Origin of the sequence: Streptosporangium oxazolinicum, assembly GCF_039537505.1 — a bacterium.
Taxonomy (GTDB): Bacteria; Actinomycetota; Actinomycetes; order Streptosporangiales; family Streptosporangiaceae; genus Streptosporangium; species Streptosporangium oxazolinicum.
This window is the reverse complement of sequence record NZ_BAABAQ010000014.1, coordinates 114,326-171,996: the sequence shown is the minus strand read 5'-3', so window position 1 is coordinate 171,996 and position 57,671 is coordinate 114,326. Positions and strand designations below refer to the sequence as shown.

45 protein-coding genes and 1 pseudogene (2 of these 46 running past the window's edge) are annotated in these 57,671 nt (G+C 68.3%); 21 read left to right on the top strand and 25 right to left on the bottom strand.

Features of this window, described 5'->3' with window-relative positions:
- The 5 genes from ABD817_RS31910 to ABD817_RS31890 form a co-directional block, all read left to right on the top strand.
- Window positions 1-2,475: the 3' portion of a DEAD/DEAH box helicase gene (locus tag ABD817_RS31910; protein WP_344921985.1), read on the top strand. 2,232 nt of this gene lie to the left of the window's left edge; 2,475 of the gene's 4,707 nt are visible here — the last part of the coding sequence; its start codon lies off the left edge, out of view; it ends in the stop codon at window positions 2,473-2,475.
- Between the two features lie 5 nt (window positions 2,476-2,480).
- Window positions 2,481-4,289, top strand: coding sequence for a UvrD-helicase domain-containing protein (locus ABD817_RS31905; protein ID WP_344921984.1), 1,809 nt, complete (start codon window positions 2,481-2,483; stop codon window positions 4,287-4,289).
- On the top strand, window positions 4,286-7,447 hold the full coding sequence (locus ABD817_RS31900) for a helicase-related protein (protein ID WP_344921983.1): 3,162 nt from the start codon (window positions 4,286-4,288) through the stop codon (window positions 7,445-7,447). Before ABD817_RS31905 ends, ABD817_RS31900 begins: the two co-directional genes overlap by 4 nt.
- The gene (drmB, locus tag ABD817_RS31895) at window positions 7,444-9,192 is read left to right on the top strand and encodes a DrmB family protein (protein ID WP_344921982.1); all 1,749 of its coding nucleotides are present in this window, start codon (window positions 7,444-7,446) and stop codon (window positions 9,190-9,192) included. The genes ABD817_RS31900 and drmB overlap by 4 nt, the downstream gene beginning before the upstream one ends.
- Window positions 9,193-9,926: 734 nt before the next feature.
- Window positions 9,927-10,127 (top strand): hypothetical protein, encoded by a 201-nt coding sequence (locus ABD817_RS31890; RefSeq protein WP_344921981.1) that lies wholly within the window; start codon window positions 9,927-9,929, stop codon window positions 10,125-10,127.
- A gap of 219 nt (window positions 10,128-10,346) precedes the next feature.
- Here the strand turns inward: ABD817_RS31890 and ABD817_RS31885 are convergent.
- From ABD817_RS31885 to ABD817_RS31870, 4 genes and pseudogenes are all read right to left on the bottom strand, one after another.
- Window positions 10,347-11,182: pseudogene (locus ABD817_RS31885) on the bottom strand (IS256 family transposase); the annotation flags it as partial.
- 44 nt (window positions 11,183-11,226) lie between these two features.
- A complete protein-coding gene (locus ABD817_RS31880) occupies window positions 11,227-13,008 on the bottom strand; it encodes an alpha/beta hydrolase family protein (protein ID WP_344921978.1) in 1,782 nt (593 codons plus the stop codon).
- Window positions 13,005-14,282: a helix-turn-helix domain-containing protein gene (locus ABD817_RS31875; protein WP_344921976.1), complete on the bottom strand. Its 1,278-nt coding sequence runs from the start codon at window positions 14,280-14,282 to the stop codon at window positions 13,005-13,007. The genes ABD817_RS31880 and ABD817_RS31875 overlap by 4 nt, the downstream gene beginning before the upstream one ends.
- A gap of 1,063 nt (window positions 14,283-15,345) precedes the next feature.
- A complete protein-coding gene (locus ABD817_RS31870) occupies window positions 15,346-15,963 on the bottom strand; it encodes a hypothetical protein (RefSeq protein WP_344921975.1) in 618 nt (205 codons plus the stop codon).
- 103 nt (window positions 15,964-16,066) lie between these two features.
- Here ABD817_RS31870 and ABD817_RS31865 point away from each other — a divergent pair, with 103 nt between their 5' ends.
- The gene (locus ABD817_RS31865) at window positions 16,067-16,654 is read left to right on the top strand and encodes an ATP-binding protein (RefSeq protein WP_344921974.1); all 588 of its coding nucleotides are present in this window, start codon (window positions 16,067-16,069) and stop codon (window positions 16,652-16,654) included.
- A gap of 67 nt (window positions 16,655-16,721) precedes the next feature.
- Here ABD817_RS31865 and ABD817_RS31860 read toward each other — a convergent pair whose 3' ends face one another.
- Window positions 16,722-17,747: an oxidoreductase gene (locus tag ABD817_RS31860; RefSeq protein WP_344921973.1), complete on the bottom strand. Its 1,026-nt coding sequence runs from the start codon at window positions 17,745-17,747 to the stop codon at window positions 16,722-16,724.
- Between the two features lie 494 nt (window positions 17,748-18,241).
- On the opposite strand from ABD817_RS31860, the gene ABD817_RS31855 reads away from it, so the two are divergent.
- On the top strand, window positions 18,242-18,682 hold the full coding sequence (locus tag ABD817_RS31855) for an ester cyclase (protein WP_344921972.1): 441 nt from the start codon (window positions 18,242-18,244) through the stop codon (window positions 18,680-18,682).
- A gap of 185 nt (window positions 18,683-18,867) precedes the next feature.
- Window positions 18,868-19,596 (top strand): FHA domain-containing protein, encoded by a 729-nt coding sequence (locus ABD817_RS31850; protein ID WP_344921971.1) that lies wholly within the window; start codon window positions 18,868-18,870, stop codon window positions 19,594-19,596.
- A 17-nt stretch (window positions 19,597-19,613) separates the two neighbouring features.
- On the opposite strand, the gene ABD817_RS31845 is transcribed toward ABD817_RS31850, so the two are convergent.
- From ABD817_RS31845 to ABD817_RS31825, 5 genes are all read right to left on the bottom strand, one after another.
- Window positions 19,614-21,074 (bottom strand): serine/threonine-protein kinase, encoded by a 1,461-nt coding sequence (locus tag ABD817_RS31845; RefSeq protein ID WP_344921970.1) that lies wholly within the window; start codon window positions 21,072-21,074, stop codon window positions 19,614-19,616.
- Between the two features lie 285 nt (window positions 21,075-21,359).
- Window positions 21,360-22,007 carry a TetR/AcrR family transcriptional regulator gene (locus ABD817_RS31840; protein ID WP_344921969.1) on the bottom strand — a complete coding sequence of 216 codons (648 nt, stop codon included), beginning with the start codon at window positions 22,005-22,007 and terminating at the stop codon, window positions 21,360-21,362.
- 172 nt (window positions 22,008-22,179) lie between these two features.
- Window positions 22,180-23,025 carry a class I SAM-dependent methyltransferase gene (locus ABD817_RS31835; RefSeq protein WP_344921968.1) on the bottom strand — a complete coding sequence of 282 codons (846 nt, stop codon included), beginning with the start codon at window positions 23,023-23,025 and terminating at the stop codon, window positions 22,180-22,182.
- A gap of 237 nt (window positions 23,026-23,262) precedes the next feature.
- Complete coding sequence (locus tag ABD817_RS31830; RefSeq protein ID WP_344921967.1) at window positions 23,263-23,895, bottom strand: AAA family ATPase; 633 nt, start codon at window positions 23,893-23,895, stop codon at window positions 23,263-23,265.
- A gap of 115 nt (window positions 23,896-24,010) precedes the next feature.
- Entirely contained in the window at window positions 24,011-24,397 is a 387-nt protein-coding gene (locus tag ABD817_RS31825; RefSeq protein WP_344921966.1) for a VOC family protein, read from the bottom strand.
- Window positions 24,398-24,671: 274 nt separating this feature from the next.
- On the opposite strand from ABD817_RS31825, the gene ABD817_RS31820 reads away from it, so the two are divergent.
- The 3 genes from ABD817_RS31820 to ABD817_RS31810 are packed head-to-tail and all read left to right on the top strand — an operon-like array spanning window position 24,672 to window position 27,314.
- The gene (locus ABD817_RS31820; protein WP_344921965.1) at window positions 24,672-25,286 is read left to right on the top strand and encodes a MarR family winged helix-turn-helix transcriptional regulator; all 615 of its coding nucleotides are present in this window, start codon (window positions 24,672-24,674) and stop codon (window positions 25,284-25,286) included.
- A 32-nt stretch (window positions 25,287-25,318) separates the two neighbouring features.
- The gene (locus ABD817_RS31815) at window positions 25,319-25,801 is read left to right on the top strand and encodes an SRPBCC family protein (protein WP_344921964.1); all 483 of its coding nucleotides are present in this window, start codon (window positions 25,319-25,321) and stop codon (window positions 25,799-25,801) included.
- Between the two features lie 7 nt (window positions 25,802-25,808).
- A complete protein-coding gene (locus tag ABD817_RS31810) occupies window positions 25,809-27,314 on the top strand; it encodes a glycosyltransferase family 39 protein (RefSeq protein WP_344921963.1) in 1,506 nt (501 codons plus the stop codon).
- A gap of 81 nt (window positions 27,315-27,395) precedes the next feature.
- Here ABD817_RS31810 and ABD817_RS31805 read toward each other — a convergent pair whose 3' ends face one another.
- The 8 genes from ABD817_RS31805 to ABD817_RS31770 form a co-directional block, all read right to left on the bottom strand.
- Window positions 27,396-27,620 (bottom strand): helix-hairpin-helix domain-containing protein, encoded by a 225-nt coding sequence (locus ABD817_RS31805; RefSeq protein WP_344921962.1) that lies wholly within the window; start codon window positions 27,618-27,620, stop codon window positions 27,396-27,398.
- A gap of 103 nt (window positions 27,621-27,723) precedes the next feature.
- Complete coding sequence (locus ABD817_RS31800; protein WP_344921960.1) at window positions 27,724-28,530, bottom strand: SDR family NAD(P)-dependent oxidoreductase; 807 nt, start codon at window positions 28,528-28,530, stop codon at window positions 27,724-27,726.
- A gap of 370 nt (window positions 28,531-28,900) precedes the next feature.
- Window positions 28,901-30,835, bottom strand: a complete 1,935-nt coding sequence (locus tag ABD817_RS31795) for a discoidin domain-containing protein (RefSeq protein WP_344921959.1) — start codon at window positions 30,833-30,835, stop codon at window positions 28,901-28,903.
- A gap of 191 nt (window positions 30,836-31,026) precedes the next feature.
- A complete protein-coding gene (locus ABD817_RS31790) occupies window positions 31,027-32,010 on the bottom strand; it encodes a substrate-binding domain-containing protein (protein ID WP_344921958.1) in 984 nt (327 codons plus the stop codon).
- A 36-nt stretch (window positions 32,011-32,046) separates the two neighbouring features.
- Entirely contained in the window at window positions 32,047-33,114 is a 1,068-nt protein-coding gene (locus ABD817_RS31785) for an ABC transporter permease (protein ID WP_344921957.1), read from the bottom strand.
- 112 nt (window positions 33,115-33,226) lie between these two features.
- Window positions 33,227-34,867, bottom strand: a complete 1,641-nt coding sequence (locus tag ABD817_RS31780) for a sugar ABC transporter ATP-binding protein (protein ID WP_344921956.1) — start codon at window positions 34,865-34,867, stop codon at window positions 33,227-33,229.
- Complete coding sequence (locus ABD817_RS31775) at window positions 34,864-36,279, bottom strand: aldehyde dehydrogenase family protein (protein ID WP_344921955.1); 1,416 nt, start codon at window positions 36,277-36,279, stop codon at window positions 34,864-34,866. Before ABD817_RS31775 ends, ABD817_RS31780 begins: the two co-directional genes overlap by 4 nt.
- Before the next feature lie 65 nt (window positions 36,280-36,344).
- Window positions 36,345-37,127 carry an IclR family transcriptional regulator gene (locus ABD817_RS31770; RefSeq protein ID WP_344921954.1) on the bottom strand — a complete coding sequence of 261 codons (783 nt, stop codon included), beginning with the start codon at window positions 37,125-37,127 and terminating at the stop codon, window positions 36,345-36,347.
- A gap of 346 nt (window positions 37,128-37,473) precedes the next feature.
- Between ABD817_RS31770 and ABD817_RS31765 the strand changes: the two genes are divergently transcribed.
- A complete protein-coding gene (locus ABD817_RS31765) occupies window positions 37,474-39,339 on the top strand; it encodes a CASTOR/POLLUX-related putative ion channel (RefSeq protein WP_344921953.1) in 1,866 nt (621 codons plus the stop codon).
- A 12-nt stretch (window positions 39,340-39,351) separates the two neighbouring features.
- Here ABD817_RS31765 and ABD817_RS31760 read toward each other — a convergent pair whose 3' ends face one another.
- Complete coding sequence (locus ABD817_RS31760; RefSeq protein ID WP_344921952.1) at window positions 39,352-39,480, bottom strand: hypothetical protein; 129 nt, start codon at window positions 39,478-39,480, stop codon at window positions 39,352-39,354.
- Window positions 39,481-39,561: 81 nt separating this feature from the next.
- Window positions 39,562-40,653, bottom strand: a complete 1,092-nt coding sequence (locus ABD817_RS31755) for an alanine racemase (protein ID WP_344921951.1) — start codon at window positions 40,651-40,653, stop codon at window positions 39,562-39,564.
- A gap of 281 nt (window positions 40,654-40,934) precedes the next feature.
- Here ABD817_RS31755 and ABD817_RS31750 point away from each other — a divergent pair, with 281 nt between their 5' ends.
- A complete protein-coding gene (locus tag ABD817_RS31750; RefSeq protein WP_344921950.1) occupies window positions 40,935-41,351 on the top strand; it encodes a VOC family protein in 417 nt (138 codons plus the stop codon).
- Window positions 41,352-41,397: 46 nt separating this feature from the next.
- Here ABD817_RS31750 and ABD817_RS31745 read toward each other — a convergent pair whose 3' ends face one another.
- A complete protein-coding gene (locus ABD817_RS31745) occupies window positions 41,398-42,132 on the bottom strand; it encodes an SDR family oxidoreductase (RefSeq protein ID WP_344921949.1) in 735 nt (244 codons plus the stop codon).
- A 79-nt stretch (window positions 42,133-42,211) separates the two neighbouring features.
- Here ABD817_RS31745 and ABD817_RS31740 point away from each other — a divergent pair, with 79 nt between their 5' ends.
- The gene (locus ABD817_RS31740) at window positions 42,212-42,868 is read left to right on the top strand and encodes a TetR/AcrR family transcriptional regulator (protein WP_344921948.1); all 657 of its coding nucleotides are present in this window, start codon (window positions 42,212-42,214) and stop codon (window positions 42,866-42,868) included.
- A 52-nt stretch (window positions 42,869-42,920) separates the two neighbouring features.
- Here ABD817_RS31740 and ABD817_RS31735 read toward each other — a convergent pair whose 3' ends face one another.
- Complete coding sequence (locus tag ABD817_RS31735) at window positions 42,921-44,582, bottom strand: alpha-amylase family protein (RefSeq protein WP_344921947.1); 1,662 nt, start codon at window positions 44,580-44,582, stop codon at window positions 42,921-42,923.
- Window positions 44,583-44,698: 116 nt separating this feature from the next.
- Between ABD817_RS31735 and ABD817_RS31730 the strand changes: the two genes are divergently transcribed.
- The 3 genes from ABD817_RS31730 to ABD817_RS31720 all read left to right on the top strand — a co-directional run bounded on the left by ABD817_RS31730 (window position 44,699) and on the right by ABD817_RS31720 (window position 48,118).
- Window positions 44,699-45,085, top strand: coding sequence for a hypothetical protein (locus ABD817_RS31730; RefSeq protein WP_344921946.1), 387 nt, complete (start codon window positions 44,699-44,701; stop codon window positions 45,083-45,085).
- Window positions 45,086-45,207: 122 nt separating this feature from the next.
- Entirely contained in the window at window positions 45,208-47,484 is a 2,277-nt protein-coding gene (gene secD / locus ABD817_RS31725; RefSeq protein ID WP_344921945.1) for a protein translocase subunit SecD, read from the top strand.
- Between the two features lie 277 nt (window positions 47,485-47,761).
- A complete protein-coding gene (locus ABD817_RS31720) occupies window positions 47,762-48,118 on the top strand; it encodes a four-helix bundle copper-binding protein (protein ID WP_344921944.1) in 357 nt (118 codons plus the stop codon).
- A 178-nt stretch (window positions 48,119-48,296) separates the two neighbouring features.
- Here the strand turns inward: ABD817_RS31720 and ABD817_RS31715 are convergent, their stop codons facing one another.
- A complete protein-coding gene (locus ABD817_RS31715) occupies window positions 48,297-49,268 on the bottom strand; it encodes a GlxA family transcriptional regulator (RefSeq protein WP_344921943.1) in 972 nt (323 codons plus the stop codon).
- A gap of 72 nt (window positions 49,269-49,340) precedes the next feature.
- Between ABD817_RS31715 and ABD817_RS31710 the strand changes: the two genes are divergently transcribed.
- From ABD817_RS31710 to ABD817_RS39670, 3 genes are all read left to right on the top strand, one after another.
- Window positions 49,341-50,675 (top strand): MFS transporter, encoded by a 1,335-nt coding sequence (locus tag ABD817_RS31710; RefSeq protein ID WP_344921942.1) that lies wholly within the window; start codon window positions 49,341-49,343, stop codon window positions 50,673-50,675.
- The gene (locus tag ABD817_RS31705; RefSeq protein WP_344921941.1) at window positions 50,638-50,853 is read left to right on the top strand and encodes an EF-hand domain-containing protein; all 216 of its coding nucleotides are present in this window, start codon (window positions 50,638-50,640) and stop codon (window positions 50,851-50,853) included. Before ABD817_RS31710 ends, ABD817_RS31705 begins: the two co-directional genes overlap by 38 nt.
- Before the next feature lie 587 nt (window positions 50,854-51,440).
- Entirely contained in the window at window positions 51,441-53,150 is a 1,710-nt protein-coding gene (locus tag ABD817_RS39670) for a tRNA ligase subunit PheS family protein (RefSeq protein ID WP_425583429.1), read from the top strand.
- Window positions 53,151-53,175: 25 nt separating this feature from the next.
- On the opposite strand, the gene ABD817_RS31690 is transcribed toward ABD817_RS39670, so the two are convergent.
- Window positions 53,176-54,501 carry a hypothetical protein gene (locus tag ABD817_RS31690; RefSeq protein WP_344921940.1) on the bottom strand — a complete coding sequence of 442 codons (1,326 nt, stop codon included), beginning with the start codon at window positions 54,499-54,501 and terminating at the stop codon, window positions 53,176-53,178.
- 403 nt (window positions 54,502-54,904) lie between these two features.
- Between ABD817_RS31690 and ABD817_RS31685 the strand changes: the two genes are divergently transcribed.
- Complete coding sequence (locus ABD817_RS31685) at window positions 54,905-55,741, top strand: sensor histidine kinase (protein ID WP_344921938.1); 837 nt, start codon at window positions 54,905-54,907, stop codon at window positions 55,739-55,741.
- 77 nt (window positions 55,742-55,818) lie between these two features.
- On the opposite strand, the gene ABD817_RS31680 is transcribed toward ABD817_RS31685, so the two are convergent.
- On the bottom strand, window positions 55,819-57,671 hold the 3' portion of the coding sequence (locus ABD817_RS31680) for a sensor histidine kinase (protein WP_344921936.1). 4 nt of this gene lie beyond the right edge of the window; only the last 1,853 of its 1,857 coding nucleotides appear in the window; its start codon lies off the right edge, out of view — the gene reads right to left on this strand; the stop codon is at window positions 55,819-55,821.

The window sequence follows — 57,671 nt, the reverse complement described above, 5'->3', positions numbered from 1 at the left end:
TGCGCGCGCTTCCTCACCGCGATACCTTCCGTCGGCCTGATCACCCAGTGGCACGTCCGCGCCAAAACGCGGCGAAACGATGCTCCCGTGGGAGTTACCTCACCCTTGATCTGGATGGTGAAACGGCATGGCACACTGCCCACCTCTCGCGGCCTCCTTCCGGTACGGCAGTGCCTCGGGCTCGGACTCGAAGAACACTCCCGCATTCTCCCCGTAGTCAAAATCGACGCCGCCCTCTCCGCGGCGCTCAAGCTCCCGGAACGCTTGGAACAGATCCCCGGGAGTCTCTGGTCTGTTCTCTTTGAGAAGATCGCAACCAGCGAGGACGCGGCAGAGGTGGGAGCGTTCTACGGATTGGCGGAAACCGTCCTGTCTGCTCCCGATGAGGTCCGGTGTCGACAGCGAGACGGATGGATCATGTCCCCGACCTCGGACGTCGCCGTCACCGCCGACGAAGCCCAGTACAAACGGCTGCTTTTCCACGATGTCTCCGCCATCCTCGCTCCCGACTCCCAGACCTGCGCAAGGCTCGTCGAAGAGTGGGGAATGAAGTCGTTCGACGAGGCACTTGTCACCGAACTTCGGGTGACCCCTCTCGGCGAAGCGACACCGCTGGAGGACGTCTTCCCCGCCCTACGGCTCGTCGCCGGCCGGCCCGCACAGCGCCTGGCCCTGGTGCGGTGCAAGGAGCTCGACGAACTGATCCGCACTCCTTCCGGGCAGATATCGCAACCTCTCGACATCGGCCGCCAAGACGACATCGTCTACTGGCGCGAAAAAGAGGACGACCTCGAACTCATACGCAGGCTCAGCGCGCTGCTCAATCTCGGCTTCACCGAGGAGCGCTGCCGGCAGGTACTGCGTCAGCAGGAGGAGGCCCGGCGAAGCAAGCGGGTCGTCAAAGTCCGCAATGAGAAAAACTCCGCGGACAAACTCCTCGCCATGCTGCCCGCCAAAACCATCAGGGAGAAGATCCCTCAGATCGTCATCGACGCGGTCGAGGCCAAGGAAGGAAAGATCGACGACCGAACTGCGGCGGAGCTTGCGATCTCCGTCCACGGAACGGCAGTTCTCAGGGAGTATCGCCCTGAACTGGAGAAAAACGGCTTCACACTTCCTACACAGATGGCGGGTGGCCACGAGGCCAGGAAGTTCACCGAGGACCTCGGATTCCCCGCGGAGTTCGCAGGATTCCGACGTCCGTCGCTGGAGCCGTTCATCACGGTGGAGGGTCCGGTCGACTTTCCACCCTTGCACGAATACCAGGAACGCATGGTCCAACGGATGTGCGAGGTCCTGCAGAGTAGAGACCCACAACAACAACGTGGCATGCTCAGCCTGCCCACCGGTGCCGGCAAAACCCGTGTCGCGGTGGAGGCCATCACACGCACACTGCGCACGCTCCCGAACGAGCGGGCATCCCGACCGGTGTTGTGGATCGCCCAATCGGAAGAACTCTGTGAGCAGGCTGTACAGACCTGGCATTTCGTCTGGAAGAACATCGGTCCCACCAAAGCCCTCACCATCAGCCGACTCTGGTCCGGCAACGAAGCCGATCCCGTAACCGAGGGTTTCCATCTGGTCGTCGCCACCGACGCCAAGCTGGAGAACGTGATCGGGACCGAGGGATACGAATGGCTCCGCAACGCCCAATCAGTGATCATCGACGAGGCGCACACCTCAATCAGTCCTCGGTATACGCGGATGCTGGAGGCGCTCGGTCTGACACCGCACCGCACCCGCTGCCCCTTGATCGGTCTCAGTGCAACCCCCTTCAGAGGGGTCAGTGTTGACGAGACCGAACGTCTGGCCCGCCGGTATCTGAAGAATCGTCTCGACCACGATCGAGACGGCTCGGACATCCTTGGGGAGAATCCCTACCTCACCCTTCAGCAGTTGGGTGTGCTGGCTCGCGTGCAACACAAGGTCCTCAAGGGGGCCACACTGGAGCTCACCGTGGACGAACGGGAAAACCTGGAGCAGCTTCGCCGACTGCCGGCCAGCGCCGAGGAACGGCTCGGTTCCGACCAAGAACGCAACAACATGCTTCTTGACGAGATCTGTGACCTGCCGGAGGACTGGCAGATCCTGCTCTTCGCCACATCCGTCAGTCACGCCCAGGCGATGGCCGCCCTCCTTGTTCGTAGGGGCGTGAAAGCTGCCGCGCTTTCCGGAAGCACAGATGACGGCGTGCGACGCCACAGCATCGAACAATTCCGCCAAAAGAAGATCCGCGTACTGACGAATTACGGCGTCCTCAGCCAGGGCTTCGACGCCCCGGCAACGCGGGCCGTGGTGGTGGCTCGCCCCACGTACAGTCCCAACGTCTATCAGCAGATGATCGGTCGTGGTCTTCGAGGACCGAGGAACGGAGGGAAGGAGGAGTGCCTTATCGTCAACGTGGCCGACAACATCGCCCAGTACGGCGAGCAGCTTGCCTTCCGGCAGTTCGAATATCTGTGGAACGGTGAGTAAGGGAAATGGAACTCACCAACGAGCAACGTGACATCGTCGAGCAATCAGGCGACGCTCGATTGCTCGTCACCGCCGGCGCAGGCGCCGGAAAGACCTCCACTCTGATCCGCAGGTTGAGCTCTTTGATCGAAGACGACGGGCTGGGTGCGGACGAGGTTCTCGTCCTCAGCTTCTCCCGTGCCGCGGTGCGGGAGATCCGTGACCGGCTGACCGCATATGGCGAAGACGCTCAGCATGTCGAAGTGTGCACCTTTGACTCGTACGCCACCCAATTGCTATCCGAAATCGTTCCCAGCGGCACCTGGCAGCATTCGTCCTACGATCAGCGGATCCGCGAGGCGACGAGGCTTCTCCACGACGATGACCAGGCCGGTGAACTCGCTGCCGACATTCGTCATCTCGTTGTCGACGAGGTCCAGGACCTGGTCGGTGTCCGGGCCGAGCTGGTGAAGGTACTGCTGGAGAGGATCTCCGGTGGCTTCACCCTGCTGGGCGATCCCGCCCAAGGAATTTACGGCTTCCAACTCAACGACCCGAAGGACCGTATCCGCGGTGCCGCGGCCCTCTACTCCTGGGTTCGAGCCCACTTCGGGAAGAATTTGATCGAGAAAGAGCTGACCGAGAATTTCCGTGCGCGACACGACGAAGCGCGGGGAGCACTAGCCATAGGTTCGGAGCTGGGGCAGGAGAACGCCGACTACGCGGGCATCCAACGGAGGCTCCGCACCGAGTTACTCGACAGCATGCCGCTCGGCGTGCTGGAGGACGCCGTCCCCCTGCTCGCCGAATTGGCGACACCCACCGCGCTGCTGTGCCGGACGAACGGAGAAACACTTCTCGTCTCACGCGAACTCCACAGGAGCGGAGTCGCACATAGGCTGCAACGGTCCGCGCAGGACAGGGTGATCCCCAAGTGGGTGGCCGAGCTTTTTCGGCGGCTCGATTCGAGGGCCGGACAGGACGACGTCACCTCTGTCCTTGAGGAGAACGGTGTCAAAGCCGACGAGCTCTGGCCACTCCTCAAGCGGATGGACACCAACCGGCGCAGCAGGAGCCTGAATCTGTCGGATGTTCGAAACCACCTTGTCAGGGGCGACGTGCCCGACGAGCTGACACGTCAGCCTGCGGCCACACTCGTCGTCTCCACGATCCACAGGGTCAAGGGGCTGGAGTTCGACCAGGTGATCGTCGTCGACCCAGGTGAGGCCGGCGAGGACCCAGTAGAGCAAGCGGAGAATGCCCGAATGCTGTACGTGGCCATGACCCGTCCCCGTGACCTCCTGCTTCACATTCGACCGGTCAACAAGCTCCAGCACGGCCACTTGAGGAAGTTTTCATGCGGGCGCTGGGCCGAAGCCGGCTTCGGCAAATACAAAAACGCTCGTTTTGGCGTTGAGGTTCAAGCAGAGGACATCCATTCGGAGGACCCGGCGGGAAGCACCGGCTTCACAGCGGATCCCCTGGCCACGCAGCTCTACCTTGCGACCAAAGTTGCTCCCGGCGATCTCGTGTCATTGACCCGGGCATCGTCCTCGACCCTCGACGGACCACCCTCGTACATCGTGGAACACGACGGCACTCCTGTCGGAGTGACCTCGGCTACCTTTTCACGGGTGCTCAAGCAGATTCTGCCGGGCCACGATCGGCGTGAGTGGCCACTCTCGATCAACGATTTGCATGTGGACTGCGTCGAAGCCGTTGTCGGCAGCGACGCCGCGGGACAGAACAGCGGGTTGGGCTGGTCCGGTGTCTGGCTGCGCCCGCGGATTGCGGGACTGGGAAGTTTCGAATGGCCATCCAGGGAGCGGCAGTGACATTCACCGAGCATTATCGGTTCAGGTCCGAGCTGGTCAGACAGGTCGAGCTTGACCTTGTCGGCCCGACGGAGCCCGACAACAACGAGGTGATCACTGACCGTCCCATCACCAAGTACGCAGCAGGGATCCTCTTCCCGCAGGACGAGAACGAGTCCGTGGAAGAGGAGATGCCGCTCGATACGGAGGCGGAGGGCCCGCACATTGACCCGGACTCCGTACCGGACCCCGCGGTCACCATGGCCAACGTCCGCTATCCCTCCTCCATGGGTCTGACCTTCGCCGTCGACACGAACATCAGCAAGACGATTACCGTGCTCGTGGAGGCGGCGCAGTACGTGTCGGAGAGCTCCGTGGAACGGGTTCGTAAGCGGTCCACGGACAACGTCGACGAGCGTTGGCTGCGCCGCCCGCTGTCGATCCCACCTAAATCGGTGGACGTGACCGTACCCGGTCAATGTCGGATCGAGGCCGCGGACGGTCTGCAACTCTTCACGCGCATCCGTCCGGCGAACGATCACGGTGTCGTCGCCGTCACGATGGCTCTTTTGAACACCGTTACGGTCTCACGCGGAGGAGATCGAGACGCAGTGTCGTTCTTCCAACCGCGAATCACCGTGACGGCGCCCGACGAGACGGCGGCGTTCGTCGAACGCATGCCTCCCGGAAAAACGGACGGCGATGAGGAGCTGAACGCTTATCGGTTGCTCTATCGCCACGCGCCCACCTTCGCCACCGGCCATGGATGCGCCGTCGAATGGGAACACGCACCGAATGAGATCAACGACGTGGCTTCGATTCGGGCCGCGCAGCGAATCCGCACGACGTTTATTCCCACCTACGACCTCCGGCTGGCCGACTCGAACCCAAAAATCGACACACGCTCTTTGGGTATGGCGTACTTGGCGAGCGCCACTGATTCGGAAGTCCTCTCGGCCCTCAAGGGACTCACATCCGGATACCGCGGCTGGATTGGAGACCGCCGAGCGCAGGCCGAGCAACTCGTCGACGCCGACTTCAAGAAGATCGCGCTTGATCACCTCGGGGCGTGTGACGAGGCATGTGATCGGATGGAAGCCGGCATCGGGCTGCTAACCGGTTCCGTCATGGAGGCGTTCCAATTGGCCAACCGGGCTATGGCGATGCAACGCGCGAGAACGGACTGGCTGAAAAAGGGACGTCCCGCCGGCGGGCTTGACGAGTCGAAGGGCGTCTGGCGCCCCTTCCAGATCGCCTTCGTTCTGCTCTCGCTAGGTGGCGTGGTGGACAAAAACTCGCCGGACCGCAGAATCGCCGACGTCCTGTGGTTTCCCACAGGTGGTGGGAAGACCGAGGCGTATCTCGGACTGATCGCCTTCACCGTTTTCCTCCGGCGCCTTCGTGACCCCCGCCACGGCGGAGGGGTCACCGTGCTCATGCGCTACACACTGCGACTGTTGACGGTCCAGCAGTTCGAACGAGCCGCCCTGCTCATGTGCTGCATGGAGTCGATTCGTCGTGAGCATCCTTCGTCGCGCGGCAGTGCGGAGATCTCCATCGGCATGTGGGTCGGCCAGGGCTCGACTCCCAACAGTCTCGACGATGCGAAAACCGCCCTCAGAAAGCTTGGCCGGCGGGAAGAGGTTCAGGAAAAGAATCCCGTCCAGATCAGGTCCTGTCCCTGGTGCGGCCACGCCCTGGACTACCGCAATTACGTGATCACGGTTGACCGGCTGACGATCGCCTGTGGAACCGACGGATGCGAATTTCAGGACGGCCTTCCGGTCCATGTTGTGGACGAGACCATCTATGCGGCACGGCCGACTCTGATCATCGCCACCGCGGACAAGTTCGCGAGCATCCCTTGGAGAGGGGATCAGGTCGCGAAGCTCTTCAACCTCACGACCAAAGAGCCCGCACCGGAACTGATCATCCAGGACGAGTTGCACCTCATCTCCGGCCCCCTGGGCACCCTCGCCGGCCTGTACGAGACGGCGGTGGATCTCGCCGCCGAACACCCGAAGGTTGTGGCGTCCACAGCCACGATCCGCCGCGCCTCCCGGCAGGGGTTGGCACTGTTCAACCGTGAGGTCAGCCAGTTCCCTCCCCCGGGGTTGGATGCCCGAGATTCGTACTTCTCCGTGGAGACGCCCCCCACGGAGAAGGCAAGTCGTCTGTACGTAGGTCTGCTCGCACCCGCCACCAGCCAGACGACCCTCCTGGTCAGGGCATACGCCTCGCTTCTGCATCATGCCAAGGCGATCGAAGGCACGGATCAGGTTCGGGACGCCTACTGGACGTTACTCGGCTACTTCAACAGTCTGCGTCTCCTCGCCGGTGCCAAGCTACAGGTCCAGGACGACGTAGGTGATCGCCTAGGGCTGCTCTCCAAGCAGCTTGAACAGGAAGAACGCCAGATCCTCTGGGACATCGAACTCACCAGCCGCGAGCCCTCCAGTGCGATCCCCCGACATCTGCAGGACATGGCGAAGTCACTCCCCGAGGAAGCCATCGACGTGATCCTCGCAACCAACATGATCTCTGTGGGAGTTGACGTCGACCGCCTCGGCCTGATGGCCGTCATGGGCCAACCGCAATCGACGTCGGAGTACATTCAGGCAACCAGTCGGGTCGGACGCACATGGCCCGGTCTGGTCACAACGCTGTTCAACTCGATGCGCTCACGTGACCGTTCTCACTACGAGAACTTCACCGCCTACCATTCGGCGCTGTACCGACAGGTGGAGGCCACCAGCGTCACGCCGTTCTCAGCGCGTGCCCGCGACCGCGCGATCCATGCCGTAGTCATCGGACTCGCGCGACTCCTCATCCCGGAAGCACGCCCCAAACACGCTGCGGCATCAATCGGTGACTTCGAAAGCAAACTGCGAAAAATCTGCGACACCGTTCTGGAACGAGTGGGCAGAATCGCAGGCGAAGCCGAGCAAGCGGCCACTGCGAAGCAGATCGACGAGGTCATCGGCCAGTGGCTTGAGCGTGCCGACAGCGAACCGAATCTCGTTTACGACGATTTCAGAAATCCCGGCAACGGTCTCCTGATGGACGCCGGCCGATACGACCAATCCAACGACGAGATCTCGGACACCATGCCGACTCTGTGGAGTCTGCGTGACGTGGATGTCGAATCCACGCTCTATCTGGACAGGGGACTGCGATGAGTCGAAACTCCATCGGCGGTGTACGACGGGCACAGCTCATCACCACGTACGGTGTCGGCTCGCTTATCGCAGTCGAAAGCAACTCGTACATGATCGCTGGAATCGACCGCTGGTCCGACTACGGCGACGAGCACATCATTCACGAGCCCAGACTCCAGCAACAGCTTCGGGTTCGCGGATTTCGTCTACCTCCGGCATCGCAGTACGAGGGCAGAGGCGACGTTCCGGTGATCCGCTTCCCGATATGGCACTCCTGCCCTGAGTCTGGCACTCTCAAGGAGCATTGGAAGTGGGGAAATCATCGCGGCACCGCAAAGTGCAAGGTACACGATCGCGAACTTGTTCCCTCTCGATTCGTGGTGTGCTGCGGAAACGGTCATATCGACGATTTCCCGTACTTTCGCTGGGTTCACGCCGGCTCCCCCGGCACCGGAACCGAACACGAGATGACTATTGAGGCCACGGGACGCAGTGCCGCGCTTCGCGACATCGTCATCGCCTGCAAGTGTGGTAAGCGGGTCTCGATGGAAGGCGCTCTCGGGAAAGGGGCGCTGAAAGGGATTGCCAGGTGCACAGGACAACGGCCTTGGCTCGGAAGCGATCAGACTCAAGAATGTGACGAAATCCCGCGAGGTATGCAGCGAGGCGCCTCAGGTGTCTGGTTCTCGGCGGTCCGCTCCGCGCTCTCGATCCCACCTTGGTCGGAGGCGATTCACAAGCTGATCGAGAAGCATTGGAAGACGCTGAGCAAGACTCGTCACCTTCGTGACACCGTCGAAGACCTGGAACTGGCCAAGGGGAAGCCCTTCGGCATCGACGAGATCGTAGGGGCCGTTGAGCAACGGCGCCGTATCGAGGCCGGATTGGAAGACTACTCCGAGGCAGATCTCAAAGCCCAGGAGTACCAAGCGCTTGCTAACACCACGCCGGAGATCTCCGGGGACCAGGACTTCGTGTGTGTCCCGCCGGACAACCTTGAACTCGACCCGACCCTGGCAGTCGACCAGGTGATGCGGGTCAAGCGTCTTCGCGAGGTACGCGCCCTGGAGGCGTTCACGCGCATCGAATCTCCCACTCCGGGAGACGGGAAGCGTCTGGCGTCCCTACACCGAGACGACGACCGCCCTGACTGGCTGCCCGCCATCGAAGTCATCGGTGAGGGCGTCTTCCTCACCCTCGACCAGCGACGCCTTGCCGAATGGGAACAGCGACCAGAGGTGATCGATCGCATCGCACCTCTCGGCGAGGGGTATCGACAACGCTTCCTGAGCCGGGGGACCGAGCCGGACCGCTGGATCACTCCGCGCCTGGTTCTGATCCACACACTCGCCCACGCCATCATCAACGAGTGGAGCCTCGACTCCGGCTATCCGGCGGCCTCGTTGCGCGAGCGACTCTACGTCTCGGACACCATGGCCGGGCTTCTCATCTACACGGCGACAAGCGACTCAGCGGGAAGTCTCGGAGGCATCGTCGCTCAGGTCGAATCCGGCGACCTGAGCGCTTCGATCCACCGCGCCCTCAACCGGATCTCCTGGTGCTCGGCCGACCCACTGTGCATTGAGACCCAGGTTTCCGGGGTCGACAATCTGAACCGGGCGGCTTGCCATGCGTGTGTCCTATTACCGGAGACCAGCTGCGAAGAATACAACACCTTACTGGACCGAGGGATACTAATAGGAACGCACGAAGAACCGCAAGTCGGCTTCTTTTCATCGAAAGCTGCAGACCTCACAGCCAGCTAGACCTTAACACATTCAGCGGCAGTCGCCACATGTAGTTCACACACAAACTTTCCAACACACAGAGTTTTCGCCAACCACTCTCGGTAATAAGTGAAGGCGAAATGTCCAATTTGTGAAATTTATCCCACATCGACAACTAGAGACATTACCGTCAGTTCATCATTCGTTACCCTCTGCATCGCCCATCGCTTAAATAATATACGATACACAATTGTCAACCCTTTTGGCAATCTACGCAGACGGCGCATTATCCACTATCCATACAGAAAGAGCGCTGTCATCACCTTGATGCATATTGGTACCCTTTGACACTCGCGCACCCCGGCCATCTCCTGTAGAGTCGGGGCGCACCTCCGACCGACTAAGTCACTCGAAATGCGATATGGAGAAAAGCCGGTGGTACCGAACCGAGGGCGACCATGCCCCATGTGGCGGGCGATCACCGCCCCGAGCTTTCGTCTTCTTGTCTCGAAGCCTTGAAATCCGAACCTCATTCCATGAAGCGGAAGTCAAGTTCGCCAATAGACATAATCAACGTTTTTCATCGGTTAGACGGACGAAAAACGAGAGGGCTCGAAACCGTTCGTGCGGTCCCGAGCCCTGAAGCAATTTCATCACCGGACCGGCTAGCAGGTCAGATGCTGAACGCTTGTACCCACAAGTAGACTAACCAGTGCGTGACCCAGCTTGCAATCCAGGTCCGGTGAGTCAAGCCCGGCAACCATGGAGAACGTATGGAGCAGTCGGTTGTTCGTGCGCTACTGACGGCGATCATCCTCATCTCGGCTGTGATCGTCGGCATCGTTGGCGTCTGGTTGGCGAAACATGGAGGTATGAGCCTGCCTAACGCCATCCTGGCAGGGGCGGGTGGGTTCGGGATTACGATCCCTATCCTCCTGGCGCTCGCCCAATTTCTGATGGGAATGCCATCCTAGACGAACAGTCCAGCAGTCTCGGCGGGGGCGTCCCCCGCCGAGACTTGCGCTAGTACGTGACTTGACTTATCACTCATGCACGTCCTAGGGACATGGTCGCACCCTCGGAGCGGTGTAAAAGGTTCGACAAGGGTGCCGTGGGGTTGATCCTATTGCGGAGTAGAGGGGCCGAGGCGGTCTCCTAGGCCAAGTAAAGCAGGGCGCGGTACAAGCCCTGATGATGGTGAAGCATCGCCGGCTGCGGGCAGCGCGGTCCAGGACGGCCCACATGAGGCTGACGCAACTGATCTCGCCGGGGAAGCGGCCGATGACCTAGACCCGGCGGCGGCGGGTCTCACCGAAGGTACGCTCAATAAAGTTGAAGGGCAGATGCGCTCGTGATGCTCAGGCGGGAAGCGCAGATAGGTGATCAGGCTGTGGCAGTCGGTCAGCAGGCCCTTGACCGCCGCCGGGTAGCGCCCGCCCCAGGCCTCGACGAAGGCATCGATGCGGCGTTGGACCCCGTCCACCAGATGCTGACCGGGCGTGATGCCTCGCCTGGAGCGGCCAGGTTGAAAATCTGCCAGAAGGTCGGTTTGACCTCGGCCTGGTCGCCGGAACTGACCTTCGCCAGCACGTTTCTGGCTCGGTGGATGACGCACCTTTGGCGCGGGGACCGACCGAAGATCTGCTCGGCGGCGCCGAGCAGGCCGGGGGCGCCGTCGGAGATGAATCAGTAGTGGCGGACGCAGGCCGCGTCCGGCCAGGCCGGTCAGGAAGTCGTGCCAGGCGTCGGTGGATTCGGCGGCGGCCGGGGCCAGGCCAACGAAGAGCGGTTTGCCGTCGGTGGTGATGCCCCAGGCGGCCAGGACGGGTTCGGCGCGCTGCCCGTCGTGCATTTTGAAGTGTGAGGCGTCCAGGAATAGATAGTCCAGCTCGATTGCCGACAGGTCGCGACGGCACCAGGTGTCGTACTCGATGATGACGGCCTGGCAGATGGTCGAGACCATGGACTTGGACAGGGCGGCTTTAGGGCCGAGCGCGTCGGCCAGGGCGCTTTCGATGTCGCGGACTGAATCGGCCCCGGGTTCGGTGGAGGTCTCCATCAAGCCGAGGCGATTCAGTCGCATATGTCTCGAACATGCCGCAGCTCCATGCAGAGAACACGGTGAATGTCAGCAGCCCCCCGCAGGGTGTGACCCACTCCGGCGACAGTGACCAGATGCGAGCCTGGACTCAACTGCCGGGCAAAAGCCCGAACCTGGTTCAGTGGGGTTACGCGATCCTCATCTCCGTGAACCAGAAGGAGTAGGCGCTGAATCGCGGCCTCGGGCTCGCCAGAGAGCTCACCACAGAGCAACTCCGCGTGATGAGCCTGGAACTTTGGTGCGGCCCTGCCCCAGCTCCCAGGGTTGATCACCGCTGACCTGGCGATCCCAGCCACGAACACATCGGTGATCGCCAAGGCCCGCAAAACGGTGTATCCGCCGGCGCTGGCCCCCCAGATCACCGTTCGCGCGGCGTCCGCAAGACCAGCAGATGCCAGATGACGAGCCGCGTCGGCACAGTCGGTGGCATCGACCACCCCCCACCGGCGACGAAGCCCCAGCCTGTACGCGCGGCCATACCCGGTACTCCCCCGATAGTCGACATCAGCGACGGCGAAACCCCGACTCGTGAAGTACTGCGTGTGGAGATCCAACCGCAGGGGCCAGTTCGTCGTCGGCCCTGGATGAGCCCGTACGAGCAACGGCGGAGGCCGATCGCTCCCTCCCAAGGGCGGGTAGTAGAGGCCGTGCGCCTCACCTCCGTCACGAGTACCGAAGGTGAAGGGCTCCGGCTGGACGAGCGATGCCAGGTCAAGGGTGACGTCGGCCGAGGTGAGCTCGTGGACAGAACCGTCAGACTCGGCCAGTGCCACCGTGGGCAACCGCATGGGACCGGAGCCGATGAAGGCGATGTTCGGCCCCGCCATGGCCAGGTAAGGCTTGATCGAGGTGTACGGCAGGGCCAGCCTTTGGATATCACCAGCGAGACGCCTTACCACCAAGGAGTGCTGTGGACCCTGCTGGATGATGGCCGTTATCTGAGCATCCTGGAAGGCGTACGTGCGATAGCCGAACTCCCAGGGAGCCGCCGCGACCTCGAACTCCCCCGTGATCACCGCTTCGGTGCGGCCCTCGCGCCAGGCGTACAGGTTCCACCAGCCGGAGCGGTCGGAGACGAAGTGCAGCACCCCGTCTCCGCTCCACTGCGGCTGGCACACCGACTCGTCGCCCCCTCCAGCGACCAACCTCGTACCGGTGAGGGTGCCGTCGGGCCGGACGTCGGCCAGCCAGAGCCGGGCGCCATCCCAGGGCATGAGCGGGGCGTTCCATGAGACCCAGGTCAGTTTCCTCCCGTCAGGGCTGGGCTCCGGGGACATGTAGAAGTCGTCACCGGACGCGATGATCGTCGGCTCGGCGGATCCGTCGCCAGGCAGGATGACCAGCTCGTTGTGGACAAGGGTTTCCTCGTGTCGTTCCCGGACGCAGACCAGATTGTCTGTGCCCGGTAGGAGGCGGAGGTCCGCGTAGCGTAGGGCTCCCGGCGAGGTGGGAACGGGAGTCACGGGTACGGGGTGCCGATGGTCGCGTACGTGATAGATCCGCTGGTCGTCGGCGTCGCAGAACCACACGTCCCGTTCGGTGGCCAGGTAGGCGCCTCCGCCGTACTCGTGCACCCGGGAGGCGACGTGAAATCCCTCCGGTAGCACGTCCTGACGGCCGTCGGCGGCGGTCCAACGTACGAGCACATCCCCGCTCTCCCGCCCCTCGATCCAGTAGACGGTCTCACCGACCGTCTGGAGGGCGTCATAAGAGACGGTGGCGCGGGCGACGAGTTCAGCGGGGATGGGGTTCACTCTTGCCATGATCGGACGAAGTCGTCCAGTTCGCGAGCGACCGCAGGTTGCCGGTTCGCCACGTGATCACGGAAGCGCTGGACCCTCGACATTCCGGCGACCGATCCTCTCCTGGCGAATACGGCGATGGCTTCCTGTGCCAGCCGTACGGCCTCCGCGGATTCGCCTTCTCCGAGCCGCGCCCGCGCCAGGTCCACGGTGAGCTCCGCCCTGCGGCGTACGCATGTGGCGGGAACGCCACCGATGGCATCCTCGAAGGAGCGGGCGGCCTGGGCGTAGCGACCGAGTTCGAGAAGGCAGTCACCCTCGTAGCCGAGGAGCCGCTCACGGTCGAAGTCGTACATCCATTCGTCCCGCTCGTCACCGGCCCGTTCCAGGGCTCCGTTCGCCCGGTCGAGTTCGGCCAGGGCGGTCCGGCTGTCACCCGCGTGGGCGTGGGCGGTGGCACTCACGGCATGCAGCCAGGACTTCGTCACGCGGGTGACCGAGCGACCGGCTATGTCCAGAGCCGCTGAGGCGTGGAGGACGGCTTCGTCAGCCCATCCAGCCGCGTCCGCTGTGACGGATCGGTAAGCCCTGACGTAGGACCGAAGTCCTCTGTCGCCCGCTTCGCCCAAGGCGTCCAGCGCGGTGGCGTACCGGTGTCCCATCGTGAAGTGATCACCGAGGTCGAACCGGATCCACGCCGCGAATCCGGCGGCCTCCGCCGCCGCGTGGGCGATCCGCCGCCGCAGCCGGTCGGGGGCAGGCGCCTCCAAGAGTGAGAGCAGGAGGGCGAGGTGGCCGTCAACCGGGACGAGCATCTCGGTCGACGTCAGTTCGTGGTAGAGGCGGCGCTGGTGGATGGTGATCATTTCGATGTCCTCCACCACGGCGGAGGTGATCGCCGAAGCACGCTTGCCGTACGTGCTGAGCCGTCCCCAGTCGACACCGGGATCCGGTGTCTCCGAGATGGACCGTCGTGCGGCTTCGCTTCGGTGGCGCAGATGAGCCTGTTCTCGGATGACACCGGGGAACATGCCGTTGAGCATCCCGTTCGCACCGAGCGCGGTATCGCACGCGATGACCACCGATTCCGAAGGAGCGACCGAAGCCCGCTCCACGGCACCAAGGTGTTGCCAGGAGTATCCGGTCAACTCGCCGAGCTCCATCAGCGTGAGCGAGCGCGCTTTACGTAGCTCGCGCATCCTGGAGCCCAGCGCGGCGAGCAGTGACGATCCGGGGTCGAGGACCTTGGCCGGTCGTCCACGACTTCCTTTCCTCTCGGTAGCCATGCGCGTACTCCCTGCTGTTTTGCTGTTCGTTGCGAGCAAATCAGGTCGTGCGGTGTGCTGTCAGCACCTTGAGCAGGCCGGATCGCGAGAGATGGACGCCATGAGCACTGACTCGGTATGTGCCCTCGATCAGCTGGAGAAACTCGCCCCTGAAAACGCGGGCGGCGTTGCCGGATCTCACCTGGAGAAGACATGTCAGACGGTCCTCCGCGTTTGACCGCGAACGATCCCCACCGGGCGGCTGAGCTCCTGCGACACGCGCTGAGGGAGGAGGGAATCGTCTCCGACGTGCACGGTGGCCACGGCTTGGCGCTGGTGTCCGTTTGGACGGGACTCGTCGTCGGGTGCGACGGTGAGCTGTTCTGGTGGCGGACCGGATGGGATCCTCGTCGCTACCGGTTCACCTATAGCCGACACCCGGCCATGGACCCCCAGCGTGCCGCGTACAGGATCGCGTCGAGGTACACGAACCTCCGCGAAACGCATCCGCTACCCGAACCGATGGCGGAGCTGCGTGGTGATCCCGTCTGAAGAGTGCGTGAGCCCGCACGTGGCGATGGCTCAACGGGATCACGTACAGCTGGGGTGGCGGCATCCACACCGGATGTTGGAGCGTGCGCGCCCGGTGGCGTGGACCTGTTTCTGCCGTGCGACGGTCTACGAACTGCTGGAGAGCGCGGGACGGGCTTTCCTCCGACGAACCATCCAACTCGACGGCGGGCACGAGATACACGAGACCCCTGTCTGGCCGGTCAACGAGGCACGGATGATCTGGACGGCTCTGCTGACCGGCCGGACTCGATGAACCAAGGGAGCAAAACAGAAAGATCCAGCCTTGCCCCGGGGCCAAAGACCGTAGAAAACGGTTCTGCCAGACGAATGGCGTCGTCTGGCAGAACCTCGACCGCACGATGGAGGTGCGACCTGTGTTCAACCCTAGTAGAACCCCAAAGATCATCAGGGTCCGCTGGCATGCCGAGCAGCCGCCCTCGCCCCTGGGCTGTCGCTGGTGCGGCCATCCCCCGTACGCGCATGACGCCGCCAGCCTGCCGCATCGGCCCGGTCACCTGTGGGAGCAGCCCACCCTGGCCCAGGTCCGCGCTCGCATGACGGCCCGGCGACGCCTCGGGCTCTGCGGTCGGTTGCCGTCGGCCGGGCCACCCGCGCTCACCGCGCCAAACACGTCCACCACCGTGACCGCACGCCCGACGAGCCGTCCCTTCGCAGGTTCTCCCGCGAGCAGGGGACGCCACGCGCGACCGGCCGCGATGGCCGCGCCGCCGTACAGGCAGCCGCCGTACGGACGGGAGTCGCCGGGGGTACGGCCCTGGCCGGGCAGGCGCGAGGCGTACCGGAAAGGGGTGACGGCATGAGCCCGCCACCCGTCGAAGCGGCCACCGGAACGACGGAAAACCTCCCCGCTCCTCTCTCGTACGAGCCCGGGGCAGACGATCCCGTCGCGCTGGCGCCCCGGTTCACCGGCTGGTGTCCCTGGTACGGAGAGGCCACCGAACGCTGGTGGGCGCTCTCTCCCACCTGGTGCCGGGAGCGCGTCGGCCTGATCGAGGCCGACACCTCCGCCGAACTGGCCGCGCGCATGCGACACATCGAAGGCTTCCGCCCCCACCTCGTCCCTGACCAGCACGAACGGCTGCGGAGTCCCCTCTCCAGGGGGGACCACCCGACCCCAGCTTCTGAGCCGCAGCCCGAAGTCCCGGGCAGGGGCATCAAAGGCTCCAGGAACAACCAGAGCGCCGAGATCACAAGTAAGGGAGGTGACCGGGATGACCACACGCCTCCTGTCCGTGCTCGTCGGCGTGTTCGCTGACCGGTTCCGACCCTCGACCGGCGACCTCAAGGAGTCGGCCCACCCGGCCCAACCGGCCACCCCGTGGTCGCCACACCTTGACCGGACACCCGGCTGGTCGACCTTCCCTGGGCCCACGCCGGTGATCTCCCAGCGTTTCCCGGCCACACGCGACCAGGTGAGACCCGCACGGAACTTCGTCGCCGAGATCCTCGGTGACGACCACCCGCTCCGCGACGACGCCATGCTCCTCACCAGCGAACTCGCCACCAACGCCGTCGAACACTCCACCGCACCGCGCGAAGACCAACCGTGCGAAAACCGACAGCCCAACCGCGAACCGAGCGACCGGTCCGGGGAGTTCGTTGTCACGGTGGCCTTCCTCCCCCACGACGTCATCATCACCGTCCAGGACACCGGATCCGTCCAGATCCCCCGCACCAGGAACTCCGACCTGGACGCCACCGGCGGCCGAGGCCTCGTGCTCGTGAACGACCTCGCCACCCGCTGGGGCTTCCACCGAGACCCCACCGGAACCGTCATCTGGTTCGAACTCACCCGGTAGACCGGCCCGGCGGTATGAGCCTGGAAAGGCGGCGCCGTCGCACACCTTTCAAGCGCCGCCACACCTTTCAAGCATGAACCCCCGTGAGCTTCTCGCTGAGCTCCCACAGCCGGGTCGCGGAGTGCGGGTCGATCGAGTAGGGCATGACGCCGAAGAAGGAGGACTCGCGCGTTCTCACCCGTTCCACGGCCGCGGCCACCGGGTCGTCGCCCTCGGGGACGAGCGGGGCGATGTCGGAGTTCTCGCAGTAGACGCCGCCGTGCCCGTCGAGCTGCGGGCTGGTGGCGCACCACACGCTCGTCGCGGCGCCCTGCGGCGGTGTCTTCATGCTCCGTGACGGGTCGATGACCGGCTCGCCGTTCTCGTCGATCACGCCCATCCCCCGGAGGTCGTCCGCGCCGATGTGCCGTGCGAGCGGAGTGAGGATCATGCCCGGGTGCAGGGAGAACGCCCGGACGCCGTGGTCGCGTCCGCGCCGGTCGAGCTCGACGGCGAAGAGGTTGTTCGCCGTCTTCGACTGCCCGTACGCGCTCATCGGGTCGTATGGGCGGCGCTCGAAGTGCACGTCGTCCCAGACGATGTCGGACCGGCGGTGTCCCCACGACGAGACCGCGACGACCCTGGCACCCACGGCGGCCCCGGCCCGCAGCAGCGCGGGCCAGAGCCGGAGCGTCAGCTGGAAGTGGCCGAGGTGATTGGTCGCGAACTGGGACTCGTAGCCGCGCTCGTCACGTGAGAACGGGACGGCCATGATCCCGGCACTGTTGACCAGCATGTGCAGCGGCCGGTCGGCGTCGAGGAAGCGGTCGGCGAACGCGTCGACCGAGGCGGGGTCCTGGAGGTCCATCGGTTCGAGCTGGACGCCGTCGATGTCGGCGAGGGTCTCGGCCGCCTTCTCACGGTTTCGTACAGGAACGACGACCGACGCTCCCGCCGTGCGCAGCGCGCGGACCGTCTCGACGCCGAGGCCGGAGTAGCCGCCGGTGACGATCGCGATCCTGCCGGTGAGGTCGACACCGGCGACGACCTCGCCCGCGGTCGTCGCGGGGCCGTAGCCCGTGCCGAGCGGGGTCTGCGGGGTGGATGTGGTCATGCGATCGCCTCCGGGACGTCGAGGCCGGTACGGCCGAGCCTGATGTGGCGCATGGGCCTTCCTTCGACGGCCCATCGAAACGGAGGATTCTCCACTTCAACGAAATCGACGCTAACGGAGGACTCTCCACTTAGCAAGTTCGCTGCGGGCGCCCTGGCCGGAAGCCGGTTGGGGGCCCGGTTGGGAGCAAATCCGGAATAGGTCGGGAGCCGGTCAAGGGTCGGTCGAAAGCAGGCCGGAGACCCGCTCACCTTCCCTTTGTCTTGCTGACACCGTTATGGGGTGACCGGGAAGCCGCGGCGCCTCCCGTGGTGCGAATACGACGCCATCGAGACCGAAGGCCGACTTCCCGCTGGGTAACCTTGGGAGAGGTGCCGTCGAGGCCCCGACCTGGCCCGATGCCGCCTGAGCGCCGCGACGTACGCCATCGCGATCACATCGGGGAGGCTCAGTGAGCCCGATGCCTCGTCCCGCACCAGCGAGGGGCCATCACCATGTCTGACGCCTGGAAGATCAAACGCCGGTTGTGCGAGGCGGTCAACGCCCATGATCTGCACCGAGTGCTCGAGTTCTACAGCGCGGACGCCGTCATGGTCTCACCGGCAGGCATCGCGGAGGGGCGCGAGGAGATCGCCTGGTTCTACGAGCAGTTCTTCAAGGGGTTCCCCGACATTCACCAGACGACCTGGGTGGAGGTCCCCTGCGACGATCCCGTGGTCGCGGAATGGACGCTCACCGGCACCCACATGGGGGCCTTCCTCCTGCCCAACGGGTGCGAGGCGGAGGGAACCGGACATCGCATCACCGTCCGCGGTTCGTGCGTGGCCTACGTGGTCGACGGCTTGTTCGTCACGCATCGGGAGTACTTCGATCAGCTGGAGCTGTACAGCCAGCTCGGCTTCGGCCTGACCGAGCTCGGCCTCCCCGCCAGATAGCTGGATAAGTCGGATAAGTCGGGCGCTCACCCTGGAGTCGTTTTTCGCGCATGCCGTCTCGGTCCTCACCGAACCGAATGGCGGCCGTCGGCCCCCTGAGATTCAGCGATGGCTGGAACATCGTCCGGCATAGGATGAGGTCCTGGGAACGAGGAAGATTCCAGGGTGCTGTGAGGGCGGGACGGATGCGGACGATCCTCTTGCAAGCCGATGGCTCCGGCACCGGACCGGCCGTCATCGAGCTTTCCCCGGGCCAGGAGATCACCTTTGGTCGCGGAACGGCGAGCGCCCCGGTCGACTTCCTGCTGAACCATCCGGGCATCTCCCGGCGGGCCGGGATCATCCAGGCCGTGGAGGATTACTGGCTGCTCACCAATCTCAGCCACGACTCCACCCTGGTCGTGGAGAATCCCGAGGGTGGAGGGGAGTTCCTCAAGGTGGCCCCGCGGCGGGCGGCGGCGCCCGTGCCGTTCGAGTTCGCCCGCGTGGTGCTCCCGGTGGCGGGCGGCGCCTGTTCGTTCCTGGTGTTCGCCTCGCAGCACAGCTTCATCGACCCCGACGCGCCCGAGACCTCGGCGACCGGTGAGCCGACGGTCTCCGGCTTCCCCCTCGACGAGACGGCGAAATACTTCCTCGTGCTGGTCGCGCTCTGCGAGTCGCGCCTCCGTGACTGCGCGTCCTCGGTCATCCCCACGGTGCCGGAGGTGCTGGAGCGGCTGCGCGAGGTTCCCGGCTGCGCGGGACTGACCCGGGCCGCGGTCAACTTCCACATCGACTATCTGGCGCGTACGAAACTGCGCGTCAAACCGTCGTCCGGTTCGCGCAAGGCCGACTGGCAACGCGCCGCGCTGGTCTCCGTCGCGCTGCGCTTCGACCTGGTACGGGAGGAGCACCTGAAACGGCTGAGCACCTGAGCACTTGAAAAGGCTGATCACGGCTGGTATTCGGCCCGGTGCTTCCGCACCCGTTCGACGAACGACCGGAAACGTTCGGGAACCCCGTTCTCCCGGCGGATCACATCGTCGGAGGAGCGGAACGCCGCGGCTCCCAGCAGGCCGGGATCCCCGGGCACCCCGGCCAGCAGAGGGAGCCGTACGCACAGATAGCGGCCGACGGCGGGGATACTGTCCTCGGGTGACAGGGGCGGGGTGGGGACAACGTCGCGGCGGCCGGTGGGCAGGTAGTACCGCAGCACCGACGGCGTCCAGCGCGCGATGCCGTATTCGTTCTTGGCCACGTCGAACAGCTTCGCGTCGAAGTCGCTCTCCGCCTTCAGTATTCCGGCGACCAGTGCCGGGCTCAGCCCCGGCTCGCCGCACATCGTGCCCGCCTCGACGATCAGCGCGCGATACTCCGGGGGGATGTCGGAATCGGAGCGCAGCCAGCGCCCGAACGGATCGGCCACGGACGGGGTGACCATCCCGGCCCCCGAGGCACCGGCGAACACCAGGAGGGCCGCGGCCATCGCCGTCGCCATCCGGGTGCCCGTTCGCCGGGGCGAGGCTTCGACGGTTCCGGCCAATACCCGCGCCCGGTAGAGCTGGCGGGCCGCGGTGGGCCGGTCCCTCGCGTCGGGGGTCAGGCAGTCACCCACCCAGGAACGCCAGCCCTCGGGAAGCGAGACCGGAAGCGTCAGAGGTCGCTCTCCGGCCGCGTACTCGACGGCGGCGACGTAACGTGCGCGAGCGGTCGGGGCGCTGAAGGGAAGATGGCCGGTGAGCAGTTGGCACGCCGTCACGCCCAGCGCCCAGACGTCGGCCGAGACGCGCACGGCGTGCCCCCGTTCGCTCACGGATTCGCCCCAGCGCTCGGGGGGTACGTGGTCCGTGGAGCCCACCGGGGGAAGATAGCCGTGAGTCCCGTCCATCTCGGTGGTCAGGCCGAAGTCGGCGAGGCGTATCGAGCCGTCGGCCATCATGAGCACGTTGTTGGGCTTGAGATCTCCATGCACCCATTTCTCGGCGTGCATGTACGCTATTCCCTCACAGATCTCGGTGATCAGCCTTGGCGCGTCGGGAACGGGAACCCCCGCCCGGATCAGATCGGCCAGCGACCGTTCCGCCAGGTCCATGACCAGAACGCACGCGCCGTCGAGTTCGGGGTTTTCGGCGTCGTCGACGACGAGCGTTTCGCGTAACCGGATCAGCCGGGAATGCCGGAGCCTGCTGTGCAGGCGTATTTCCCGCTGCGTCATCTCCCTGAGGTATCTCAGCTGCCGCCGGGTGACCGTGCCCGTGGGCAGAAACTTCAACGCCGAGCGCGTCGCCCGCTCGCCGTCTCGAACCCCCAGGTAGACACTCGCCCAGCTCCCCGTGGCGATGGGCCTGCCGACCCGCCAGTCACCGACGCGATATCCTCGGGGAACGCTGACCGCCCATCCCTCGGTGTTCACCAGGCTCCTGCCTTCCCGTACCTTCTCGCGCCTTTCCGGCGTTTTCCGGCCGGGTTTGTCAGAGCACGATTTCTGAAATTGTTCGTCACGACTCGCGCGGGGGCGCTGAGCCGGGAAAGTTCCGACCCGTTTCCGGCGAAACCGCGAGAACGACAGCTCGCCGCGTCAGGTGGTCGGCGGCGAGGTGTCGTTCCGTCTACCGCAAAAACTCTGGCCGCGGGGCTTTTCACTTCCTTTCCCGCCGGACATTCGACGACGCCGATATCGCCGCGCCGGGAATCGGTTCTAGGGGGTATGGGCCGGGCCGATGCCGTTCAGCACCGTGGTGAGCAGATCCTCCACGAAACCGGGAGGGATCTCCAGCCCGGTCGCCGCGCCGCCGCGGAACAGATGGGGCAGGAGCAGCTCGTGACAGGCACCGATGATCATCGTGGCGGCGGCCTCGGGGTTGGCGTCCGGGGCCAGACGGCCGAGGTCCCGCTCGGCACGCAGGTACAGGGCCAGGTCCGCGCGTAATCCCCGGCCGCCCGCCACCGGGTTGGGCAGGTTCGCGAACCGGACGAGAACCTCTGGCTGGGCGAGCAGGCCCGCGAAGGAGGGCAGGATCGCGGCGTGCAGCGCCAGCCCCCGGGCGAGGTAGACGCGCAGGTTGTCCTCGACCGTACCGCTCCCGGCACGGATGGGCGGCTCGTCCAGCTCGCGCTCGACGGTCTGGACGTGGGTGTGCAGAGCGAGCGCGAGCAGCTCTTCCTTGCCCGCGAAGTGGTTGTACAGCACACCGTCGGCGACCCGGGCCTCGCGGGCGATGTCGCGTACGGTGAGCCCGGCGGTGCCGCGCTGGGCCATGAGGCGTCCGGCGGCGGCGATCAGATGCTCGCGCAGGCTCCGATCACCCTCGCCGTCACGCAGGGCCGCTGCTTTTCTCGGTGACATCACATCGCATCGTAGTGATCCGGCGGGGCCCGGCCGCCGTCGCCGCGAGGATCGCGAGCCGGTGAACGAGCGGACCCCGGCGGGCGGATCGGGCGAGCCGTCGAGCCGTTCAGGGGCGGGGTTCAGGGGCGGGGGTGAGTGACCCGGCCAGGGATGGGCGGTGGGCCGAAGGTCAGGGGCGGGTGGCGGTGGTCAGCCAGGCGGCGCCGCGCAGCCGTACGGCGCCGGGCTCCTCGTAGGGCCGCAGCGCCACCGTGAGCGCGTCGAGGGCGCGGGCCGCGGCGGCCTTGTCGAGCTGGCCGAGGATGAAGCGGACGGGTCCCCACCCCCCGAGGAAACCGGCCGCGTCGGCGGCGTCCCGGCCCCACACCTGGGGCGCCTCGACAGGTGTGGAGGTCACCTTCTCGAAGCCCGCGCCGGTGAGCACCTCGCGGACGCGGGCCGGGTCGGCCAGCGACTCCGGTCCGGAGGTGCCGGGCCCGGCCGGGGCGGGGCTCGGCGGCAGGTGCTCCGCCATCGCCGCGAAGACGGCGCCCAGGTCGTTGTCCTCCATCCTCCGCAGGGACAGGATCGCGAGGCGCCCGCCCGGTCGCAGCGCGCGGCCGATGTTGGCGAACGCGGCGACCGGATCGGCGAAGAACATGATCCCGAACCTGCTCACGGCCACGTCGAAGCGCGAGGCCGGGAAGGGGTGGATCTGGGCGTCGCCCTCCTCGAAGGTGACGTTGCCGACCCCCTCGCCGGCCGCACTGGCACGCGCCCGTCGCAGCATCGGCGCCGACAGGTCGATCCCGGTCGCGTCTCCGCGTCGCGCCCGCCGGGCGGCCAGCCGCGTCACCTGCCCGTTGCCGCACCCGATGTCGAGGACGCGGTCCCGGTCGCCGATATCGGCCGCCGCGAGCAGGTGGCCGTTGAACCCGCTGTTCACGGCGTCATACCGGGCCTGGTGGTCGGCCCAGTGGGTGCCCTCGTAGCCGTTCCACGCTTCCGCCTGCTCGGTGTTGACGATGGAAAGCATCGAATCCCCTCCTGTAGTGGCATCCGGGCGCCACCGGACGGCCTCACCGGTTCCGGCAACGGCACCCTCATAGTGAACGCTTGTTCATGAATGCTTGTTCATAATGAGAGCGCCGGAGGGGAGGTGTCAACGGTCCCGAGGCGGTTCACCTCGGCGAGACGTCGTCGCCGCGCCCCGGTCACGCCGCTTTCATACGGGCCGCCAGGAGGTCTCCGGATGACGTGATCCTGGGCACACTCAGCCGAATCGGATGTGCTTGGCGCCCGTCCAGGCACGCCGCAGGCGGCCTCGTAGCGCGTTGTCGGTGTTCGGGGCGAGCGTCAGCCCGGACGAGGCGGCGATGTGGTCGGCGACCCTCGGGATCGTGAGACGGTCGGTCCACACGTGCTCGGCGAACTCCGCCTCGCGCAGCCGCTCCAGGCACAGGTCGAGTTTGGACACGGCGAAGCTCTCCCGGCGCAGGGCGGCGCTCCTACCGGCCACGAACTGCACGACATGCCCGAAGCCGCGCTCGCGCAGGCGACGCAGAACCGTATCCCGGCCCGCCAGCAGCGCGAAGTGCCTGACGTCGTGGCCGCGTTCCCGCAACCGGCCGACGGTCTCCTGGAAGTACGCGGGTTCCACGACCGTCATCGGTGCGATCACCGTGCCGTCGTGCTTGGTGAGAGCCAGGTCCAGCACCTCGTACACGCCCTGCCGCCATGCCGGAAGGTCCTGGAAGTCCCTACGCAGCGGCGGCGGCGTCATCCGGTGCAGGCCGAAGCCGACGTGTTCGGGATCGCAGACGACACTTCCCGGCAGCCGTCGCCGGAGCTCGTACGCGGTCTGTGTCTTGCCTCCGCCGAAGGGGCCGTTGATCCACAGAAGCATGCGCCGAGCCTACGAGACCGGGGCTGCGGGCTCCCGCGCTCCAGAGGGCGGGAGCCCGCGGACGGGGCCGGGGAGGCACCTCGCGACCGGCCACCCGCGGCACTCGGACGGGGTCCTAACCGCCGCTGCCGTACGGGCGGGTGAGGATCTCCAGGAAGTGTCCGTCGGGATCCAGGAAGTAGACGCCGCGACCGCCGTCGCGGCGGTTGATCTCTCCCGGTCGCTCGCGGGCCGGGTCGGCGTAGTAGGTGATCCCGGCCTCCTGGATCCGCTGGAAGATGGTGTCGAAGTCGTCCTCGGACACCAGGAACGCGTAGTGCTGGGAGGCGATCTCGTCCCGGTCGCTGTCCGCGAAGTCCAGGGTGACGCCGTTGACGGTGGTGACGGGGAGGAACGGGCCGAAGGGCGCTCCGACCTCCAGGCCGAGCATCCCGGCCATGAACTCGGCGGAGACCCGCTTGTCGCGGGCCATGACGATGGTGTGGTTCAGTTCGACGGACACGATCGGATTCCCCCGGCCTTCGTAGGCTTCTTCACGAGCGAGGTCCTCGTACGCCTCACCCAGTCGATGACGGCGTTTGATGCCGGAACGCGATGATAGGCAGCCTTCGCCGTCACCGCCACAGCGAACCCGGCGACGAGCCGGAACCGAGGGACCCGCGCGAGGAGATCGTTGATCGCGCTTTACCGGACCGCCCGTCACCCCGGCCGGGGAAAGATCATCCGTATCCCACGTCGACAATTTAGTGAAGTAGGTATTAAAGTACGACTTCATTATGAAGGACGTACATAAATCATCGGCGGAGTTCGCCCGGGATCCCGGCGGCTCCCTCTTCGATCCCGGGGCAAGGGCGGCCATGGCCCGGTTCACCGCCGGAGACGACACCCTCGCCCTTGAGGCGGCGACCGCCGTCCGCACCGCCTTCCACGCCGTCGAGCGCGTCCGCGCCCACGGAGCTCAGGGCCGGGGGCTGAGCTCGGGGGCGCTCGACATCCTGATGCGGCTGAGCGCCTCGGCCGACGACGGAGTCAGTATCGGCGACCTGGCCCAGTCGGCCGGAGTGAGCTCCCGCAACGTCACCGGGCTGGTCGACACCCTCGAACGCGACGGGCTGGCGCGGCGGGTCCCCGATCGTCACGACCGGCGCTCCGTCCTGGCCCAGATCACCCCCGCGGGACGGGCGTGGATCGAATCCTTCCGCCGTCCGACACAGGCCGCCATGGCGGCGATCTTCCGCGACTTCACGCCCGACGAGCTGACCCAGCTGCGGCACCTGTGCCTGCGCCTCGCCGAGAACCAGCACCGGCTCTCCCGGCACCTGAGCCGGAACGACGGCACGGACACACCCGGCCGTAACCGGGACGACGGTACGGACAACACCCGGCCGTAACCGCGACGGCAGCACAGACAGGAGATCGGGAAATGGCTTCCATCCGCGCAGAAGTCGTGATCAATTCCAGCCCGGAGCAGGTGTGGGCGGCGATACGCGACGTGGGCGCGGTGCACCGGCGTCTCCTGCCGGACCGCGTCGCCGACACCCGCGTCGAGGGCGACATCAGGATTCTCGTCTTTCCCGACGGGAGAGTCATCCGCGAGCTGATCGTCGATGTCGACGACACGACTCGCCGGCTCGCCTACGCGGTGATCGAAGGCGCGCAACCGGCCCTCACGCACCACCACGCCTCGTTCCAGGTCTTCCCCGAAGAGTCCGGTCGCAGCCGGCTCGTCTGGATAACCGACGTGCTGCCGGACGCGCTCGCGGCGGAGATCCGCGCGCGCGTCGAACGGGGAGCGGCGGACATGAAACGGACGCTGGAGGAAGAGGCTGTGACCGGACGCCATCTCGCGCCGGATGGCGGGCGGATCGGAATCACCCCTCGCGTCACCGGTATCGAAGGCCGATGATGAACAGGTGTCCATCCCCTCTCCCGCCGTCCCGCGCGCCCCTGGCACAACCGCCCCGGCCGCTCCCTTCGCCGGGTGGCCCGTCGGCGCGGTCGCGCTGGCCACACTCGCCGTGCTGCTGGTCGCGAGCCCGCGCTACGGCTACCACCGGGACGAGCTGTACTTCCGGATGCTGGGCGAACAGCCCGCCCTCGGATACTTCGACACCCCGCCGCTGACCCCGCTGATCGCGCGGGTCTCGGTCGCCGTGTTCGGCGACACCGTGGTCGCCCTGCGCGTCGTTCCCGCCCTGATCGCCGCACTCGTCGTCGTCCTGGTCGCCCTGCTCGCCCGGGAGCTCGGCGGCGACCGGAGGGCGCAGATCGTCGCCGCGGCGGGAATCGCCACCACGACCCTGCTCCTGCTCGGCGGCCACTCCCTGCTCACCCTCGGGGTCGACCTGCCGCTCTGGGTCGCGGCGGCGCTGTTCGCCGTACGGGCGCTGCGGGGCGACGGCCGCTGGTGGCTCGCGCTGGGCGCCGTCGCGGGGGTGGCGACGTACAACCGGCAGTTGATCGTGTTGTTCCTGGTCAGCCTGGGCGTGGGTGTGCTGGCGGCGGGGCCGCGCGACGTGCTGCGGGACCGCAGGCTCTGGCTCGGCGCGCTGCTCGCCCTCGTGGTCGCCGCGCCCAACCTGGTCTACCAGGCGACCCACGACTGGCCGCAGCTGGTGATGGCCGGGGCGCTGGAGGCCGACGAGGGCGCCGACAACCGCCTCGCCTTCGTACCGCTGCAGATCCTGCTGCTCGGCCCGCCCCAGGCGGTCCTCCAGGTGGTCGGCGCCGTACGGCTGTGGCGAGAACCCCGGCTGCGCTGCCTCGCCCTGGCCTACCCGCTGGCCTGCGCGCTGACGCTCTACTCCGGCGGGCGCCCCGACTACGTGGCGGGCCTGCTCGTGCTGCTCTTCGCGGCGGGGTGCGGCCCGGTCACCCGGTGGATGTCGGGTACGGGACGGCGTGCGCTGGTCGTCGGCGCCCTGGCGGTCAACGCGGTCGTCTCTATCATCCTCGCGCTACCGGTGATCCCTCCCTCGGCCCTGGAGGGTACCCCGGTCGCCGGGATCAACGAGGTGGCGCGCGAGTCGATCGGCTGGCCGGAGTTCGCCGCGCGCGTCGCGGCGGTGGTCGGCGGGCTGACGCCCCAGGAGCGCGCGCGGACCGTGCTCCTCACCGACAACTACGGCGAGGCCGGGGCGCTGGACCGCTACGCCGGGGAGTACGGCCTGCCCGAGGTCCACAGCGGGCACAACGAGCTCTACTGGCGCGGCCCGCCGTCCCCGTCCGCGCGGATCGCCGTGGTCGTGACCGACTCCCCCGGCGGCTACGCCCGCGCGTTCACCTCCTGCGAGGAACGCGGCAGGATCGACAACGGCGTCGGCCTGTCCAACGAGGAGCAGAACCTGCCCGTCCTTGTCTGCCGCGACCCCCTGCGTCCCTGGTCACAGCTCTGGCCGGAGATGCGGCACCACAGCTGACGTTCCGCCGCCCGCGAGGCCGGCGTTCGGGGTCCGGGGCCCGTACCCTCCGGTTCGTCCCTCCGACTGGTCGCTGAAAACTCACGCCTCCCGGCCGGCGAAGGCGAGACCACGTTCGGCGAGGGCCTCGCGCAGCAGGCGGACGGCCTTGGGACCCACGCCGTGCAGCCGCAGGAGCTCCCGCTCGGTCGTGGAGGCCACCTGGGCGAGCGTCGTGTAACCGGCCGCGGCCAGGGCCCCGCGCGCGGGACGCCCGATGTCGGCGGGGATGTCGGTGGGGGCGTCGTCCTGCTCCCGGGTCGTCATGATGCCTCCTTGCGGAACGGGTGGCCGGTCGCCCGGCGTCACGGGGGTGACCACGAGCACCGGGTGAGCCGGGGTAAGCCGATGCCCACCGGAGCCGGGTGCGTCAGATCTCCTTGAGGAAACCGGCGTCGACGGCGAAGTCCGCGCCGGTGGTGCTCGCCGAGCGCGGCGAGACGAGCAGGGCGACCACGTCGGCGATCTCCTGCGGCTCGACGAGGCGGCCGGTGGTCAGCTTCATCATCTCCGCCGCGCCCCCGTCCAGCACGCTGTCACGGTCGGTTCCCGCCTGCGCGGCGATGATATCGGCCGCGCCGCCCTCCTCGGTCCACCATGCCGTCCGCACGGGTCCCGGAGACACGCTGTTCACCCGGATGCCCTGCGGCGCGAACTCCTCCGACAGCGCCTTGGTGAGATTGTTCAGACCCGCCTTGGCGGCGTTGTAGTCGACGTTCATCGGGGCCGGCAACCGGGCGCTGCCCGAGGACACGTTGACGATCGAGCCTCCACCCCGCTGGAGCATCACCGGAACGGCGGCGCGGACGGCCCGTACCGCCGAGAACAGGTTGAACTCGAACATCACCCGCCAGTCGTCGTCGGTGGGGGCCAGGAACGAGAAGCGCGGCAGGGCCACACCGGGGGGCGGGCCACCGGCGTTGTTCACCAGGATGTCCAGCCCGCCGAACACCTCCACGGCCCGCGCCACGATCTGGCCGGGCGCGCCGGGGTCGGTCAGGTCGGCCGGTACGTGGAGAAGGCCGGCGCCACCGAGCGCCTCCAACTCTGGGGTGCTCTTGCGCGAGACGGCCACGACGCGGGCCCCCTCGTCGAGCAGGGTACAGGTGACGGCCAGGCCGATGCCCTTGGAGGCGCCGGTGACGACCGCGACACGGCCGGAAAGCTGCAGGTCCATGGAATGCCCTTTCGTCGTCGGGCCCCGTACGGCGGGGCCCTGCACGTGGGCAAAGCTATGGCGGGCGGGCGATTCCGGGCTGGCGAGATTCAGACCGGCAATTCACGCGGGATTCGGACCGGCAATTCACATCGGATTCAACCGACTCACACCGGATTCAGACCGCCGACTCGCATCGGATTCAACCGACTCACACCGGATTCAACCTGACGACCCACACCGGATCCGGCCGGGCCTTTGTCCGGCGTGGGCACTCCGGCGACCGTCCAGGCGTCCGCCGGGCACTCGCGCCCGGCAGGCGGAGCGCCGCGGCGGGGGTTCCCGCCGCGGCGCGTGCCGGTCCTAACCGGGCAGGACCCGTCAGGACCCGTCAGCTGGCATAGGCCTCCAGCTCGAAGACGCGGGCCGCGGTATCACTGTCGCTGGTCGGGGTGATGACGTTGAGCCGGACGTACCGGGCGGTGACCGGTGTGAAGGTGTGGGTGGTGACGTTGGCGGTGTTGCCCCGGACACTCGCGACGTTCGTCCAGGTGGTGCCGTTGGTACTGACCTGGAGGTCGAAGTCGCGGGTGTTCCAGCTCGCCTTCTCACCACCTGCACCGGAGTGGCGTACCACGAACCGTCCCACCGGCGTGTTCGACTGCAGGTCGACCTGGAGCCACTTGTTGGCGCCCAGCGCGCACCACTTGTCGGAGTTGCCGCCCGTCCAGCTGCCGTTGACGGCCTTGGCGGGAGCCTCGGCGGCCGCGCACTGGTTGCTGGCGGTGGCCGGCTTGTTCAGCGCGAGGTTGGTGGTCGGCTGCGTCGTCTGGGGGACGTAGAGACGGATGTCCGTCAGGCTCGCGCTGCCCTCGTAGACGTTGGTGTAGAGGTCGCCGATCACGAAGTAGTCGGGATACTGGGAACCGGCCGGCCACTGGTTCGGCCAGGACGCGCTGCCGTTCACGTCGTTCTGGACGAGGGTGGCGTTGTAGCGGCCGTCGTACTCGCTGGGCTTGACGTTGTAGTGCCAGATCGGCGCGTTGTTCACGATGAAGGGGCGGTGGAAGCGGAGCGTCTTCTGCCCGACCCGGGCGAAGTTGCCGCTGGCCTCAAGGGTGTAGCCGGTGGCGTCGCGCTCGATGGCGAAGGTGTAGGACTGGTTCGGCATCAGCTCGGGCTGGAGCTCGGCCGCCGACGACAGCTGCTGCTCGGCCACGCCGCCGGAGCAGCTCGTCATGAACCACTGGGAGTTGCCCGCGAGGCCGCCGGGGCCCGGCGTCCAGTTGGGCAGGCCACTGATCCACATGTTGACCGTGTTGAAGTTGCCGTCGCGGTAGTTGTAGTACTGGTTGGTGTTGGAGTTGCAGACCCGCCCGCCGGTGCCGCTGCCGACCCGGTCGGGGTGCTGGGAGAAGGAGTCCATCAGCACCTTGCGGCGGTAGTGCCAGAAGTGGTTGTTCCTCGGGGCGGGGTTGGCGAAGTCCACGATCGACATGAAGTGGAAGCCGTTGTAGCCGTACGGGCCGGACCGCACGTCCTGCCACTCGCAGTAGGGCGCGGCGGCGTTACCGCTCCAGCCGGGGCTCCTGGAACCCTCGCCCCACGGGTGCTGGGTCTTGCATCCCTGGGTGCTGTAGCCGTTGATCTTGCCGTTGTACTCGATCGAGCCGTTCCGCTTGCCGCCGAAGTCGATGGTCTTGAGCTTGTACTCGACGCGATACTGGTCGGGCAGCTTGTTGGTGGGCCGGAAGATCGCCCCACCGGTGTGGTCGGGCACGTTCAGCACCGCCGCGGGCGCGCCGCCCACCGTCGCGGTGGTGATCGACGGCGGCGACTCGATGACGCCGTCCTTGTTCCAGTCGCGAGCGGAGAGCGAAGCCGTCAGCCAGCCGCCCTGGCCGACCTGAAACTCCTTGCGGTAGGTGGCGAAGGAGTTGAACGCGGTGGTCCAGGCCGGTCCGTAGTCGTTGCGGTACCACTGGCCGGAGTCGTCCATGATCGTGTCGAACGGGGTGGTGTAGTTCTCCCTGACCCACGGCGCGTTGCCCGTGTTGATGGGGGCCGAGAAGTTCTCGGAGTGCAGCAGGGTCCAGTCGACGGCGGCGGCGCTGCTCTCCGCGCCCGCCTTGGCCTGCGCGCTCGGCGTGCCCGACTTCCCTGGCGTACTCGGGCTGCTCGGGCTGCTTGAACTGCTCGGACTGGGAGCACCGGCGGTGTCACCTGTCGCGGGGGTGCTGACCCCGAACGAGGTGATCGCCACGACGGTCGTGGTGACCGCGGCGAGGCCCGCCTTGCGCGCGGCCCCTCTGACGTTTCTTCGCATGGGTTACGTGCCCTTCACTCGACGAGTAAGGCGTTGCTCGTGCCTGAACGCGCCCCGCGTCCTCGCGGGGTCCGCACCTCCGTTCCGATACCGGACGACCACGGGTGGCGTCGCCGACCGCCACCCGGGCGCCGTGTGAACCGGCCGTACTCCACGAGCCGTTCCCCCGAACGGTCGCGGGTGATGAGGGGTTAGAAGCCGCCGTTCGGGTCGAAGTACTCGGCCGCGTTCTCCTTGGTGACCCTCGGGGAGGGCACCACGGTGTCCTTCTCGACCTTGGCCCCGCTCAGGATCTCGACCGCCCGGTCCAGGCCCATGGCGCCGATGATGTCCGCGTCGTTCAGGCCGGTCACCAGGTAGTTGGTGCCGTCGAGGATCGCCTTGAGTGCCTCGGCCTGGCCGTCGACGCCCGCGATGACGATCTGCTTGGACTTGCCGGCGTCCGCGATGGCGCGCTGCGCGCCCAGGCACATCGCGTCGTTCTCGCAGAACACCGCGACGAGGTCGGGGTTCGTCGCCAGCAGGCTCTCCATCACGGTGAGGCCGCCGTCGGATCCCCAGTTACCGAAGTCGGGGGCCTCGACGAGCGTGATGCCCGCGGTGCTTCCGAGGACCGACTTCACGCCCTCGGTACGGGCCAGGCCGATGCTGTTGTCGGCGGGACCGCCCTTGATGATCGCGACCTTGCCGCCCTTGGGCAGCTTCTCGGCGAGGAACTGACCGTTCTGCACGCCGATCGCCTTGTTGTCGGGGCCGATCCAGCTGGTGTACTCACCGGTCTGGAACTTGCGGTCCACCAGGACCACGGGCTTGTTCGCCGTCTTGGCCGCGTTGAGCGCCGCGGGCGCCGACTCCAGCGGGCCGCCGGAGATGATGATGGCGTCGACGTTCTTGCTCAGCAGGTCCTCGACGTTGGAGGCGAGCTTGGCCGCGTCGCCGTTGGCGTCGGTGCTGATGACCTCGATCTTGCCCTTCTTCTTGGCCTGGGCGGCGATCGCCTTGTCCATGCCGCTGAAGTAGGGGCCGCTCAGCATGAAGTTGGCGACGCCGATCGTGTAGGAGCCGTCGCCGGAGGCGGTGGCGGTGGAGGGCTCGCCCTCGCTGGACGAGCAGGAGGCAAGGCTGAGAGCGAGAAGGCCGGTGGCCAGCAGGCTGCTGAATTTCTTAGCGTTCATTTCGGTATACCTCGGGGGGTTTGTGGAGCGGGTACGTCAGGTGCGCGCCTGGTTGGCACGCTGGACGAGGATGACGGCGATGATGATCAAGCCCTTGAGCACCTGTTGCCAGAAGCTCTGCACGCCGTACAGGTTGAGGAGGTTGTTGATCAGTACGAGGACCAGGACGCCGCCGAAGGTGGCCTTCGCGGACCCGCGCCCGCCCGCCAGGCTCGCCCCGCCGATCACGCACGCGGCGATCGCGTCGAGCTCGAAGGCCACCCCGACGCTCGGCTGGGCGATGCCCACCCGACTGGCCAGGATGACGCCCGCCAGGCCGGCGCACGCGCCGCTGATGGTGTAGGCGAGGATCACGTGCCTGCGCACGTTGATGCCCGCGAGCCGCACGGCCTCGGCGTTGCCGCCGATCGCGACGATGGAGCGACCGGCCGGGAAGCGGGTCAGGAACAGGCCGCCCGCGAGGAACACGGCCAGCATGATCACGGTACTCAGCGGGACGGGACCGAGCATCGCCGAGCCGAGGGTGAAGAACGCGGGGTCCTCGGGGGTGATCGGCACCTCGGAGTAGACGAACGCCAGACCCCTGATGGTGGTCAGCGCCGCCAGGGTCACCACGAAGGGCGCCAGCCCGAACCGGGCGACCAGCACGCCGTTGATCAGCCCGAACCCGATCCCACAGGCGACGCCCACGACCGTCGCCATCGGGATGGGAAGGCTGGAGACGAGACCGGCGGTGATGATGCCGGAGAAGGCCACCACCGACCCGACCGACAGGTCGATGCCGCCGGTGAGGATCACCACGAGCATGCCGTACGCCAGCAGGCCGGTGGTGACCATCTGCTTGAGCAGGTTGGTGAGGTTCGTCGGGGTGAGGAAGGTGTCGGAGGTGAGCGCCGCCACCGCGACGAGCGCCACGATGAGCGTGACGAACGCGACCTGCGCGGTGACGTCCCGGCCGGCCAGGACCAGCCGGGGCAGCCTTCCGGGGCCCAGGACCGCCGGACCGGCGAGCGCCGGGGCGGCGGAGGAGGGCCCCTTGGGGTTCGGAGCGGTGGAGGCCGGGTCGGCGGAGGTCCGTGCGGGCCCCGCCGGTCGCCCGGTCACGCGATCCCTCCGGGCCTGGCGGTCCGCCGGGTCGTGCTGTCTTTCCGGGCTGGCCGGGTCATGTCGTTGCTCCGGGCTGGCCGGGTCATGCTGTCCCTCCGGACTGGGCGGGTCATGCCGTACTTCCGATCGAGTGGGCGAGGACCTCGTCCTCCGTGGTCTGGTCGGAACGCAGATCGCCGGTGAGGCGCCCCTGGTTCATCACGAGGATCCGGTCGGTGGCGCCGAGCACCTCCGTCAGGTCCGAGGAGATGAGCAGGACGGCGAGGCCCTGCCGGGCGAGGTCGTCGATCATGCGGTAGATGTCGACCCTGGCCGCCATGTCAACGCCGCGGGTCGGCTCGTCGAGGATGAGCACGCGCGGCTCGGCCAGCAGCCACTTGGCGAGCACCGCCTTCTGCTGGTTGCCGCCGCTGAGGTTGACCACCGGCATCGAGGCGCACCCCGGGGGCTGGATACCCAGCCGGTCGATCATCTCGGCGACGTTCCTGCGCCGGTGGCCCGTGTCGATCAGCGGGCCCCGGGTGGCCGAGTACAGGGTCGTGAGCGTGATGTTGTCGAGTACGCTCATGCCGAGTACCAGGCCGGTGCGCTTGCGGTCCTCGGTGACGAGTGCGAGCCCGGCCGCGATGGCCTCGGCCGGCGTACGGAAGCCGACGGCGCCGGACCGGCCGCGCCCCCGCCCCTCGGACGGGCCCCCGGCACCCTCTCGATCCACCGACCCGGCACCGGACTCGCCACGCGTCCCATCCACCGGCTCTGCGCCCGACCGATCCACCGGCCCGGCACCCTCTCGCCCCACCGGCTCGGCGCCCGAGCGGACGCGCACCTGACCGGCGGACGCGGGCTCGGCGCCGAAGACGCACCGGGCCAGCTCGCTGCGGCCGGAGCCGACCAGTCCGAACAGGCCGACGATCTCCCCCGAGTGCACGGAGAACGAGATGTCCTCGAACTCGCCCCCACGAGTGAGCCCGGAGACGCTGAGCCGTACCTCGCCGCGCCCCGCTCGCCGGTCGGGGTAGATCTGTTCGAGGCGGCGGCCCGCCATGAGGCGGATCAGCTCGTTCTCGCCGGTACGGGCGGGTTCGGTCGTCTCGACGATCCTGCCGTCCTTGATCACCACGATCGAGGTGGCCAGTTCCAGGACCTCCGCGAGCCGGTGGGAGACGTAGACGACCAGCACGCCGCGTTCCTGCAACCGCCTGATCAGCGCGAACAGTGACTCAAGGTCACTTCCGGCCAGTACGGCGGAGGGCTCGTCGAGCACCAGCACACGCGGTTCGTCCACCAGCGCCTTGGCGATCTCCACCATCTGCTGCCTGGCCACCGTGAGGCGGCCCGCGATGGTACGCGGGTCGATCGCGCCGAAGCCGATGCTTTCCAGCAGCTCCCCAGCGCGGGCGTGCGCCGCCGTCCAGTCGATGAGCCCGCCGCGTTTTTTAGGAAAGTGCCCCATCAGCAGGTTCTCGGTGACCGACAGCTGGGGGACCAGGGTCAGCTCCTGGTATACCGTGCGGATGCCCCGGGCGTGCGCGTCGTGCGGCGAGCGCAGCTCGACCCGCTCACCGTCCATCCACATCTCGCCCGCGCTCATGGACTGGGCACCGGCGAGAATCCTGATCAGGGTCGACTTACCGGCTCCGTTCGCGCCGACCACGGCGAGGACCTCGCCGGGGTGGCCCACGAGGTCCACCCCGTGCAGCACCTCGACGCCGCCGTAGTCCTTGCGGACGCCCCGGAGCTCCAGGCTCATTCGAACGCCTCCATGACGACGATCGTCTTCTGCCGGGTGAAGTCGAGGACGGTCTCGTGCAGGCCCTCGCGGTAGCCGCCGGTGTCCTTGGTACCGCCGAAGGGCAGGTTCTCGGCGCGCAGCGCGGTGGAGCCGTTGACGACGACCCCGCCGACGTCGAGGCGCCGCGCGATGCTGAACGCCCGCGAGACGTCCCGGGTGAAGACCGCGGCGTGCAGGCCGTACGGGGACTCGTTGGCCATCCGCACCGCGTCGAGGGGGTCGGAGAAGCGGGCGACGGGCGCCACCGGGCCGAAGATCTCCTCGGCGAAGGTGGGGCTGGTGGCGGGCACGTCGACGAGCACGACCGGGTCGACGAACGCGCCGCGCCTGCCGCCCCCGGCGGCGAGCCTGGCGCCCTCCCCGACGAGTTTGCCGACGGCGGCCTCGACCCGCTCGGCGGCCTCCTCGGCGATGAGGGGGCCGACGTCGGTCTCCTCAAGCAGCTGGTCGCCCACGGAGAGCTTGGCCGTCTGGCCGAGCAGCGACTCGACGAAGGCGTCGTGGATGCCGTCCTGGACGTAGACGCGCTTGACCGCGCAGCAGATCTGCCCGTTCCCCCTGGCCAGACGGCCGAGGACGACGGCGCGGGCGGCCTCCTCGGCGTCGGCGTCGTCGCAGACGATGAGCGCGTCGTTCCCGCCGAGTTCCAGGAACACCTTCTTCAGCGTCGTCGCGCCGAGCTGGGCGATCGCACGGCCCGCCGCGGTGCTGCCGGTGAGGCTCACCGCCGCGATCCCGGGGAGCTGCGCCAGCGCCTGGGACACCTGGACGCCCCCGGTGACCAGCTGGTGGGCGTGGGCGGGCGCACCGGCCCGCTCGACGAGCTCGGCCACCCTGACCAGGGAGAGCGGGCAGCGGGCGGGCGGCTGGACGACGACGGCGTTGCCCGCGGCGAGGGCCGCGGCGGCCTTGTGCGCGTACAGCTCGACCGGGTAGTTGAACGGGACCAGTGCCGCGACGACGCCGAGGGGCTCGCGCATCGTCACCGCGAGGTGCCGCTCCAGGCCGGGTACGGCGTCGAGCGGGATCTGGCGGCCGAAGAGCCGGGTGGCCTCGCCCGCGTACCCGCGGAAGATCCGGATCGCGGCGTCGACCTCGCCCCGGGTCTGCTGCACGGGCTTGCCGTTCTCGGCGGCGAGCAGCGTGGCGAGGTCGCCCCGCTCGGCCTCGATCAGGTCGGCCACCCGGCGCAGGAGGTCCGCGCGCTCGTGGGCGGGCATGGCCGCCATCGCCCGCTGGCCTTCCTGCGCGGCCTCGACCACCGCGGCCACCCGTTCCGCGCTCGCCGCCTCCACCTCCCCGAGCTGCTCGCCGGTGCCGGGGTTGCGGACGGTGATGACGGAGGCGTCCGACGAGGTGAGAGCGGACATTTATTGCACTTCCTTCCATACAAGCCGTGCGTTACGAGCTTCACGCCCCGCTGAGCGGGACGGGATCAGGCGGGTTTGCGGGTCCGGGGAGCGGCGTAGCCGATGCGGCGGCCGATGTCCGCGGCCATCCCGAGCGCGACCGGGGCCAGGCGGTGGCAGTCGCCGAGGCTGAACCTCCCGGCCGGTGCGGACACGCTGAACGCCCCCACCGGGCGGCCGGAGGCGTTCATGATCGGCAGGCCGATGCAGCGCACCCCCTCCTCGTTCTCCTCGTCGTCGATCGCGAAGCCCTGGTCGCGTACGGTGGCGAGCTCGGCGAGCAGCGCGTCGCCGGTGAGGCTTCTGGGGGTGCGGGGTTCCGTCTGCACGGCCAGGATCTCGGCGCGGCGCGGCTCGTCCAGGAAGGCGAGGACCGCCTTGCCCATCGCGGTGCAGTGCAGCGGGACACGGCTGCCGATCCTGGAGACCAGGCGCACCGACTTGGCGCTCTCCACCTTGTCGACGTAGACGATGTGGTGGCCCACCGGGACGCCGAGGTGGACGGTCTCACCGCTGATCTCGACCAGCTCGGCCAGGTACGGCTGGGCGGCGGCGCGCAGCCCGTCCTCCTCCAGGTAGCGCCCGGCGAGGGTGATGAGGGTGACGCCGAGCCGGAAGGCACCGGCGGCGTCCCGCTCCAGGACGCCCAGTTCCAGGAGCGAGATGGCATAGCGATGGGCGGTGCTGACGGCGACACCGGTGTGCGCCGCGAGTTCGCCCAGGGTCATTCCGGACTGACCGCTGCCGGACACCGCACTGATCAGCTCAAATGCCTTATCGACGCTGGATGATTTCCTACCGCTCTTCATTCGAGTTACTCGAATCTATTTTCAGATATTTGTAAGATTTTTGCGATAGTTACATTGGCGATAACCCCTGTCAACCCTCGCGCACAAATACCTCCCGTATCGAGTGAGGTAGGCGTAGTCGGACTTACAGTCACAAACAACTACAAAGCACCATAATCAGACATATCCGGCGGGCGTCGGATCCCGTGTTCGCCGAGGGCCCAGAATCACCGAGCACGCGCTCCGGCCCCTCGCCGACCCCGTGGGCCCCCGCCGCCGGACGTGGCCCGTCCACCCGACCTTCCCCTCGGCGATCTGTAGTTTTTGTACACTTGTTGACTCTGCTTTACCGACGGGGAGGAATTCTGTGCCGAGGGCGACGTTCCGAGAACGCCTGCGCTACTGGTTCGACAACACGATGTCACGGGGCACGACGGCGCTGATCGGATGGCTCGCCGTCATCTCCCTCGGCCTGATCCTGCTGGTCACGGCGCTGGGCCTGTGGCTCACCCCGGACGAGGCCGCGAAGCACAACGGCGCCCCGGGCATGCTGTGGATGACGCTGATGCGCACGCTCAGCCCGGGGAAGGTGGCGAGCGACACCGGCAGCGTGCCGTTCGTCGCCCTGATGTTCGTCGCGTCGCTGGGCGGGCTCTTCATCGTCAGCGCCCTGGTCGGCGTCCTCGCCAACGACCTCAAGAGCAGGTTCGAGGAGCTGCGCAAGGGCAGGTCCCGGATCGTCGAGACCGGCCACATCGTGGTCCTGGGCTGGTCGGAGCAGGTCTTCACGATCGTCAGCGAGCTGGTCCAGGCGCACGCGAGCGACCGCAGGTCGGTCATCGCGATCCTCGCCGACAAGGACAAGATCGCGATGGAGGACGAGATCCGGCAGTTCGCGGGCGAGACCGGCAGGACCAGGCTGGTCTGCCGGACCGGGCGGCCCACCGAACCGACCGACCTCGACCTGATGAACCTGGCCGGGGCCCGCTCGGTGGTCGTCCTCTCCCCGCAGGGCGAGGACCCCGACGCGCACGTCATCAAGACGCTGCTCGCCCTCGCCAAGCGGCCGGACACCCACCCGCCGGTGGTGGCCGCCATCGCCGGGAGCTCCAACATGGCCGCCGCGCGCCTCGCGGGCGGTCAGGAGGTCCACCTCGTCGACTCCGACGACACCGCCGCCCGGCTCATCGTGCAGTCGTCGCGGCAGTCGGGCATGTCCGTGGTCTGCATGGACCTGCTCAACTTCAGCGACGGGGAGATCTACCTCCGCTCCGACCCCGACTTCACCGGCATGACGTACGGCGAGGTGCTCCCGGCGTACCAGACCGCCACGGTGATCGGGCTGCGCCGGTCCGGCGCGGCCATGCTGAACCCGCCCATGGACACCGTGATCTCCGCCTCCGACGAGATCATCGTGATCGCCCCCGACGACTCGATGATCCACCTGGCCGCCGGAATGCCCTCGGCCCGCGAGGAGTCGATCGTCCAGGTCGAGCACACCAGGCCGGGCCCCGAGCGCACCCTGGTCCTCAACTGGAACGGCCGGGGCCGCCGGATCATCCGCTATCTCAACGGCTACGTCGCTCCGGGCTCGGTCCTGGACATCGCCTCCGACCACCCCGACGCGGCGACCGGCTTCGAGGAGCTGTCCAACCTCACGGTCAACGTCAAGGAGTGCGACACCTCCGACCGCTACGCGCTGGAGTCACTCGGCCTGGGCGTCTACCATCACGTGATCGTGCTCTCCGACGACCGCTACAGCCCCGGCCACGCCGACACGCGCACCCTGATGACCCTGCTCCAGCTGCGCGACATGCAGTCCTCACTCGGCGAGCGCTACTCCATCGTCAGCGAGATGCACGACGAGAACAACCGGAGCCTGGCCGAGGTCACCAAGGCCGACGACATCGTGATCAGCGACACGGTGATCGGCCTGCTGCTCGCCCAGCTCGCCGAGAACCGGCATCTGGCCGAGGTGTTCGGCAGGCTCTTCGACTCGGGGGGCTCGGAGATCTACCCGCGCCCGGCCGAGCGGTACGTCCGCCCGGGGGCGCCGGTCGACTTCGCCTCGGTGATCGAGTCGGCCCGGCGCCGTGGGGAGACCGCGATCGGCTACCGCCTGGCGGATCGCGTGAACGAGGCTCCCCACTTCGGTGTCGTCCTCAACCCGGACAAATCACGGCCCCTGCGCCTCGGCCCCGGCGACTCGGTGATCGTCCTGGCCGAGCGCTGACCCGCTCCCGGGTCAGGCAGTGATCATGAAGGCGAGCCCGAGCAGCACGATGACGGGGATCAGCCAGACCACGGCCTCGATCGCGAACTCCTTGTACACGGTGAGCTTCTCCCTCTGAACGCTTGGGGCACTGCCTGACACATGGAAACGACGATGCGCAGCATATGCGTACCGGAGGGTGTTCCCACACCCGGGGCGGGGCCTGCCGGGTCTCCCCCGGCCCTATCGGCTCAGGTAGTGGAAACTCGGCTTCGGGTGCATCAGGAAGTCGTGGTGGGAGATGTTCCAGGCGTAGGCCCCCGCCATCGTGAACTCCACCAGGTCACCGGGCTTGAGGGCGATGGGGACCCGGCGGGCCAGGATGTCCTTGGGGGTGCAGAGCTGGCCGACGATCGTGATCGGCTCACCGGCCTCCGTCATGACCAGGGGCTGGTCGTGGCCCTTGGTCGCGGGGGTGCGGATGTGGTGGGTCCCGCCCGCCACCACCGCGAACAGCTCACCGTGCACGCGCTTGACGTCGATGACACGCGTCACGTATTTCCCGCAGTAGACGGTCAGCGAGCGCCCCGGTTCGATCCGGAGCGTCTCGCCGGGGCGACGGAGCGCGGCCAGGCCCTTGCCGTAGGCCACCCAGTCGAACCGGTCGCCGGGATCGGCGTAGGACACGGCCATGCCGCCGCCGAGGTTGATCTCGGCCACCCCCAGCGTCCGCGCGTAGTCCAGGACGGCCTCCGCCAGCTCCAGCATTCGGGGCGCGTCGAGCCCGCTGGCCAGGTGGGCGTGGATCCCGCGCAGCCGTACGGCACCCTGCGGCTCCAGCAGGGCGACGCATTCGGCGATCCCGGCGGGGTCCATCCCGAACGGCGTGGCGCCGCCGCCCATCGCCAGCGAGGCCCCCTCGATCGGGATGTCCAGATTGGCCCGCAGCAGCACGTCCGCCGAACGGCCGGACGCGAGCAGGCGGCGCAGCTCGCCGGGGCTCTCGACGTGCAGCCGGGTCACGTCGCCGAACAGCTCGGCGTCCGTCTTGCCCGGCCCGCCCAGCGCGATCGGCGTGTCCGGGAAGTGTTCCCGCACGTGCGCGAGCTCACCTCCCGAGGCGACCTCGAAGCCGTCGACGTACGGGGCGAGCGTCCGCATCAGCTTCGGGTCGGGGTTGGCCTTCACCGCGTAGTACAGCTCGACGTCTCCCAGCGCGGCACGGATGGCCTTGACATGGGCGTCGAGTTCGACCAGGTCGTAGACGTACGCGGGCAGCGGCCCGGCCAGGAACGACTCCGAGGTCTGCGGCTGCGCCGCGACGGTGGCTGTCACTACGTTCTTCTCCAATCTTGGCGGTACGGGACACGTCAGGCGAGCGGGAACCGGGTCTCGATGATCAGGTAGTGCGCGGGCGTGACGGTGGTCGTGACCTCGACCACCTCCTCCTCCACGATCTGATCGGTGTGCTGAATATCCAACACGCTTCGTCCCGTCGGTTCATCGATACGGGACCGTGTCTGGGAAAGTCGAAGGCGCGGGGACGAGCCGGGAATGCCGGAGGGGGGTGGTCGTGCTGTCGTGTCGGGATGTCCGCGATCACCTGGGGAGCCGTCATGACCGTTCGAGAGTTGCGCCTGGTCGTCACCGCCGCCGACTACGACGAGGCGCTGCGCTTCTACCGCGACGTGCTCGGCCTGCCCGAGCGGGCCGCGTACTCCTCGCCCGACGGCCGGGTGACGATCCTGGAGGCGGGCCGGGCCACCCTGGAGATCGCCGACCCGGCGCAGGCGGAGTTCATCGACCGGGTCGAGGTGGGGCGGAGGGTGGCCGGGCACATCCGGGTGGCCTTCGAGGTGGACGACTCGGCCGCCGTCACCGCCGAGCTGGCCGGGGCCGGGGCCACGGTGGTCGCCGACCCCGTCCGGACCCCGTGGAACTCGCTCAACTCCCGCCTTGAGGGTCCGGCCGGGCTCCAGCTCACGCTCTTCACCGAGCTGGGAGAGACCACCGAGCCGCAGGACGCCCCTTAGTCCCGGCTCCTTGGTTCGGAGCCGGGACGCGGAGGCCGGGTGGGGTTCAGAGTGCGGAGCCGCCGGTGGCGTCGAGGGTGGTGCCGGTGACCCAGCGGGCGTCGTCGGAGACCACGAAGGCGACGACGTCGGCGACGTCCTCCGGGGCGCCGACCCTGGCGAGGGCGGCCCGTCCGGCCGCGAGGCGCTCGGCCTCGGGGTTGCCGCGCAGCCAGCCCGCGTTCACGTCGGTGTCGATGATGCCCGGGGCGACCGAGTTCACCGTGATCCCGCGCGGGCCGAGCTCCTGGGCCAGCGTACGGCCCAGCACCTCCAGCGCCCCCTTGGTCGCGGCGTAGGCGACGCCCTCGGGGAAGGCGATCCTGGTCACGCCCGAGGTGATGGTGACGATGCGCCCGCCGTCGCGCAGGAGCGGCAGCGCCCGCTGGATGATGAAGAACGGCGCCCTCACGTTGACGGCGAACGCCCTGTCGTACACCTCCGGCGTGACGTCCAGGATGCCGCCGAGGGCGGTGATGCCAACGTTGTTGACCAGGATGTCGAACCCCTCCACCTCCTTCTCCAGGGCGGCGAAGAGCGTGTCCACGTCCCCCTCCACGCCGAGCTCCGCCCGGATCGGGAACGCGGCTCCCCCCGCCTCGGTGATCGCCGCCACGACCTCCTCGGCGGCCTTCCCGTCCCTCGCGTAGTGGACGGCCACCCGGATCCCCTCACGCCCGAGCCGCAGGGCGATCGCCCTGCCGATGCCCCTGCTCGCGCCCGTCACCAACGCGGTCCTCATGTCGCCTCCCATATTTTATAGCGATCGCTACAAATGAAACCGTAGCAGCGTTTTTTAGCGATCGCTATACAATGATTCCGTGAGCAGACAGCGAGCCTTCAACCGTGACGTCGTGCTGGAGATCGCGCTGCGCGAGTTCTGGCGGCACGGCTACGAGGCGACCTCCGTCGCCTCCCTCACCGCCGCGATGGGCATCCGGCCACCCAGCCTGTACGCCGCCTTCGGTGACAAGCGGCGCCTGTTCGAGGAGGTCGTCGAGCGTTACCAGAGGAGCCACGGCGCCTTCTCCGCGGTGGCGATGACCGAGGAGCCGACCGCCCGGGAGGCGATCGCCCGGCTGCTGCGCGAGGCCGCGGCCGAGTACACCGACCCCGGGCATCCGCCGGGCTGCCTGGTGATCAGCGCGGCGGTCAACTGCGGCCCCGAGTCGGCCGACGTACAGGAGGCGATGCGCGAGCTCAGGGAGGCGGGCAAGGCGGGGATCGCGGCGCGCATCGCCGCGGACGCGGTGGCGGGCCTGCTCCCCGAGGACACCGACGCCGGGGCCCTCGCCACGTTCTACGCGGCCACCGTCCAGGGCATGTCCACCCAGGCCCGCGACGGCGCGACCCGGCGGGACCTGGAACGGATCGCCGAGTTCGCGATGCTCGCCTGGCCAGGGGAGCGGGCGGGCGCGCTGGAAGGCATGCCGGAAAACCTGGAAGGCACGCGAGCCGGGCGCCCTGCCGTCCGGTAGGGCAACCAGGACGAGCACCCCGGACGCGATCCGGGATGCCCTCCGGGTCGGGTCACCCGCTCTTGGCCGAGGTCTCCTCCGGTGCCGCGTCGGGGATGGAGGCACGGAACCAGCGGGTGCCGTACGGCTCCAGCGTGAACTTCACCCGGCCGTCGGCGGGCAGGTCGAGGGTGCCGTCCACCAGCAGGTCGACCAGCTTCTCGCAGCCGTCGAGCTTTTCGAGCACGAGGTCCACCTTCGCCTCGCGGTCGGCGAAGTTGTGGACGGCGACCACGGTGCCACCCTCGGCGTCGGCCCGGTGGGCCAGCACGGCCACGTCACCGGCGTCCAGGATCTCGTACGCGCCCCAGGCCAGCTCGGGCGACTCCCGGTAGCGCTCGACCAGGAGCATGACCCACCGGAGCAGCGAGTCGGGGTCGCGGCGCTGGTCCTCGACGTTGACGTTGCGCGGGCCGTACTTGCCGGTGGGCGAGGGGACGGTGGTCTTCGGGTCGGGTGAGAAGCCGCCCTTGGCCGACCACTGCATCGGGACCCGGACCGCCATCCGGCCCTCGGCCTTCAGGTTCTCGCCGAGGCCGATCTCCTCGCCGTAGAAGAGCACCGGCGTGCCCGGCAGGGAGAACAGCACGCTGTAGGCCAGCTTGAGCCGCCGCATGTCGCCGCCGAGCATCGGGGGGAGGCGGCGGCGCAGGCCCCGGTCGTACAGCTGCATGTTCTTGTCGGGGCCGAAGGCGTCGAAGACCTCGTGCTTCTGCGCCTCGGTGAGCTTGTCCAGGGTCAGCTCGTCGTGGTTGCGGACGAACATCGCCCACTGGGAGTCGTCGGGCGGCTCCGGCCGGTCGCGCAGGGCCTCGGCGAGGGCCTCCGGGTTCTGGCGGGCCATCGACAGGTGGAAGCGCTGCATCGCGATGAAGTCGAAGCACATGGTGACCTCGTCGCCGTTCCCCGCGTCACCGAAGAACCTCATCAGGTCCGGGTACGGCAGGTTGACCTCGCCCAGCAGGATCGAGCTGCCGTCGCGGCGGTTCATGAAGGCGCGCAGGTCGGCGAGGAACTCGTGCGGGTCGCCGCCGATGCCCTCGATCAGGAACGGCACCGCGTCCACCCGGAAGCCGGACAGGCCGAGCTCCATCCAGAAGCCGAGGATGCGCGCGATCTCGTCGCGGACCTGCGGGTTCGCCGTGTTCAGGTCGGGCTGGAACTTGTAGAAGCTGTGGTAGTAGTACTGGCCGGTCTTCTTGTCCAGCTCCCAGAGGCTGTCCTCCTTGTCGGGGAAGACGATCGCCTTGGGGTCGACGGGGCCGGGCTCGTCCTGCCAGACGTACCAGTCGCGCTTGGGAGAGTCGCGGCTGGAGCGGGCCTCCTTGAACCAGGGGTGCTCGTCGGAGGTGTGGTTGACCACCAGGTCGGCGATCACCCGCATGCCCCGGTCCCTGGCGGTGCGCATGAACTCCACGAAGTCGCCGAGGGTGCCCAGGCGGGGGTCGACCGAGTAGAAGTCGCTGATGTCGTAGCCGTCGTCGCGGCTGGGACTGGGAAAGAACGGCATCAGCCAGATGCAGGTCACCCCGAGCCGGTCCAGGTGGTCGATCTGCTGGGTGAGGCCCCGGAAGTCACCGATGCCGTCACCGTTCCCGTCCTTGTAGGTCTCCACGTCCAGGCAGTAGACGACGGCGTTCTTCCACCACAGATCAGCTGTGTAGGTGAGTCGCATGCGTCCGCACTACCCTCCCTTGGGGGGTTTATGAGGCGACCTTGACATTGGGCCCGTGTCGGCGAGATCGAAGGCCTCCGGCACGTTACGGTGGACGGGACGGCCAGGAGGAGACCATGCGACAGCTGAGGCGCGGCGCGCCCTTCGGCTGGCTGCTCACCCTGCTGCTGCCGCTGCTCGTCTCGGGAGGGCTGGGCGGGGGCGGCGCCGCCGTCCTCCTGCGGCACACCACCGTCGCCCAGGTCTCCGGCGAGCACCAGCGGCTGTCTCGCCCGGTCTCCGACGGCGGGCACAGAAGCGCCCACGTCACCGGCCTCTCCGCCGCCGGGATCGGCCTGGGGGGCGGGGGCGGTCACCCGCTCGCGACCCCACCGGCGGACTTCCGGCACCTGTCCCCCGCCACCGGCCGGGACGCGCGCCCGGCCCGCGACGACGACACCCGCTCGCTCGCGGCCCTGCTCGTCAGGCCGGGGCGCGCACCGCCCGCCTCCACGACCGGCTGAACCCCCGGAGCCACTCCGGGCCTTCCGCCGTACCCGGAAACCGCCTTTCCCGGCCCCGAGGGCCGCTGTGAAGGGCCGTCCGGCATACCCGAGGACATTTCCCCCAGCCTGTGGAGGCTTCCATGTCGCGTGCCCCGGTGGTACGCGCGGTGGCGGCGCTCGCCGTCATCGCCACCTCGCTGTTCATCGCCCTGACCATGTCGCCGCGCCTCGGTCTCGACCTACGCGGCGGCACCCAGCTCGTACTGGAGACCAGAGACTCACCGACCGTCAAGGCCGACGCCGCGGCCACCGACCGCACCCTTGAGGTACTCCGCCGCCGGGCCGACGGCCTGGGCGTGGCGGACGCGCCCCTGGCCCGCTCTGGCGAACGGCGCATCATCGTGGAACTGCCGGGCGTGCAGGATCCGACCAAGGCCGCCGAGGTCATCGGCAAGACCGCGCAGCTCACCTTCCACCCCGTCCTCGGCGTCCCCGACCCGGCGGCCGGGACCCAGCCGAAGAAGGACGAGCGGATCCTGCCCGACGAGAGCGGTGGCCCGCTGCACATCGGACCGGCCGCCCTCACCGGCGACGGCGTCAGCGGCGCCGAGGCGGGGATCGACGCCCAGCAGGGCAGCGGCTGGTTCGTCACCGTCGACTTCCGCGACAGCGGCCGTGCGGAGTGGGCCGAACTGACCGGCCAGGCCGCCTGCAACCAGGCGGGCGACCCCAAGCGCAGGATCGCCATCGTGCTCGACTCCAAGGTGATCGTCTCCCCCCAGGTGAACGAGGGCGTGGCCTGCGACGTCGGCCTGCCCGGCGGCTCCACCCAGATCACCGGCACCTTCACCTCGGAGGAGGCCGCGAACCTGGCCCTGCTGATCAAGGGCGGCTCGCTGCCGGTGCCCGTCGAGATCGTCGAGCAGCGGACCGTCGGCCCGACGCTCGGCGCCGCCGCGATCACGGCGAGCGCCCAGGCAGCGGTCATCGGCATCGTGCTCACCGCGCTGTTCATCGTCGTGACCTACCGGCTGGTGGGCCTCATCGCCGCCTTCGCCCTGGCCTGCTACGCGCTGATCTCGTACGCGGCGCTGGTGGGACTCGGCGCCACGCTCACCCTGCCCGGACTGGCGGGCTTCGTCCTGGCGATCGGCATGGCCGTCGACGCCAACGTGCTGGTCTTCGAACGGGCACGGGAGGAGTACGCGGCGGAGCAGAAGTTCAGGGGCGCGCTGGAGAAGGGCTTCCGCAACGCCTGGAGCGCGGTGGCCGACTCCAACATCACCACGCTGCTCGCCGGTGGCCTGCTGTTCTTCCTGGCGTCCGGGCCGGTACGCGGTTTCGGTGTCACCCTGAGCATCGGCGTGATCGCCTCGCTGATCACCGCGATGGTCATCACGCGCGTCCTGGCCCAGTGGGCGGTGAGCCTCCGGGCCGTGTCCTCGCGGCCCAGGCTGACCGGCCTGTCCGACATCGGCCGCGTCCGCACCTGGCTGAACGCGCGCAGGCCGGACCTGATGAGCCGCCGCGCGGTGTATTTCACGGTCACCTGCGTGCTGGTGGCCGCGTCCGTGGCGGGGGTGGCGGTGCGGGGGCTCGACTTCGGCGTGGAGTTCACCGGGGGCAGGCTCGTGGAGTACTCCACGAGCACCCCGATGACCGCCGACGCCGCCCGCGAGCTCGTCAGCGGGGCGGGGTTCCCCAACGCGGTGGTGCAGTCCTCCGGCGAGGACATCTCCGTACGGACCGGTCAGATCAGCCCCGCCGACGTGGTGCGGATCGAGAACGCGCTGGAGAGCGGGGGCGGGCAGGTCGTCAAGGAGCGCGACGAACTCGTCGGCCCGAGCCTCGGGGACGAGCTGCGCCGCAACGCGCTGATCGCGCTGGGTGTCGCGCTCGCCGCGCAGCTCGCCTATCTCGCCTTCCGGTTCCGCTGGACGTTCGGGCTGGCGGCGGTGCTCGCCCTGGTCGCCGACGCGGCGATCGTGGTCGGCGCGTTCGCGTGGCTGGGCAAGCCGGTGGACGGGGTGTTCCTGGCCGCGATGCTCACCGTGATCGGTTACTCGGTCAACGACAAGGTCGTGGTCTTCGACCGGGTCCGCGAGCTGTGGGGGGCACGGCCGAAGACCTCGTTCGCCGAGGTGACGAACACCGCGATCCTGCAGACCGTTCCCCGTACGGTCAACACCGGCCTGGGCGCGCTGTTCATCCTGGCCGCGCTGGCGGTGCTCGGCGGCGACTCGCTGACCGACTTCGCGGTGGCGCTGCTGATCGGGATCGTCGTCGGCACGCTCTCCTCCGCGCTGGTCGCGGGGCCGCTCGCCATCGTGCTGGAGAAGCGCAAGCCCGGCGCCCCGCCCCGGCCCAAGCGGAGGGGACCGGCACCGGCCCGCGAGGGTTCGGGCGCGGTGGTCTGACCACGGTGGCGGCCCGGTGGCGGTCGGGCGGAGGCCGGATGGCGGCCTGATGGCGGCTTAATGGCGGTCTGGTGGCGGCGGGCCGACCAGCGTGGTCGGGTCGCCTCCCGTTTCCCTACTAACCCTACAAATGATGGGTGAATTTATGCACAAAACTATTTCCATCTGGGGCTAAAGGCAGAATTTCTCGGCAGGCAACGGCACTGGACAGGGGCACAACACTGTTGCGAGATCTTCGGCCGTTGAAGTAGAGCGGTCACGAGAACGGGGAGAAAGCATGAGCCAGGCGGTAAAGATGAGCCCTCAGGTGCAGAAGTGCATCGACGCGTGCATGGAGAGTCACAGCCGTTGCGAGCAGACCATGACCTACTGCCTCATGCAGGGGGGCCGGCATGCCGACATGGCGATGATGGGTCCGCTCATGGACTGCGCCGACATGACCCGCATGTGCGCGGACATGATGATGCGCCAGTCGCCGATGGCGATGGAGATGGCCGCGATGTGCGCGAAGGTGGCGAGCAAGTGCGCCGAGGCGTGCATGTCCATGGGCAACGACACGATGATGAAGGAGTGCGCCAACGCGTGCCGGGTATGCGCCGAGGCGTGCCAGGCCATGGCCGGTGCGCGAGCCTGAACCGTCCGACCGGTCCTCGCCGGGCCGTCCACGTCGGCAGAGGGACGACGTGACGGAACGCGGGACGACGTGAAGGGGCCCGAGGCCGAAGGGGCGTCGCCGATCGAATCGGCGGCGCCCTTGCCGTGGCCGGGCCCGGGACAACCGGAGGCCGCACCGCCTCCACCGGCCGGGATCCTCAGCGGAAGGAGCGGCGGTAGGCGGCCGGGGTGGTGCGCAGGGCGGTGTGGAAGCGTCGGCGGAGGTTGACCGCCGAGGAGAGGCCGACGCGGGTGGCGATGGTCTCGACGGGCAGGTCGGTCTCCTCCAGCAGGGCGCGGGTGGCGGCCAGGCGGCGTTCCAGCAGCCAGCGGGCGGGTGGGACACCGAGCTGGTCGGCGAACTGGCGGGTGAGGGTGCGCGGGGAGACGCCCGAGTGGGCGGCCATGTCCTCGACGGTGATCTGGTCGGGCAGGCGCGAGAGAAGCCATTCGAGCAGGGGGGCCAGGGAGTCCGGCATGGGGCCGGTGGTGGGAAGGGGAGGGTACTGGCGCTGGCAGCCCTCGCGGTGCGGACCGGCGGCGAGCTGGCGGCCGATGCGCATGGCGTGGGCCGCGCCATGCTCCCGGAGGACCTGGTGAAGGCAGAGGTCGAGGGTGGCGGCCGAGGCTCCGGCGGTGGCGATGTCGCCGTGGTCGACGTAGATGACGGTGTCGTCGGGGATGACGCGGGGGTGACGGGCGGCGAGTTCGCCGGAGAGTTCCCAGTGGACGGAGGCGCGGCGGCCGTCCAGGAGGCCCAGGGCGGCGGGGATGAAGATCCCGGCGCAGACGGCGACGATGCGGGCGCCTCGGGCATGGGCCTGGGCCACCGCGTGGAGTACGGCGGGCGAGAGGGTGAAGGTCCAGCCCGCGATGACCACGGTGTCGGCGTCGTCGAGGGCTTCGAGGCCGCGGTCCACCTGGATGGGGACGCCGAGGGTGGTGGGGAGGGAGCCGGGGTGTTCGGCGCACTGGCTGAAGCTGTAGTGCTGGGGGATGTCGGGGCCGTGGTAGCCGAAGACGGCTGAGGCGGAGGTGACCGGATAGAGCTCCTGGTTCGGGGCGACCAGGGCGACCACGCGATGCGGGCCGGGGGGCTTCGGGGGTGTTTCCCGGCAATCCAGGGGCATGGCGCAAATGTACCCAATGATGTCATTTGGGACACCAGTGCTCTGATCTGGAAAAATCCAGAATTGGGGCTCATGTGGACGAGGAGCTTCACCCTCTACTTCGGGGCCCGCACGATCTCGCTGCTCGGTGACGCGATGATGCCCGTCGCCTCGGCGCTGGCGATCGGGAAAGTCTATGGAATCGCGGGCGTCGGCTACGTGCTCGCGCTCTGGACCGCGTCGGCCGTGCTGGTCATGTTGTTCGGCGGGGTTGTCGCCGACCGGATCGGCGCCCGGCGCTTGATGATCGGCGCGGACGTGGTCAGGGTCGTCACCCAGGGGGTCGTGGCCGTCGCCTTCCTGAACGGTGCCCCGCCGTACGCCCTGTTGCTGGTGACGGCGTTCCTGTCGGGCATGGCCGCCGGAATGTTCGAACCGGGCGTCAACGGCATGATCGCCCTGGTCGCCAAGGATCGGCAGCGGGCCAACGCGACGCTGAAGATCGCCGAAGCGGTCACCCATCTGATGGGTCCCGCACTGGCCGGAGTCCTCATCGTCGTCGCCGGGCCGGTCGTCGTCTACACGGTGGACGCCGCGACGTTCCTGGTCAGCGGGGTGTGCCTGCTGCTGGTCCGGGTCACCGTACCCAGGCCGGAGCCCTCCAACGTGCTGAGCGACCTGCGCAGGGGCTGGGAGGAGTTCAAGGCCAGGAGCTGGATGTGGTCGGTCATCCTGGTCTGGGTGTTCTGGGGCGTTCTGGTGGTCGGGCCGTACGTGCCGCTGTCGTCGCAGATCATCGGGGACGACTACGGCTGGGTGATGGCGGCGCTCGGCCTCGGCACCGTGCTGGGCGGGCTGGTGGCGATCAGGCTCAGGCCGCACAGGCCGCTGGTGGCCGGGGCGGTGGCGCTGAGCGGGTACGTGGCGGTGCCGCTGACGGTCGCGCTCGGGCTGCCGCTCCCGCTGCTGATGGCCGGGCACCTGCTCGGGGGGTGCGCGATGGCGTTCTGGTCGGTGATGTGGGCGACCAGCGTGCAGACGCAGGTCGCGCCGGACGTGATGAACCGGGTCAACGCCTACCAGGTGGCCGGGTCGGTCGCGGGCATGGCGGTCGGGCAGGCACTGGCCGGTCCGGTCACCGTGCTGGTCGAACCGCGCACCTTCATGCTGGGGTCGGCCCTGGTGACGGTCGGCGTGGTGACGGCACTGCTGCTGATCAAGCCGGTCAGGCGGCTGGGCCGGGACCCTCAGGAAGCCGGAGACCGGCCTGTTGGCGTAGGTGGCCATCGGCCATCGTCCGCGGCTGGACATGGGCGGCGAGAGGACGCACCTCGAATCCCGCTAGTGTGCTTGGCGTCTGATTTCCCTGCTGCCGAAGGCGGATGCAATCGTGGCGGACGACTACGCGACGACGTTCGAAATCGTTGATGTCGACGGTGACGGCCTCATCTCGGTCCCCGAGCTGACGAGGCTCATGGAGGTGCTCGGCCAGCCGATCACCCCGGAGGCGGCCGCGGCGGCCGTCGCCAGGATCGACCAGGACGGCGACGGCCTTATCTCCCTGGAGGAGTTCGCCGGTTACCTCGCCCAGACCCGGGCGGGCTGACCTTCCGGACCCGACCGGGGCACTTCGCCCGCACCTGGGCCGGGCGCCCCGATCGGGTCCGGTCCCGCCGTCCCCGATCCCACCGGCCTCACCCCGGTCACCCTCGGTCACCTCCGGTCACCCCTGGTCTCGCCACCTCATCGCCCCGTTGGATCGCGCCGAAAACCCCCGCGAAGAATCCCGCCGGAGAATTCTTGCCGGGAAAGCGGACGTACGCCGCGGATCTCCCCCACGTACGGCCGGGCCACCTCCCCGCCCCGCCCCGCCACCGGTCTGGTGACATGTTGACTCGCCATTGACCGGGCAATAACTTTGGGTAGTCATATGAGCGCAGAGCGTAGCGAAGGCTCGGAGTGACGTGTGACCGCCGATGTTCCCGAACGGGTGCCGCACACCGATCCCTTTCCAGCAGGTGATCTCGCGTCTCACGCGTGAGGTCGTCAGGTCGCCACGATCCGCGCTTCCGCTCGCTTCCCGTCACATCCCGGCCGGAAGGCGATCCGGCGGCTTTCGCCTGACCGCCTCGGGAGCCGCCCTCCTCGGGAAACGCGGGAAGCGCCCACAGAGGAAGAAGGCAGAAGCAGTTGATGAGGAGCGCATCCAGCGACCGCGCCGGGAGCGCGCCGCATGACTCGCGTGGGGCCCGGCATCCGGTGACCGTCATGGCCGAGCAGATAACCGATGTCTTCCTCGACCTCGGCTACCACGTCGCCGAGGGGCCCGAGGTCGAGGCCGAGTGGTTCGCCTTCGACGCCCTCAACATGGACGACCGCCACCCCGCCCGCGCCCCCGAACGCACCTTCTACGTCGAGAACCCCTCGGGTCCCGGCCGGAGGTCGGGCCTCGTGCTGCGTACACACACCTCACCGGTGCAGGTGAGGGCGATGCTCGGCACGCCCCCTCCCCTCCGCATGATCTGTACGGGCCGCGCCTTCCGTCCCGACGCGGCCGACGCCACCCACAGCCCGGTGTTCAACCAGGTCGAGGGGCTCGTTGTCGATCTGGGCCTCACCATGGTCGACCTGAAGAAGACCCTCGACCACTTCGCCACCTCCATGTTCGGCAGGGGTACGGCGACCCGGCTCCGTGCCCGCCGGTTCACCTACACCGATCCGTCGGCGGAGGTCGACGTGGAGTGCGCGGTCTGCCATGACGCCTCCGAAGGGGACCCCGCCGGGGCTTCCCGGAAAACCCCCCTCGCGGACGGCCCCGAGGATCCGTGCGGGACGTGCGGCGGCGAGGGCTGGATCGAGTGGGGCGGGTGCGGCATGGTCCATCCCCGGGTGCTGGCCGCCTGCGGCGTCGATCCACACAAATACGGCGCCTTCGCCTTCGGCATGGGCATCGAGCGCACGCTGATGCTCCGGCACGGGCTGAGGGACATGCGCGACGTCGTCGACGGCGACATCCGCTTCCCCCTCGGATTTCCCCTCGGAACGGACGAGTCCGCCCCCGGCAGGCCACGGCCCAGGCCCCTTCCCCGGGCCACGGCCACGACGCGGGCCGTACCGCCCGCCCGAGCCATACCGGCCGCGCGAGCCGTACCCGACATGGAGACCATCCCGCTGGCGCGCGGCCACGGTGCCAGGAGCGCGCGGAGACGGGAGGCCGGTGGAGGGCTGACCCGGTCGCAGAGCCTGCGGCGGCGGATCGGGCACGCGCTGGCGGGAGCGGGATATGTCGAGACGCCGGGATTCCCGTTCGTCTGCGACGCCGTGTGGGACGCCTTCGGTCTCACGGCCGACGACCCGCGCCGCGCCACGCTGACGCTCACGAACCCGATCAGCCCGCGCGAGCCGTCGCTGCGCACCACGCTTCTCCCCGGACTGCTGGCCGCGCTGGGCCTCAACCTCACCCGGGGAAACCACGCCCCGGCGCTCTTCGAGCAGGGGGCGGTCTTCGCGCCCCTCCCGGGCGACAGCCTCTCGCCCCTCCCCCTTCCCCGGACGGATCATCGCCCCACCGACGACCAGATCGCCGCGTTGGACGCCGCCATCCCGGTCCAGCCCCGCCACCTCGCCGCCGCCCTGACCGGCGAGTCGTCGTGGGCCCGCGCGGTCGACGCCGCGCGCACGGCGGCGCACATCATGGGGGCCGGGCTGGTCACCCGGCCCACCGAGTACGCGCCCTGGCTGCCCGGCCGCTGCCTGGAGTTACTCGTCGGCGAGAGCGTGCTGGGCCATGCGGGCGAGCTGCGCGCCGGTACGGCTCAGGCGTTGGGCCTGCCCTCGGGGACGAGCGCCATGGAGATCGATCTCACCGCGATGGAGCGCCTCACCGACCTCGGGAGCAGGTGACTCCCGAGGTGGCCCGCCGGAGGGGTCAGGCGGTCGTGAGATAGATCTGGCCGAAGGCCTCGGAGAGCTTCTTGATGTCGGTGGCCATGTCCGTCTCGGGGCCGGCCGGGTTGTAGACGGCGGCCAGGCGGCGCTGGATCGGGGTGAGCTTCTTCAGCTGGTCCCAGGCGGTCAGCCGGGTCACGGTGCCCTGGGCGCTCTGGACGCTGGTCCACACGTTCACCTGCTGGGCGGCGCCGTCCTTGACGGGCACCGACAGCCGGGAGGCGACCTTGGCGTCGGTCACCTGGCCGACGAGCCCGGTCTCCTCCGCGGCGACCTGAGCCAGGACGTCCCACGACCGGGCGCGGACCTGGATCCACTGGTTGAGGTGGGCCTGCTCGGCGTTGATCTTCCAGGCGTTGTAGCCGCCGTACAGCAGGCCGGTGTCCAGGGAGAGCTGGTCGACGCGGCCCGCGATCAGGGGAGACTCGATCTTCTCGGGGGCGAGCAGCGGGTACCGCTTGCGCATCTCTGCCTTGCAGGTGTCGTTCGCGCCGCAGGCGAGCTCGGGCACCACCGTGTGGATGCCCAGCCGCTTGCCGGGCGCGGCCTGGCGGAGGGCGTCGGAGGCCGCGGTGACGAACGCGGTGATCTCCTCGTCCGTCTTGAACGCGGTGTTGTAGCCCAGCTGGGAGGTGAACCGGATGCCCGCGACCTCGGGGCGCGCGGCCAGCGCGCCGATGCGCTTGACGGCGGCGGCGAAGGTCTCGGCACCGGCCTTCCAGTCGTCGGCCAGCTCGGTGTCGACCCAGACCCTCAGCTGCGCGGCCTTCGCCGCGGTGATCGCCTGACCGGCCGGGGTCAGCGCCGCGGCCGCGGCCGCCGCCTGGTCCTGGGCGGCCGTGGGGGTCGGCGTCGGGGCGGAGGTGCCGGTCTGCTCGGATCCGGCGACCGTGCCGTCGCCGCCCTCACCGTGCCCGTCGACCGAGCACGGCTGGCCCGCCTCGCACTCGGGTACGCCGCCGTCTTCGGCTCCCTCGGGGAAGGGCGAGTTCTCGTCGCCCTCGGAGCCGCCACCGGGCGCCTCCGGGCAGACCGATCCGGCGGCCGAGCAGTCGATGAACTTGCCGTCGCTCGGGGTGGCCTCCTTGAGGTTGGCGTTGTCGTCGGCCCCCCAGAACAGCGCGACCCCGAGAGCCTCGTCGGGCTTGGCCAGCCAGGTGCAGACGACGTAGGCCGGGGTGTCCGGTCCCAGGAGGTCGTTACAGCTGCGCGGGTCGTCCTGCGAGTACGCGGCCCCGGGTGTCAGCACACCGACGAGTGCGAGCGTGGCGCCCATGGCGAGAGCCCGGCGCAGTGTAAGTCGCATGTCCTGAACTCCCCGGAAAGCTGGGCAAAACGATCGATCCGCACTTTACCCAGATCACGAAGGGCTCGACAGCCCCGGTCAAGAATCATCAGCATTCCGATATCTCCCACCGCACCCGTACCGGTCATCACGCTGGGCACCTCGGCCACGCCGGGGTGGACGGATCCCGGCCGTGGGCGGCGGATCGTACCCGGGAGAGGGCGGCGGCGCATTGCGGCTAGCGGGAATACCGGGAGCCCGGCTGGCATGAAGGGCCAAACGGAGGCTGCCAGCGCAGACGGCGGGCGGCGGGGGCGGCATCATGAGGCGATGGACAACCGTCCAGGGCGAGAAAGCCGCAGGTGAGAGGCTCCATCGCCGTCGACGAAAGCGCACTCATCGACACACACCGAAACGGACTTCCATGTCGCCGCGTGCCAAGGATCTGAGCAACGGGTTCCACGGCCTTCCGAGGGCAGACGAGATCATGCATCTCGCCCTGGCCACCGGCAACCTGCTGAACCGGCTGGAGAACGCCAGGAGCCGGATCGACAAGTCGCTGACCCAGCAGCGGCGGTTCGTGTCCGACGCCTCACACGAGCTGTTCACACCGATCGCCGGACTCAGGACGCTTCTGGAAGAGGCACGGCTGCATCCCGGCGAGACAGATCTGGACGAGCTTCTGGAGGACGCGCTGGAGGGCGTCGACCGGCTCCAGACGATCGTCACCGACCTGCTGGTGCTGGCGAAGGTGGGGGCGAACACACCCGAGGCGTTCGTCAACGTCGATCTGGGAGAGATGGTGCGCGCCGCGGTCTCGCGGCGCGGAAACGGTGTCCCCGTACGGCTGCGGCTCACCCCCGGGGTGAGGGCGAACATCGTCGACGCGGAGATCGCCCGCCTCCTCGCCAATCTCCTGGACAACGCCCAGCGCCACGCCAGGAACGCGGTGCTGGTCGAGGTGTGCCGGAACGGCCGGTACGGCGAGCTCACCGTCACCGACGACGGTGACGGCATCGCCGCCGCCGACCGAGAAAGGATCTTCGAACGGTTCACCCGGCTGGACACGGCCCGCTGCCGCAACCGGGGAGGCACCGGCCTCGGTCTCACGATCGCCCGTGACATCGCCGAGGCCCATCGGGGAACCATCGACGTGGAGGACTCCGCCATGGGCGGCGCGCGGTTCGTCCTCCGTCTCCCGCTCGCCGGTCACCCAGCGTCCGATCCCCCTGAGGCGGGCCTCTCTCCGGCGGACCCCTGACGCACGGGCCGCTCCCCGGCATGATCCCGACTCGGCACCGTCACCACGAGATCGGCACCGTCACAAGATCGGCACCGTCACGAGATCGGCACCGTCACGGAGAGCGACGTCCCCTCCGCCTCGGTGCTCACGACCGTCAGCTTGCCGCCGAGCGTCTCGACACGGTCCTTGAGCCCGATGAGCCCCGACCCCTTGTCGTAGTCGGCTCCTCCGCCCCCGTCGTCGCGGACCAGGAGCCGGACGACCGTTCCGGCCACGTTCAGGGCGACGTACGCCACGGAGGCGTTCGCGTGCTTCACCACGTTGGCCAGCGCTTCCGCCGCCGTGTAGTAGATGGCCACCTCGACGCGTTCCGGCAGGCGCGGGACGGAGTCCAGATCGAGGTCGACGGGAACGGCGGAGCGGCGGGCGAGCGTCTTCAGCGCGGGCACGAGCCCGCCCTTCGAGAGGATCGCCGGGTGGATGCCCCGTGAGAGCTCCTGGAGGTCGCTCATCACCCCGGTCAGCCCCTGGACCGCGTGGGACAGCTGCCCCCTGAGCTCGGTCATCGGCGGCGGCACACCGGCCTCCGCGGCGCGCAGTTCGAGCCCGAGCGAGACCAGGCGCTGCTGGGCTCCGTCGTGCAGGTCACGCTCGATGCGCCGACGGGTCTCGTCGGACGCCGCGACGACCCGGGCGCGGGAGGCGGCGAGATCGGCGCGGGCCTGGGCGTTCGAGATGGCGGTCGCGACCAGCTCGGTGAAGTCCATCATGCGCTCCTCCACGCCCTCGAACCTCGATTCCCGGGCGCTGGAGAAGACGAGCATCACACCCCACAGGGATCCGTCGACGACGACGGGAGAGCCGACGGCGGCGGTGACCCCCACCTTCCTGGCCCATGTCGCGATCTCCCCGACGCTCTCGTCGTAGTTCGCCCTTCGCGTCGGACGCCCCGTCCTCAGTACGGTGGCCGAGACGCTCACCTCGTTGAGCGGCCACTGCGAGCCGACGGGCAGCACTTTCTCCATGCTGTCCTCCATGCCGTCCCGGCAGCTCCACGAGCCCAGCACCGTCACGTGGCCGGGATCGTAGCGGCTGATCGCCACGTGGTCCGCCCCCATGAGGGAGCCCATCTCGAAGGCGACCGCGTTGAACAGCTCCGTCGAGGAGATGCCCCGCGCCACGAGCGTCGCGACGCGCCGCAGCGCCGCCTGCTCCCGCGCGATCCGGCGGATCTCGTCACGGCTCGACGCCAGGACGATCTCGATGTTCTCGCGATCACGGGCCGCTCGCAGCAGTGCCTCCAGGGAGGGCACCATCCGCTCGCGCAGGCGCCTCCGCATCGCCTCGGGAACGCGGACGGGCAGGAGCAGTGTGCCGATCCTGGCGCCGTTCTCCATGAGCGGCAGCGCCTCTCCGTACGCTTCCGCGGGGGCCTCCCCGAGCCGGATCTCCAGGTTCGGCACCTCCAGAGCCCGCGCCAGGAGACGGGAGGCCGGTTGCAGCGCCGCCTCCAGGTCCTCCGTACGCAACAGGATGTGGGCCAGTTCCGCGGTGAGATCCGCCTCTCGACGGCGTTTGTCCTCCTGGATGCCCAGGGAGCGCGCCAGCGCCGCGATCGAGCTGGTCACCAGCCCGACGACGAGGAAGACCGGGAGCGGGGTCCAGAGCCAGCGCGTCCCGTACGAGAAGCTCCACATGGGCGGGAGGTTGAAGTAGTTGAAGGCGACGGCGCTGGCCACCAGGGTCACCACCCCCAGCCCCAGCCCCCACTCGATCGAGACCAGCAGAACACCGAGCAGATAGATCCCCTCCAGGAAATCACCCGATGTCACGCGCTCCAGGAGAATGGACAGCAGGGCCTCCGCCGCGATGCAGAGGGCGCCGGAGATGATCCCTATAACGAGGGGCGGACGCTTTGTACGCAGCAATAACGACAAAAGTCGTTCGC

Coding starts and splice junctions, on each gene's coding strand:
- ABD817_RS31710 (WP_344921942.1), top strand. CDS start 49,341: ATGTGGACGAGGAGCTTCACCCTCTACTTCGGGGCCCGCACGATCTCG.
- ABD817_RS31830 (WP_344921967.1), bottom strand. CDS start 23,895: ATGCTTCTGTGGATCAACGGCCCCTTCGGCGGAGGCAAGACACAGACC.
- ABD817_RS31720 (WP_344921944.1), top strand. CDS start 47,762: ATGAGCCAGGCGGTAAAGATGAGCCCTCAGGTGCAGAAGTGCATCGAC.
- ABD817_RS31905 (WP_344921984.1), top strand. CDS start 2,481: ATGGAACTCACCAACGAGCAACGTGACATCGTCGAGCAATCAGGCGAC.
- ABD817_RS39670 (WP_425583429.1), top strand. CDS start 51,441: ATGAGGAGCGCATCCAGCGACCGCGCCGGGAGCGCGCCGCATGACTCG.
- ABD817_RS31840 (WP_344921969.1), bottom strand. CDS start 22,007: ATGTCACCGAGAAAAGCAGCGGCCCTGCGTGACGGCGAGGGTGATCGG.
- ABD817_RS31735 (WP_344921947.1), bottom strand. CDS start 44,582: ATGCGACTCACCTACACAGCTGATCTGTGGTGGAAGAACGCCGTCGTC.
- ABD817_RS31685 (WP_344921938.1), top strand. CDS start 54,905: ATGTCGCCGCGTGCCAAGGATCTGAGCAACGGGTTCCACGGCCTTCCG.
- ABD817_RS31790 (WP_344921958.1), bottom strand. CDS start 32,010: ATGAACGCTAAGAAATTCAGCAGCCTGCTGGCCACCGGCCTTCTCGCT.
- ABD817_RS31890 (WP_344921981.1), top strand. CDS start 9,927: ATGGAGCAGTCGGTTGTTCGTGCGCTACTGACGGCGATCATCCTCATC.
- ABD817_RS31730 (WP_344921946.1), top strand. CDS start 44,699: ATGCGACAGCTGAGGCGCGGCGCGCCCTTCGGCTGGCTGCTCACCCTG.
- ABD817_RS31855 (WP_344921972.1), top strand. CDS start 18,242: ATGTCTGACGCCTGGAAGATCAAACGCCGGTTGTGCGAGGCGGTCAAC.
- ABD817_RS31715 (WP_344921943.1), bottom strand. CDS start 49,268: ATGCCCCTGGATTGCCGGGAAACACCCCCGAAGCCCCCCGGCCCGCAT.
- ABD817_RS31690 (WP_344921940.1), bottom strand. CDS start 54,501: ATGCGACTTACACTGCGCCGGGCTCTCGCCATGGGCGCCACGCTCGCA.
- ABD817_RS31850 (WP_344921971.1), top strand. CDS start 18,868: ATGCGGACGATCCTCTTGCAAGCCGATGGCTCCGGCACCGGACCGGCC.
- ABD817_RS31770 (WP_344921954.1), bottom strand. CDS start 37,127: ATGAAGAGCGGTAGGAAATCATCCAGCGTCGATAAGGCATTTGAGCTG.
- ABD817_RS31745 (WP_344921949.1), bottom strand. CDS start 42,132: ATGAGGACCGCGTTGGTGACGGGCGCGAGCAGGGGCATCGGCAGGGCG.
- ABD817_RS31820 (WP_344921965.1), top strand. CDS start 24,672: ATGAAGGACGTACATAAATCATCGGCGGAGTTCGCCCGGGATCCCGGC.
- drmB (WP_344921982.1), top strand. CDS start 7,444: ATGAGTCGAAACTCCATCGGCGGTGTACGACGGGCACAGCTCATCACC.
- ABD817_RS31800 (WP_344921960.1), bottom strand. CDS start 28,530: ATGGACCTGCAGCTTTCCGGCCGTGTCGCGGTCGTCACCGGCGCCTCC.
- ABD817_RS31835 (WP_344921968.1), bottom strand. CDS start 23,025: ATGCTTTCCATCGTCAACACCGAGCAGGCGGAAGCGTGGAACGGCTAC.
- ABD817_RS31860 (WP_344921973.1), bottom strand. CDS start 17,747: ATGACCACATCCACCCCGCAGACCCCGCTCGGCACGGGCTACGGCCCC.
- ABD817_RS31775 (WP_344921955.1), bottom strand. CDS start 36,279: ATGTCCGCTCTCACCTCGTCGGACGCCTCCGTCATCACCGTCCGCAAC.
- ABD817_RS31805 (WP_344921962.1), bottom strand. CDS start 27,620: ATGACGACCCGGGAGCAGGACGACGCCCCCACCGACATCCCCGCCGAC.
- secD (WP_344921945.1), top strand. CDS start 45,208: ATGTCGCGTGCCCCGGTGGTACGCGCGGTGGCGGCGCTCGCCGTCATC.
- ABD817_RS31750 (WP_344921950.1), top strand. CDS start 40,935: ATGACCGTTCGAGAGTTGCGCCTGGTCGTCACCGCCGCCGACTACGAC.
- ABD817_RS31795 (WP_344921959.1), bottom strand. CDS start 30,835: ATGCGAAGAAACGTCAGAGGGGCCGCGCGCAAGGCGGGCCTCGCCGCG.
- ABD817_RS31780 (WP_344921956.1), bottom strand. CDS start 34,867: ATGAGCCTGGAGCTCCGGGGCGTCCGCAAGGACTACGGCGGCGTCGAG.
- ABD817_RS31865 (WP_344921974.1), top strand. CDS start 16,067: ATGACCACACGCCTCCTGTCCGTGCTCGTCGGCGTGTTCGCTGACCGG.
- ABD817_RS31815 (WP_344921964.1), top strand. CDS start 25,319: ATGGCTTCCATCCGCGCAGAAGTCGTGATCAATTCCAGCCCGGAGCAG.
- ABD817_RS31875 (WP_344921976.1), bottom strand. CDS start 14,282: ATGGCTACCGAGAGGAAAGGAAGTCGTGGACGACCGGCCAAGGTCCTC.